Annotated in this window: 61 protein-coding genes (2 of these 61 running past the window's edge); 28 read left to right on the forward strand and 33 right to left on the reverse strand. The window is 68.6% G+C overall.

Annotated elements, in window-relative coordinates; translation table 11 throughout:
* A protein-coding gene (locus tag M9945_RS00300; RefSeq protein ID WP_367942948.1) for an IS481 family transposase crosses the window boundary here: on the reverse strand, positions 1-604 show its 5' portion. Its footprint begins 353 nt before the window's first position; only the first 604 of its 957 coding nucleotides appear in the window; the start codon lies at positions 602-604; its stop codon lies beyond the left edge, outside the window.
* Between the two features lie 147 nt (positions 605-751).
* On the reverse strand, positions 752-1276 hold the full coding sequence (locus tag M9945_RS00305) for a L,D-transpeptidase (RefSeq protein WP_367944729.1): 525 nt from the start codon (positions 1274-1276) through the stop codon (positions 752-754).
* A 166-nt stretch (positions 1277-1442) separates the two neighbouring features.
* Here M9945_RS00305 and M9945_RS00310 point away from each other — a divergent pair, with 166 nt between their 5' ends.
* Both M9945_RS00310 and M9945_RS00315 read left to right on the forward strand, forming a co-directional pair.
* Positions 1443-2126: a response regulator transcription factor gene (locus tag M9945_RS00310; protein ID WP_367930077.1), complete on the forward strand. Its 684-nt coding sequence runs from the start codon at positions 1443-1445 to the stop codon at positions 2124-2126.
* Positions 2127-2183: 57 nt separating this feature from the next.
* Positions 2184-2639 carry a cyclic nucleotide-binding domain-containing protein gene (locus tag M9945_RS00315; RefSeq protein WP_367942949.1) on the forward strand — a complete coding sequence of 152 codons (456 nt, stop codon included), beginning with the start codon at positions 2184-2186 and terminating at the stop codon, positions 2637-2639.
* Between the two features lie 9 nt (positions 2640-2648).
* Here the strand turns inward: M9945_RS00315 and M9945_RS00320 are convergent, their stop codons facing one another.
* From M9945_RS00320 to M9945_RS00335, 4 genes are all read right to left on the reverse strand, one after another.
* Positions 2649-3455 (reverse strand): exodeoxyribonuclease III, encoded by an 807-nt coding sequence (locus M9945_RS00320; RefSeq protein ID WP_367942950.1) that lies wholly within the window; start codon positions 3453-3455, stop codon positions 2649-2651.
* 112 nt (positions 3456-3567) lie between these two features.
* Entirely contained in the window at positions 3568-4164 is a 597-nt protein-coding gene (locus M9945_RS00325; protein WP_367944730.1) for an outer membrane lipoprotein carrier protein LolA, read from the reverse strand.
* A 248-nt stretch (positions 4165-4412) separates the two neighbouring features.
* Positions 4413-7094, reverse strand: a complete 2682-nt coding sequence (locus tag M9945_RS00330) for a DNA translocase FtsK 4TM domain-containing protein (protein ID WP_367942951.1) — start codon at positions 7092-7094, stop codon at positions 4413-4415.
* A gap of 306 nt (positions 7095-7400) precedes the next feature.
* A complete protein-coding gene (locus M9945_RS00335) occupies positions 7401-8036 on the reverse strand; it encodes an outer membrane protein (protein ID WP_367942952.1) in 636 nt (211 codons plus the stop codon).
* A 233-nt stretch (positions 8037-8269) separates the two neighbouring features.
* On the opposite strand from M9945_RS00335, the gene M9945_RS00340 reads away from it, so the two are divergent.
* Complete coding sequence (locus tag M9945_RS00340) at positions 8270-8524, forward strand: hypothetical protein (RefSeq protein ID WP_367942953.1); 255 nt, start codon at positions 8270-8272, stop codon at positions 8522-8524.
* 4 nt (positions 8525-8528) lie between these two features.
* On the opposite strand, the gene M9945_RS00345 is transcribed toward M9945_RS00340, so the two are convergent.
* The 3 genes from M9945_RS00345 to M9945_RS00355 form a co-directional block, all read right to left on the reverse strand.
* Positions 8529-8972, reverse strand: a complete 444-nt coding sequence (locus M9945_RS00345; protein ID WP_367942954.1) for a hypothetical protein — start codon at positions 8970-8972, stop codon at positions 8529-8531.
* Between the two features lie 13 nt (positions 8973-8985).
* A complete protein-coding gene (locus tag M9945_RS00350; RefSeq protein ID WP_367942955.1) occupies positions 8986-9243 on the reverse strand; it encodes a hypothetical protein in 258 nt (85 codons plus the stop codon).
* A 107-nt stretch (positions 9244-9350) separates the two neighbouring features.
* Positions 9351-10202, reverse strand: coding sequence for a LysR family transcriptional regulator (locus M9945_RS00355; protein ID WP_367931747.1), 852 nt, complete (start codon positions 10200-10202; stop codon positions 9351-9353).
* 136 nt (positions 10203-10338) lie between these two features.
* Here M9945_RS00355 and M9945_RS00360 point away from each other — a divergent pair, with 136 nt between their 5' ends.
* Complete coding sequence (locus M9945_RS00360; RefSeq protein ID WP_367942956.1) at positions 10339-10998, forward strand: 5-formyltetrahydrofolate cyclo-ligase; 660 nt, start codon at positions 10339-10341, stop codon at positions 10996-10998.
* 34 nt (positions 10999-11032) lie between these two features.
* Complete coding sequence (gene ctaD / locus M9945_RS00365; protein ID WP_367942957.1) at positions 11033-12685, forward strand: cytochrome c oxidase subunit I; 1653 nt, start codon at positions 11033-11035, stop codon at positions 12683-12685.
* 382 nt (positions 12686-13067) lie between these two features.
* On the opposite strand, the gene M9945_RS00370 is transcribed toward ctaD, so the two are convergent.
* The 3 genes from M9945_RS00370 to fdxA form a co-directional block, all read right to left on the reverse strand.
* Entirely contained in the window at positions 13068-13424 is a 357-nt protein-coding gene (locus M9945_RS00370) for a DUF488 domain-containing protein (RefSeq protein WP_367942958.1), read from the reverse strand.
* Positions 13425-13532: 108 nt separating this feature from the next.
* Positions 13533-13961, reverse strand: a complete 429-nt coding sequence (locus tag M9945_RS00375; RefSeq protein WP_367942959.1) for an organic hydroperoxide resistance protein — start codon at positions 13959-13961, stop codon at positions 13533-13535.
* Between the two features lie 97 nt (positions 13962-14058).
* The gene (gene fdxA / locus M9945_RS00380; RefSeq protein WP_367942960.1) at positions 14059-14397 is read right to left on the reverse strand and encodes a ferredoxin FdxA; all 339 of its coding nucleotides are present in this window, start codon (positions 14395-14397) and stop codon (positions 14059-14061) included.
* A gap of 340 nt (positions 14398-14737) precedes the next feature.
* Here fdxA and M9945_RS00385 point away from each other — a divergent pair, with 340 nt between their 5' ends.
* The 9 genes from M9945_RS00385 to M9945_RS00425 all read left to right on the forward strand — a co-directional run bounded on the left by M9945_RS00385 (position 14738) and on the right by M9945_RS00425 (position 21583).
* A complete protein-coding gene (locus M9945_RS00385; protein WP_367942961.1) occupies positions 14738-15001 on the forward strand; it encodes a DUF2249 domain-containing protein in 264 nt (87 codons plus the stop codon).
* Positions 15002-15040: 39 nt separating this feature from the next.
* Positions 15041-15376 (forward strand): metal-sulfur cluster assembly factor, encoded by a 336-nt coding sequence (locus M9945_RS00390; protein ID WP_367942962.1) that lies wholly within the window; start codon positions 15041-15043, stop codon positions 15374-15376.
* A complete protein-coding gene (locus tag M9945_RS00395) occupies positions 15373-15669 on the forward strand; it encodes a hypothetical protein (RefSeq protein ID WP_367942963.1) in 297 nt (98 codons plus the stop codon). The genes M9945_RS00390 and M9945_RS00395 overlap by 4 nt, the downstream gene beginning before the upstream one ends.
* Positions 15670-15710: 41 nt before the next feature.
* The gene (locus M9945_RS00400; RefSeq protein WP_367931605.1) at positions 15711-15845 is read left to right on the forward strand and encodes a hypothetical protein; all 135 of its coding nucleotides are present in this window, start codon (positions 15711-15713) and stop codon (positions 15843-15845) included.
* Between the two features lie 402 nt (positions 15846-16247).
* A complete protein-coding gene (hutW, locus tag M9945_RS00405) occupies positions 16248-17648 on the forward strand; it encodes a heme anaerobic degradation radical SAM methyltransferase ChuW/HutW (RefSeq protein WP_367942964.1) in 1401 nt (466 codons plus the stop codon).
* Positions 17645-18175 (forward strand): heme utilization cystosolic carrier protein HutX, encoded by a 531-nt coding sequence (hutX, locus tag M9945_RS00410; protein WP_367942965.1) that lies wholly within the window; start codon positions 17645-17647, stop codon positions 18173-18175. The genes hutW and hutX overlap by 4 nt, the downstream gene beginning before the upstream one ends.
* A 1-nt stretch (position 18176) precedes the next feature.
* Positions 18177-18866, forward strand: coding sequence for an NAD(P)H-binding protein (locus M9945_RS00415; RefSeq protein ID WP_367942966.1), 690 nt, complete (start codon positions 18177-18179; stop codon positions 18864-18866).
* Positions 18867-18896: 30 nt separating this feature from the next.
* The gene (locus M9945_RS00420) at positions 18897-19250 is read left to right on the forward strand and encodes a hypothetical protein (protein ID WP_367942967.1); all 354 of its coding nucleotides are present in this window, start codon (positions 18897-18899) and stop codon (positions 19248-19250) included.
* Positions 19251-19327: 77 nt separating this feature from the next.
* Positions 19328-21583 carry a TonB-dependent receptor plug domain-containing protein gene (locus tag M9945_RS00425; RefSeq protein ID WP_367942968.1) on the forward strand — a complete coding sequence of 752 codons (2256 nt, stop codon included), beginning with the start codon at positions 19328-19330 and terminating at the stop codon, positions 21581-21583.
* Positions 21584-21692: 109 nt separating this feature from the next.
* On the opposite strand, the gene M9945_RS00430 is transcribed toward M9945_RS00425, so the two are convergent.
* From M9945_RS00430 to ccoN, 18 genes are all read right to left on the reverse strand, one after another.
* Positions 21693-22052: a DUF779 domain-containing protein gene (locus M9945_RS00430; RefSeq protein WP_367931599.1), complete on the reverse strand. Its 360-nt coding sequence runs from the start codon at positions 22050-22052 to the stop codon at positions 21693-21695.
* 74 nt (positions 22053-22126) lie between these two features.
* On the reverse strand, positions 22127-23644 hold the full coding sequence (adh, locus tag M9945_RS00435; protein ID WP_367942969.1) for an aldehyde dehydrogenase: 1518 nt from the start codon (positions 23642-23644) through the stop codon (positions 22127-22129).
* 209 nt (positions 23645-23853) lie between these two features.
* On the reverse strand, positions 23854-24816 hold the full coding sequence (locus M9945_RS00440; protein WP_367931597.1) for a helix-turn-helix domain-containing protein: 963 nt from the start codon (positions 24814-24816) through the stop codon (positions 23854-23856).
* Positions 24817-24950: 134 nt separating this feature from the next.
* Positions 24951-26237 carry an endonuclease Q family protein gene (locus M9945_RS00445; protein ID WP_367942970.1) on the reverse strand — a complete coding sequence of 429 codons (1287 nt, stop codon included), beginning with the start codon at positions 26235-26237 and terminating at the stop codon, positions 24951-24953.
* Positions 26238-26277: 40 nt separating this feature from the next.
* Complete coding sequence (locus tag M9945_RS00450; protein ID WP_367942971.1) at positions 26278-27066, reverse strand: ATP-binding cassette domain-containing protein; 789 nt, start codon at positions 27064-27066, stop codon at positions 26278-26280.
* On the reverse strand, positions 27063-27218 hold the full coding sequence (locus M9945_RS00455; protein ID WP_367942972.1) for a hypothetical protein: 156 nt from the start codon (positions 27216-27218) through the stop codon (positions 27063-27065). Before M9945_RS00455 ends, M9945_RS00450 begins: the two co-directional genes overlap by 4 nt.
* A complete protein-coding gene (locus M9945_RS00460; protein ID WP_367942973.1) occupies positions 27215-28006 on the reverse strand; it encodes an ATP-binding cassette domain-containing protein in 792 nt (263 codons plus the stop codon). The genes M9945_RS00455 and M9945_RS00460 overlap by 4 nt, the downstream gene beginning before the upstream one ends.
* Complete coding sequence (locus M9945_RS00465) at positions 28003-28833, reverse strand: ABC transporter permease (RefSeq protein ID WP_367942974.1); 831 nt, start codon at positions 28831-28833, stop codon at positions 28003-28005. Before M9945_RS00465 ends, M9945_RS00460 begins: the two co-directional genes overlap by 4 nt.
* Positions 28830-29819, reverse strand: a complete 990-nt coding sequence (locus tag M9945_RS00470; protein WP_367942975.1) for an ABC transporter permease — start codon at positions 29817-29819, stop codon at positions 28830-28832. The genes M9945_RS00465 and M9945_RS00470 overlap by 4 nt, the downstream gene beginning before the upstream one ends.
* A gap of 267 nt (positions 29820-30086) precedes the next feature.
* Positions 30087-31700 (reverse strand): ABC transporter substrate-binding protein, encoded by a 1614-nt coding sequence (locus tag M9945_RS00475; protein ID WP_367942976.1) that lies wholly within the window; start codon positions 31698-31700, stop codon positions 30087-30089.
* Between the two features lie 183 nt (positions 31701-31883).
* Positions 31884-32051 carry a cbb3-type cytochrome oxidase assembly protein CcoS gene (gene ccoS, locus M9945_RS00480; protein ID WP_367942977.1) on the reverse strand — a complete coding sequence of 56 codons (168 nt, stop codon included), beginning with the start codon at positions 32049-32051 and terminating at the stop codon, positions 31884-31886.
* Entirely contained in the window at positions 32048-34240 is a 2193-nt protein-coding gene (locus M9945_RS00485; protein WP_367942978.1) for a cation-translocating P-type ATPase, read from the reverse strand. Before M9945_RS00485 ends, ccoS begins: the two co-directional genes overlap by 4 nt.
* Positions 34237-34752 carry a FixH family protein gene (locus M9945_RS00490; protein WP_367944731.1) on the reverse strand — a complete coding sequence of 172 codons (516 nt, stop codon included), beginning with the start codon at positions 34750-34752 and terminating at the stop codon, positions 34237-34239. Before M9945_RS00490 ends, M9945_RS00485 begins: the two co-directional genes overlap by 4 nt.
* 11 nt (positions 34753-34763) lie before the next feature.
* On the reverse strand, positions 34764-36317 hold the full coding sequence (ccoG, locus tag M9945_RS00495) for a cytochrome c oxidase accessory protein CcoG (protein WP_367942979.1): 1554 nt from the start codon (positions 36315-36317) through the stop codon (positions 34764-34766).
* Positions 36318-36506: 189 nt separating this feature from the next.
* Positions 36507-37361, reverse strand: a complete 855-nt coding sequence (ccoP, locus tag M9945_RS00500) for a cytochrome-c oxidase, cbb3-type subunit III (RefSeq protein WP_367942980.1) — start codon at positions 37359-37361, stop codon at positions 36507-36509.
* A gap of 1 nt (position 37362) precedes the next feature.
* Entirely contained in the window at positions 37363-37515 is a 153-nt protein-coding gene (locus M9945_RS00505) for a cbb3-type cytochrome c oxidase subunit 3 (RefSeq protein ID WP_367942981.1), read from the reverse strand.
* 9 nt (positions 37516-37524) lie between these two features.
* A complete protein-coding gene (gene ccoO, locus M9945_RS00510) occupies positions 37525-38256 on the reverse strand; it encodes a cytochrome-c oxidase, cbb3-type subunit II (RefSeq protein WP_367942982.1) in 732 nt (243 codons plus the stop codon).
* 9 nt (positions 38257-38265) lie between these two features.
* Positions 38266-39888 (reverse strand): cytochrome-c oxidase, cbb3-type subunit I, encoded by a 1623-nt coding sequence (ccoN, locus tag M9945_RS00515; protein ID WP_367942983.1) that lies wholly within the window; start codon positions 39886-39888, stop codon positions 38266-38268.
* A 183-nt stretch (positions 39889-40071) separates the two neighbouring features.
* Between ccoN and M9945_RS00520 the strand changes: the two genes are divergently transcribed.
* On the forward strand, positions 40072-40593 hold the full coding sequence (locus M9945_RS00520; protein ID WP_367942984.1) for a hemerythrin domain-containing protein: 522 nt from the start codon (positions 40072-40074) through the stop codon (positions 40591-40593).
* 21 nt (positions 40594-40614) lie between these two features.
* Here M9945_RS00520 and M9945_RS00525 read toward each other — a convergent pair whose 3' ends face one another.
* Complete coding sequence (locus M9945_RS00525; RefSeq protein ID WP_367942985.1) at positions 40615-41337, reverse strand: Crp/Fnr family transcriptional regulator; 723 nt, start codon at positions 41335-41337, stop codon at positions 40615-40617.
* A gap of 154 nt (positions 41338-41491) precedes the next feature.
* On the opposite strand from M9945_RS00525, the gene hemN reads away from it, so the two are divergent.
* Positions 41492-42832, forward strand: a complete 1341-nt coding sequence (gene hemN / locus M9945_RS00530) for an oxygen-independent coproporphyrinogen III oxidase (RefSeq protein ID WP_367942986.1) — start codon at positions 41492-41494, stop codon at positions 42830-42832.
* 21 nt (positions 42833-42853) lie between these two features.
* Here hemN and M9945_RS00535 read toward each other — a convergent pair whose 3' ends face one another.
* Positions 42854-43150, reverse strand: a complete 297-nt coding sequence (locus M9945_RS00535) for an alkylphosphonate utilization protein (protein ID WP_367942987.1) — start codon at positions 43148-43150, stop codon at positions 42854-42856.
* A 153-nt stretch (positions 43151-43303) separates the two neighbouring features.
* On the opposite strand from M9945_RS00535, the gene M9945_RS00540 reads away from it, so the two are divergent.
* From M9945_RS00540 to M9945_RS00555, 4 genes are all read left to right on the forward strand, one after another.
* Positions 43304-44080, forward strand: a complete 777-nt coding sequence (locus M9945_RS00540) for a hypothetical protein (RefSeq protein WP_367942988.1) — start codon at positions 43304-43306, stop codon at positions 44078-44080.
* Positions 44081-44299: 219 nt separating this feature from the next.
* On the forward strand, positions 44300-44917 hold the full coding sequence (rplU, locus tag M9945_RS00545; RefSeq protein WP_367942989.1) for a 50S ribosomal protein L21: 618 nt from the start codon (positions 44300-44302) through the stop codon (positions 44915-44917).
* A gap of 24 nt (positions 44918-44941) precedes the next feature.
* Entirely contained in the window at positions 44942-45211 is a 270-nt protein-coding gene (gene rpmA / locus M9945_RS00550) for a 50S ribosomal protein L27 (RefSeq protein WP_367942990.1), read from the forward strand.
* A gap of 135 nt (positions 45212-45346) precedes the next feature.
* Positions 45347-45937 (forward strand): GNAT family N-acetyltransferase, encoded by a 591-nt coding sequence (locus M9945_RS00555; RefSeq protein WP_367942991.1) that lies wholly within the window; start codon positions 45347-45349, stop codon positions 45935-45937.
* 1 nt (position 45938) lies between these two features.
* Here the strand turns inward: M9945_RS00555 and M9945_RS00560 are convergent, their stop codons facing one another.
* On the reverse strand, positions 45939-46802 hold the full coding sequence (locus M9945_RS00560; RefSeq protein WP_367942992.1) for an endonuclease/exonuclease/phosphatase family protein: 864 nt from the start codon (positions 46800-46802) through the stop codon (positions 45939-45941).
* A gap of 101 nt (positions 46803-46903) precedes the next feature.
* On the opposite strand from M9945_RS00560, the gene obgE reads away from it, so the two are divergent.
* From obgE to M9945_RS00600, 8 genes are all read left to right on the forward strand, one after another.
* Entirely contained in the window at positions 46904-47935 is a 1032-nt protein-coding gene (gene obgE, locus M9945_RS00565; protein WP_367942993.1) for a GTPase ObgE, read from the forward strand.
* Positions 47932-49098, forward strand: coding sequence for a glutamate 5-kinase (gene proB, locus M9945_RS00570; RefSeq protein ID WP_367942994.1), 1167 nt, complete (start codon positions 47932-47934; stop codon positions 49096-49098). The genes obgE and proB overlap by 4 nt, the downstream gene beginning before the upstream one ends.
* Positions 49085-50371: a glutamate-5-semialdehyde dehydrogenase gene (locus M9945_RS00575; RefSeq protein WP_367942995.1), complete on the forward strand. Its 1287-nt coding sequence runs from the start codon at positions 49085-49087 to the stop codon at positions 50369-50371. The genes proB and M9945_RS00575 overlap by 14 nt, the downstream gene beginning before the upstream one ends.
* Positions 50372-50404: 33 nt before the next feature.
* On the forward strand, positions 50405-51001 hold the full coding sequence (locus M9945_RS00580) for a nicotinate-nucleotide adenylyltransferase (protein WP_367944732.1): 597 nt from the start codon (positions 50405-50407) through the stop codon (positions 50999-51001).
* 25 nt (positions 51002-51026) lie between these two features.
* Complete coding sequence (gene rsfS / locus M9945_RS00585) at positions 51027-51494, forward strand: ribosome silencing factor (RefSeq protein WP_367944733.1); 468 nt, start codon at positions 51027-51029, stop codon at positions 51492-51494.
* An 80-nt stretch (positions 51495-51574) separates the two neighbouring features.
* Positions 51575-52054, forward strand: coding sequence for a 23S rRNA (pseudouridine(1915)-N(3))-methyltransferase RlmH (gene rlmH / locus M9945_RS00590; protein ID WP_367942996.1), 480 nt, complete (start codon positions 51575-51577; stop codon positions 52052-52054).
* A gap of 91 nt (positions 52055-52145) precedes the next feature.
* Positions 52146-53474: a murein hydrolase activator EnvC gene (locus M9945_RS00595; RefSeq protein ID WP_367942997.1), complete on the forward strand. Its 1329-nt coding sequence runs from the start codon at positions 52146-52148 to the stop codon at positions 53472-53474.
* Positions 53467-54293, forward strand: the 5' portion of a protein-coding gene (locus M9945_RS00600; protein ID WP_367944734.1) for a S41 family peptidase. The gene runs 499 nt beyond the window's last position; the window shows 827 of its 1326 coding nt (coding positions 1-827); the start codon lies at positions 53467-53469; its stop codon lies off the right edge, out of view. Before M9945_RS00595 ends, M9945_RS00600 begins: the two co-directional genes overlap by 8 nt.

Consider the following 54293-nt stretch of genomic DNA (forward strand, 5'->3'; position numbering starts at 1 on the left):
CCGCCGTGAGGAAGGCGACGGCGCTTTGCTTCTTCTCGTCGGGCAGGATCTGGCTGAAGGCGATGCGCGAGGCATCGTCGATGGCGACATGGACGAACTCCCAGCCGATGCCGCGACTGTTGGACTGGCCGCGCCGATCGCCGGTGATGCGATGGCCGACGCGGTCGAACCGGCCGAGTTTCTTGATGTCGATATGGATCATCTCGCCGGGATGGGCACGTTCGTAGCGCCTGACCGGCGCGGCCGGCTCGATGTCCTTGAGCCGCGACAGCTCGGCGCGCCTGAGCACCCGGCTGACGGTGGCCGGCGAGACGCCAACCTCATGGGCAATGTGCTTGCCGGTCCAGCGCAGCCGACGCAGCACCACAATACGCTCGGCGATCGACGCCGCGGTGGCCTGCGGCATATGGGCGGGCCGCGAGGATCGGTCGCCCATGCCGGACCGCCCTTCCGCCTTGTAGCGCTCCACCCAGCGCGCCACGATCTTCGCCGACACGCCATAGGTCCGTGCCGCATGGGCTTGGGAAAGACGCCCCTCAATCACCGACAGCGCCATCTCCTCTCGACGCAACGGCGTCAGGCGGGCATTCTTGTGGATGTTCATTCGGACCCTCCGGTGGATGCTGAAGCTTGGTAACTCCAGTCTCCCCGGTCCGGTCCGAATGGACAACCTCCCGAAAGCTCACATCTAGCTGTTTGTTTCAGCCGCATTTATGCGACGCCAGACGATTCCGTCTGGCTGCAAAATGCTCTAGCGTAGCACCGTCAGCACGGTGCGCCGCGAAAGATGCGGCAGCAGCCGCGCCATGACGCGCGGCGACACCGCGACGCAGCCTTCCGTCGGCGCGAAGCCCTCGCGCGCGATGTGGAAGAAGATGGCGCTGCCCATGCCGCGCCGGCGCGGCCGGATGTTGTAGTCGAGCACGATCACGCAATCGTAGAGGCGGTCGGCGCGCCGCATCGTCTCGCTGCTCGCGGAATAGGGCAGCGTCACCTTGCGGTTGTAGTTGCGGTCGCCCGGTGCGTCGCACCAGCCGTCATCAGCGCGGATCGCCCGGAACGGCAGCGGCGATGACAGCGCTGCTGCCGAAAGCGCCCGGCTGGGGCCAGCGCGGAAATAGCCATGGAGCAGGCGCATAGGCCCGAGCGGCGTCGCGCCGTCGCTCTCGCGCTTGACCGCGCGGATGCCGCCGCGGCCGAGCGCGCAGGGAAAGGCCTGTCCCGCCCATTGCAGGATTCCCTGCGTCGGCTTGCCGGGACGCGGCCTGACCACCATTTTGCTGGTGATTTTGCCGGCATTCGCCGGCAGGCGCGCGGTTTCGCCATATTTCCGATATGATCGCATCGTGGAACAAATCGCCGTGATCGTCTTTAATGTCGGCCATGGTTCCGCATAAAGCAGGGGCCGGGTCAATCGTCTGCATGCCTGAATCGGAAACACCATGACCGCACGCACCATCCTCATCGTCGACGACGACGCCGATCTGCGCGAGACGCTGGTGGAGCAGCTTTCGCTCTACGAGGAGTTCTCGGTCCTCGAGGAGGACAATGCGGCCAAGGGCATGCAGGCCGCGCGCGCAGGCACCATCGATCTTCTCATCATGGATGTCGGCCTGCCGGACATGGACGGCCGCGAGGCGGTGAAGATCCTGCGCAAGGGCGGCTTCAAGGCCCCGATCATCATGCTGACCGGGCACGACACCGATTCCGACACCATCCTCGGGCTGGAGGCCGGCGCCAACGACTACGTCACAAAGCCGTTCCGCTTCGCAGTGCTGCTCGCGCGCATCCGCGCGCAGCTGCGCCAGCACGAGCAGAGCGAGGATGCCACCTTCACCGTCGGCCCCTATACCTTCAAGCCGAGCCAGAAGCTGATGACCGACCCGAAGGGCGCGAAGGTGCGGCTGACCGAGAAGGAAGCCTCGATCATCAAGTATCTCTACCGCGCCGGCGAGAAGGTGGTGACGCGCGATATCCTGTTGGAAGAAGTCTGGGGCTACAATTCCGGGGTGACGACCCACACGCTGGAAACCCATGTCTACCGCCTGCGCCAGAAGATCGAGCGCGACCCTTCCAACGCCGAGATTCTTGTGACGGAAAGCGGCGGCTACAAGCTCGTCCCTTGACTGTCCGCCCCTCGCGGTCGAAGAACCTCAACGGGGGACGCAATTTGAGACCGTCACTTGGCGCTTGAAGACGATATCCGCATCCTGTCGGGGGTCGGGCTGTTCTCGGAGCTGACCGACGAGCAACTGCGGCTGCTCGCCTTCGGAGCGGAGGAGGTGCGCTTCGCCGCCGGCCGGGTGATCTTCGCCGAGGGCGCGGCCGCCGAATGCGCCTATGTCGTGGCCTCGGGCCGGGTCGTTCTCTATCGCGACGGCGGCGGCGAGGCCGTCGCCCTGTCGCGGCTCGGCGAAGGCTCGATCATCGGCGAGCTGGCGCTGATCGCCCCGGGCAAGCGGCTGACCTATGCTGCCGCCGAGACGGATGTCATCGCCATCCGCCTGTCGCGCTCGCTGTTCCATCGCATCCTCGAGGAATATCCGGAGGTCGCCGCGCGGCTCCACGCACGCATGCTGCGCGACCTCGAGGAGTTCCTGAAGCGCATCGAGACCATCGCGCCGCGCTTCGCCGACTGAACGCGATCCTCAGTCGAGATTAAAGCGCGCGATCACCGGCACGTGGTCGGACGGCCGCTCCCAGCCGCGCGCGTCGCGCAGCACCTCGATGCCGGATAGCACCGGCGAAAGATTGGGCGAGGACCAGACATGGTCGAGCCTGCGGCCGCGGTTGGACGCGGCCCAGTCCTGCGCGCGGTAGCTCCACCAGGTGAACAGCTTCTCCTCCGGCGGGATGGCTTGGCGCATCAGGTCGACCCAGTTGCCGGCCCGGCGCATCGCATCGAAGCTGGTCGTCTCGACCGGCGTGTGCGAGACGACGTTGAGAAGCTGTTTGTGCGACCACACGTCGGTCTCCAGCGGCGCGATGTTCAGATCCCCGACCAGAACCGAGGACAGCCCCTCGCCCTCCAGCGCCGGGATGTCGTGCATCTGCGCCACGAAATCGAGCTTGTGCCGGAATTTTGGATTGATCGTGGGGTCCGGCTCGTCGCCGCCGGCCGGCACGTAGAAATTATGCAGGAGGATCCTGCGCCCGCCGGCCTCGACATGGACGGAAAGGTGCCGGCAGTCCTCGATGTCGCAGAAGCGGCGCTTCTCGACCACCTCCAGCGGCCGGCGCGAAACGGTGGCGACGCCGTGATAGCCCTTCTGGCCCTGCATCTCGATATGCTCGTAGCCGGCCTTGCGGAAGGCGGAGAGCGGAAACAGCGGGTCGGGGCACTTCGTCTCCTGAAGGCACAGCACGTCCGGCGAAACGGTATTCAGGAACTTCTCGACCAGCGGCATCCGCAGCCGCACGGAGTTGATGTTCCAGGTCGCGATGGTGAAAGCCATGGGGGAGGTCCGGCGTCGGAAGGGGAGATGTCTCCCCTTGTGCCAGCCGGGGCCGCGTCAGGCAAGCCGCGGGCAGCCCGCCTTCCACAGTCCGATGCCGCGATGGCCGGCCTCAGCGCTGGCCGGGCTGCTGCATCTGCTGGATACGGCGATGGTCGATGGCGAACACGGACGGATCGAAGCGCACGCCTTCCTGCACGTTGAAGATCATCACCGTCGTGTCCTTGCCCTGCGCGTCGGTGATGGTCCACTGGCGCAGCTCGTAGGAGGCGGGGTCGAACATCAGCGTGATGGTCGAATCGCCGAACACCGACTTGTCGGCGAGCTGGATCGTCGTCAGGTCCGCCTCTTCCTTGACGCTGCGCACCTTGCCGTCGGAAAGATCGATCCGGCTGTCGAGCAAGAGCTTCAGCGGCGTCTTCGACAGCGGGTAGACGTCGGCGGTCTTGAGCTTCGTGTTCTCAAGCACCAGCGTCGTGCCGTCGGACGTGACCTTGAACGTCGCCGGCGATTCGTAGTTGAAGCGCAGCTTGCCCGGCCGCTCGATATAGAACTTGCCGCCGGTCTGCTCGCCGCGCGGGCCGAACTGGACGAACTCGCCCATCATCGTCTTCACGCGGGCGAAATGGTCGGCGATGCGCTGGGCGGCAGCGCCCTGCGCGTGGCCGGCGGCGAGAAACGGCCCGGCGAACTGTCCGAGCGCCGCCATCCCGGCGACGAGCGCCGCCTGCCCGAGAAACCGCCGCCGCGACATCGTCGCCTTCACCATCTCATCCATCGCCGTCACCTCGATTGTTCGCTTTCCGATAGGCGTCCAGTTGGGCCGAAATTGGGCTTGAGCAATTCCGTCCGGAATTGCGCGAAACCAAAGCACGCCCGCTTCGCGCCGCCCGGCAGGGCCAAACGCGTGGCCGGCCGTTCCGGTTGCGCGCCGACCACTGCTTCAGGCCCGTCCCGTCAGAACTTGTCTTCCTCGGTCGGCACCAGGATCTCGCGCTTGCCGGCGTGGTTCGCCGGGCCGATCAGCCCTTCCTTCTCCATGCGCTCGATCAGCGATGCGGCACGGTTGTAGCCGATGCCGAGACGGCGCTGGATATAGGAGGTCGATGCCTTGCCGTCGCGCAGCACGACAGCCACCGCCTGGTCATAGGGATCGTCCGAATCGTCGAGATTGGCGGTGCCGGCCGGGCCGCTCCCGCCCTCGCCGTCGTCATCGTCGTCCTCGGTGATCGCATCGAGATACTGCGGCGCGCCCTGCGTCTTCAGATGCGCGACCACCGCCTCCACCTCGCCATCGGAGACGAAGGGACCGTGCACGCGCTGGATGCGCCCGCCGCCGGCCATGTAGAGCATGTCGCCCATGCCGAGCAGTTGTTCGGCACCCTGTTCGCCCAGGATGGTGCGGCTGTCGATCTTCGACGTCACCTGGAAGGAGATGCGCGTCGGGAAGTTGGCCTTGATCGTGCCGGTGATGACGTCGACCGAGGGGCGCTGCGTCGCCATGATGACGTGGATGCCGGCCGCGCGCGCCATCTGCGCAAGCCGCTGAACGGCACCTTCGATGTCCTTGCCGGCAACCATCATCAGGTCGGCCATCTCGTCGATGATGACGACGATATAGGGCATGGGCTGGAGGTCGAACTCCTCCGTCTCGTACATCGCCTCGCCGGTCTGGCGGTCGAAGCCGGTCTGCACGGTGCGGCTGATCTGCTCGCCCTTGGCCAGCGCCTGCTCGACGCGGCTGTTGAAGCCGTCGATGTTGCGCACGCCGACCTTCGACATCTTGCGGTAGCGGTCCTCCATCTCGCGCACGGTCCATTTGAGCGCGACGACCGCCTTCTTCGGGTCGGTGACGACGGGGGTCAGCAGATGCGGGATGCCGTCATAGACGGACAGCTCCAGCATCTTCGGGTCGATCATGATCAGGCGGCAATCCTGCGGCGTCATCCGGTAGAGGATCGACAGGATCATGGTGTTGATCGCCACCGACTTGCCCGAGCCGGTGGTGCCGGCGACGAGCAGATGCGGGAACTTGGCGATGTCGGCGATGACCGCCTCGCCGTTGATGGTCTTGCCGAGCGCGAGCGCCAGCTTCGCCTTCGACTGCTCGAAGTCGCGGCTGGCCAGCAGCTCGCGCAGATAGACCGTCTCGCGCCGCGCGTTGGGCAGCTCGATGCCGATGGCGTTGCGCCCGGGCACCACGGCGACGCGGCAGGCGATGGCGCTCATCGAGCGGGCGATGTCGTCGGCGAGGCCGATGACGCGGCTGGACTTGATGCCGGGCGCGGGCTCCAGCTCGTAGAGCGTCACCACCGGGCCGGGGCGGACATGGATGATCTCGCCCTTGACGCCGAAATCCTCCAGGACGCCTTCGAGCAGGCGCGCGTTCTGCTCCAGCGCATCCTGCGACAGCGACGGGTCGCGGGTGACGTTCTTGGCCTCGGCGAGGAAATGCAGCGACGGCATCTCGAAGCTGTCGGGGCCGATCAGCGAGCGCTGTGCCTCGCGCTGGACGCGCGCGCCCTGCTGCGGCCGCGGGGCCGGGGCCTCGACGCGGGTGGCGGCGTCCGAGCGGAAATGGCGTACCTCGGCGGCCTGCGCGCCGTGCGCCGGCGTCGGCCGGATGACGATGTCGTCCTCGTCGAAATCCTCGTCGTCGTCGAAATCCGCGCCCCGGTCGTAGTTTGCGGGCGCCCGGCCCACCGGCCCGACCTCGAAAGGCGGCTCGTCGTCATGCGCGGGCGCTGCGTCGAAGCCCGGCTCGACACGCGCCCCGTGCCCGATGGCCCGCCGCGCGGCGGGGCGCGAGACGGGAATGTCGTCCATGCCGTCGTCATCGTCCCAGACGATGCCGCGCCTTCTGTCGCGCACCGCGCCGCCGAGCCTGCGCCGGACGAAGCCTTGAGCCGCGAGCCACCAATGCGTCACCGCGCCCATGGCCGCGACAAGGAAGCCGGCGCGGTCCTCGTCGTCCTCGTCCTCGTCGTCGAAATCCTCCTCCCTCGGGCGCGCCGCCTGCCTGCGCCGGGCCGGGGCCGGGCTTTCGGCGGCTGCGACGGACGCCGGTCGGCCGATGAGGACCGAGGCGAAGGCGAGCAGCCACAGCGCCGGGCCGATGAAGACCGCGACGGTGAGGATGGCGGCCGCCCCCGTGGGGTAGCCGCCGGCGAGCCACGAGGGAATGCCGAGCGCCAGATCGCCGATCACGCCGCCGAGGCCCGAAGGCAGCGGCCATGTCGGCGGGGCGACGATGCAGCCGATGACGCCCGCGCCGAGGACGGCCGCGCCGGCCCAAGCGGCGGCGCGTGCCGGCATCCGGTCGATCCGGCGCGCCGCGACGAGGCGCAGCCCCCACACGGCCGCCGGCACCAGCGCCACGACCGCGCCGAGGCCGAGGAACTGCATCAGGAGATCCGCCACCACCGCCCCGGGATAGCCGCCGGCATTGGTGACGGGGTTGTCGGTGGCATGGCTGAAGGACGGGTCGGCGACGTTCCACGTCGCCAGCGCAGCAAAGCAGAACACCGTCACGCCGAGGACGGCGACGCCCGCCGCCCGCGTCATCTGCCGGTGCAGGAAGCCGCGCAATCCGTAAGCGGTTTCGTCGATCGCCAGTTGAGCCGCCGCGTTCGAACGCATGTGAACACCCCGTCAAATCCCGTCGCGCGCAAGCATGGCTCGCGCAGTCTGAGAGGCGACTTTAAAAAGGGTTTGGTTAAGGCGGCATTAACCATGCGAATTTTGTACGCCTTGCAACACAAGGCGTTGCGGGCGGCGCGTTACGCTGATGTTGCCGCTCCGGTCGCGGACTTCCATTCGCGCCTCGGCAAAGCGGCCGGAAGCTTCAACGACCACACGATCGCAGCGCACTCGACGGTCTCCGCGGCGGCTCGTCGATAGAAAAAGGGCCGGACAAGCCGGCCCTTTTGATTGGATAAACGCCAGTCAGAACTTGTAGCTGACGCCTACACGGAACGTGTGCTCGGTGACATCGATCCCGGTGGCGACTCCAAGCGGCTTGAACTCGCCATAGTCCGAGTAGCGATACTCGGCCCGGACAAGCCAGTTGTCGGTGAAAGCATGCTCAACACCGGCGCCGAGAGTCCATCCGACCATCGAATCGTCGAGTTTGCCGGGCCCCACGACCGGATCGATATAGGCATTGGTGCCGGCGATGCCGGCCGTTCCGTAAATGAGAGTGCGGTCGATTGCGTAACCGATACGACCGCGGGCCGACCACTGCCAGTCAGTCCCGAAATCCGCGAAGCCTATGCCGAGAATGTCATCTTCATTCCACGTCCGCGCGATATCCGCCTCGACGCCGAACACCCACGGCCCGTTCTGGAAGTTGTAACCGGCATGCACGCCGAGCAGGCCGCCGTTGAACGTATCGTCTGTCGCGCCGAAATCACCCCTGGTCGATACGTACCCGCCATGGGCGCCGAGATAGAAGCCGGACCAGTCGTAGACCGCATAAACCGGAGCAGGGGACGGTTCATAGATAATCGCGTCGGCAGCCATCGCCGAAGAAGCGACGGTCGCAAAAGCAGCAGACGCGAGAAGAATGGAAATCCTGTTCATGTTGCCTGTCCTTCCAAATCAGATGGTCGAACATAAACCGGCTCACCATTCTTGTCTGTCACCATTGGGCAACAGGTAGCGCCCTTCGATAAAACCATTACTTTATAATATTAGGAATATTGGAGAAATACTATAAACAGGGATCGCGTATCCTGTCGTTCAGGGTCGTGGCAGGCGCCGGCCATACTCCCGCCGCTATTCGAGGCAGATTGGGCCGAGGCGAGGAAACGGCTATGAAAACCAATCACCAGCGAAGCTTCAGGGCGACCACGCATCGGAAGAAACCGGGAGCGGCGTTCCACCGGACGAGCGTCCTGTCGGACGTGTCGATTTCCGCCATGGCCGATTTCGATTTCACCAACGGCAATCGCGGCATGGCGAAATCCGTGCGGGGCGCGAAGAAGTTCGTCAACTCGCGCTTTCGCCATCACGAGAACGCGGCGACGCGCCGGCTCGCCGCCGAAGGTCCGGGCGAAGCCCGCGACTGACGGCCTACAGCAGGACGATGCCTTCGCGCGTCCAGCGCGCGATCGGCCGGTCCGATAGATGGCCGACGAAGACGATCTCCGGCATCGACCGGCCCGGCCCGAGCGCGGCGCAATTCAGCGTATCGGCATAGTCGGCCTGCGCCACCGGGTCGAGCGCGAGGAACGCCTCCTCGTCGACGAAGACGGCGGCGACGTCGCCCAGCAGCCCGGTGCCACGGACGATGCCTTCCCTCTCGTGCCGGTCCCAGTGCACCCGCGCGCGAATCTGCTCGTCGGGAAGCGGCTGCGGCCCGGCGTCGGGCACGACACGCGGAGGCGGCCCGCCGCGCAGGGCGCGCGCCACCGTTTTCGATGCCCGGTAGGCGACGTAGGCGATCAGCGCGATAGAGGCGAGGAGGAGGACGACCAGCGCGAGCGCGCCGGCCAGCCCGTGCGCCGCCTCCGTCATGCCGCGCCCCGGCTCAGCGTCTCGGCCGCACCACGATCACCTGCGGCGGCGGCGCGTAAATCCAGGCATCGCGCTGCAGCGAGGCCCGCCGCGCCGCCCTGCGGTCGAGCTCGACGCGCTGGAGACATTCGGCGAAGGCATCGTTCTTGCGGGTGAAGCCGTAGGAACGGCACGTTTCCTCGTCGGCCCGGCGCTGCTCTTCCGGCGTGACGGTGGTGCAGGCCGCGAGCGCGGCGACGAGGATGAGCGGGACAAGCCGTAAGGGCTTCATGAGACTTCTCCAGTATGCCGCCTCCCGTCCCCGATCCATGAACTATATAGCACAGCGGCGGCGGAATCGAAGCGTCCCCGGCGATGTACGCCGTCGCACCGGCCGCCTCACGACACCGCCTGCTTGAGCACGGCGAGCGCGTCCTGCATCTCCGGCCGCCCCTCGCCCGATTCGGCATAGACGGCATAGGCCGGATAGGTGAACTCCGGCGCGCCGGCGACGAGCTCGAGCTCGCCCGCCTCGACATGCGGCGCCACCGTCCCCTTGCGGAAATAGCCCATGCCGCCGGCCCGCAGGATATAGGACAGCCCGAGCGGGCCGAGCCCGACCATCACCCCCGGCTCGCCGAACACCGGCGTTCCCGCGCCGTGGCGGGCGGCGAAGGACGGCCCCCAGTCGACATAGACATAGTCGAGGGCGCCGGCGGCCCCGGGGTCGTCCCCGTCCTGCGGCGTGCGCACCAGCACGAGCTGCTCCTCCTGCAGCAATTCGACCCGGAAGCCGGGCAGCAGCTTCGGCGCGTAGAGCACGGCGATGTCGAGGACGCCGGTGCGCAGCTGCTCGATCAGCTGGTCCGGCACCCCGACATGGGCATGGATGACGATGCCCGGCCGCGTGCGCCGCATCGCCACCAGCCAGTCGAGCAACAGCGGGTTCCACAGGCTCAGCTCTCCCCCCAGCGCCACCGCCCCGGTGCGGCCGGCCGGCAGCGCCAGCTGGTGGCGCGCCCGCTCCCATATCTGCACGAAGGACTGGGCGAAGCGCTCGAACTCGCGCCCCGCCGGCGTCGGCTGCGCGCCGTTGCGGTTGCGCACGAAGAGCTGGCGGCCGAGCTCGTCCTCCAGCGTGCGGACGCGCGCCGAAACCGTCGTCTGCGTCACGTTGAGCCGCTCGGCGGCGCGCAGGAACGAGCCGCAATGCACGATCTCGAGAAAGGTCCGGGCGCGGTCGATGTCCATAGGGCTTTTCCTGCCGGGTCGCTGTTTCAGTGCAAAATTCTTGCATCTATCCAGCATTTAATTCCGTTTGTCTTCTTCCATCAACCGCCGCACCATTTCCCTTGCCCGAAGGAGCGCGCGAGGGAGGCGGCGGCCCATGGACCACGACGACGAAGCCCCGGAGTTCGGCGAGTATTCCTCGCCGCCCTGCTTCATGCACGAGCTTTCGCCCGACTTTCAGCCGCGGCAGGAGCGGTCGAGCGCCTGGGGCGACGTGGCGCGCTGGCGCAAGGCCGAGCGCCAGCGGCTGATCGAGGCGCGGCTGGCCATGACGGCGAGCGAGCGCGCCGCCCGCACCGAGCGGATCGCCGCCGGGCTCGACGGGGCCGTCGGCAGCGTCGCGCGGCGCGTGGTCGCCGTCTACTGGCCGTTCCGCGGCGAGCCTGACCTGCGCAACTGGACGATCCGCGTCGCCGAGCGCGGCGGCCGCATCGCGCTGCCCGTCGTCATCCGCAAGGGCTGGCCGCTGGAGTTCCGCATCTGGGTGCCGGGCGACCCGCTGGAGCGCGGCGTGTGGAACATCCTTGTCCCCTCGCGCGGGCCGGCGGTCGAGCCCGACATCGTCGTCGCGCCGGTGGTCGGCTTCGACGGCGGCAATTTTCGCCTCGGCTATGGCGGCGGCTTCTACGACCGGACGCTGGCGGCGATGGCGCGCCGGCCGCGCACCATCGGCGTCGGCTACGAGGAAGCGCGCATTCCCACCATCTACCCGCAGGCGCACGACATTGCGCTCGGCGAGATCGTCACCGACGCCTGAACGCGGGCGGCGAGAGGACAGGCAGGAGAATAAGATGAGCGAGACAGCCAGCGCCCCGGACAGCCGCAGGGCCAGCAACTCCACCACCAGCCCGGGTCACGCGACGGCCCACGACGTCGCCCACAAGCCGCCCTTCTTGGTCCGCTGGCTGTGCTCGACCAACCACAAGGACATCGGCACGCTCTATCTCGGCTTCGCCATCATCGCCGGCATCCTCGGCACCGCGTTGTCCGTCGGCATCCGCATGGAGCTGCAGGAGCCGGGCATGCAGATCTTCGCCTCGTCGGAGACGTTCAACGTCTTCGTCAGCGGCCACGGGCTGGTGATGATCTTCTTCGTCATCATGCCGGCGCTGATCGGCGGCTTCGGCAACTGGTTCGTGCCGATCATGATCGGCGCGCCGGACATGGCCTTCCCGCGCATGAACAACGTCTCGTTCTGGCTGCTCGTCGCCTCCTTCGTGCTGTTCCTGATCTCGCTGTTCGTGCCGGGCGCGCCGGGCTCCACCGGCCATGGCGGCGGCTGGACGCTCTACCCGCCCTATTCCAACATCGGCCAGTCCGGCCCGGCGGTCGACTTCGTCATCCTCTCGATCCACCTGTCGGGCGCCTCGTCGATCCTCGGCGCCATCAACTTCATCACCACCATCTTCAACATGCGCGCGCCCGGCATGACGATGCACAAGATGCCGCTCTTCGCCTGGGCGATGCTGGTCACCGCTTTCATGCTGCTGATCTCGCTGCCGGTTCTCGCCGGCGCCATCACCATGCTGCTGACCGACCGCAATTTCGGCACCACCTTCTTCGCGCCGGAAGGCGGCGGCGACCCGATCCTCTACCAGCACCTGTTCTGGTTCTTCGGCCATCCGGAAGTCTACATCATGATCCTGCCGGCCTTCGGCATCGTCAGCCACGTCATCTCGACCTTCGCGAAAAAGCCGATCTTCGGCTATCTCGGCATGGCCTACGCCATGGTCGCCATCGGCCTCATCGGCTTCGTGGTCTGGGCGCACCACATGTTCACCGTCGGCATGTCGATCGACAGCCAGCGCTACTTCGCCTTCGCCTCGATGGTAATCGCCGTGCCGACCGGCATCAAGGTGTTCTCATGGCTGGCGACGATGTGGGGCGGCTCGATCTCGTTCCGCACGCCGATGCTGTGGGCCATGGGCTTCGTGCTCCTGTTCACCATCGGCGGCGTCACCGGCGTGGTGCTGGCCAATCCCGGCATCGACCGTGTGCTGCACGACACCTATTACGTCATCGCCCATTTCCACTATGTGCTGTCGCTCGGCGCGGCCTTTGCCATCTTCGCCGCCTGGTACTACTGGTTCCCGAAGATGAGCGGCTACATGATGAGCGAGACGCTGGGGAAGCTGCATTTCTGGCTGACCTTCATCGGCGTCAACCTCGTCTTCTTCCCGCAGCACTTCCTCGGCCTCGCCGGCATGCCGCGCCGCTATGCCGACTATCCCGATGCCTATGCCGGCTGGAACTTCGTCTCCTCGATCGGCTCCTACATCTCGACGCTCGGCCTCGTCGTCTTCCTGTTCGCGGTGGCGGAAGCCTTCGTGCGCAAGCGCCGGGCCACCGCCAACCCGTGGGGCGAGGGCGCGACGACGCTGGAATGGTCGCTGTCCTCCCCGCCGCCCTACCACCAGTTCGAGAGATTGCCGCTCATCCGCTGAGAGGAGGAGGGACGACGGCCGCCTGGCTCCTGAGGCCGGCCGTCCCCGGAGCGCCCGTTCCCGCCGGGGGACGGGCGCTCCTTTTTTTGCCGGCTTCGTTCGGGAGCGACGCTCTCTCGCGTGTCGCGCCTTTGTGCATCACCGGCGCCGTTGGCGCCGCCCCTCATCCCCCTGCCGGGACCTTCTCCCCGTGAACGGGGAGAAGAGAGCTATCGTCTTTGATTTCGCCAATCACAAGCGTAGCAAAGAGGATGTGGCGGCGCGGCCGTCATCCCTTCTCCCCGTTCACGGGGAGAAGGTGCCCGAAGGGCGGATGAGGGGCGGCGCAGGCGTTTGAGGATCGCTCTCAGCCGGAGCGGATAGGACGCGACACGCTCCAGCCTCAGTCCTTCGAGGAAAGATAATCGCGCAGGACGACCGCGTTGTTGTGCCCGGTGTCGTGGGCGGCATAGAGGAGCGTCGCCGCCTTGCCGCCGATCTGCGCCCGGAGCGCCGCGACGGCCTCGGCATTCTCAGTGATCTCCTTGCGGTAGCGGGCCCGGAACTCGTCCCACTTGTCGGGATCGTGGCCGAACCAGTGGCGCAGGGAATCGCTCGGTGCGACGTCCTTCGCCCAATGGTCGAGATGCGCCTTGTCCTTCGAAAGCCCGCGCGGCCACAGCCGGTCGACGAGGATGCGCTGCCCGTCCGCGGCAGCCGGGGCGTCGTAGACGCGCTTGATGTGCAGGGTGGGTGCCATGTCGCTTTTCCTCCCTCCGCCCTCCCCTTCGGGCTTCCGGCCGGAGGAGGATGCCAGCGCGGCGGCAGGGTTGCCGCCGCGCCCGCGACCGTCTCGGGTAGAGTGCCCTCAGCCGACGCTTATGTCGACATCGACATTGCCGCGCGTGGCATGGGAATAGGGGCAGATGTTCTCGTGCGCCGTGTTGGCGAGCTCCAGCGCCTTGCCGTCGTCCACCCCGTCGAGATGGACCTTCATGTCGACCTTGAGCCCGAAGCCGCCGGCCTCGCGCGGGCCGATGCCGACGCGCGCGGTCACCGAAGTGTCGGGGCCGAGCTTGACGCCGGCCTCGCGCGCCACCAGCCGCACCGCGCCCTCGAAGCAGGCGGCATAGCCGGCCGCGAACAGAATCTCCGGATTGGCGAGGTTGCCGCCCGGCCCGCCCATCTCCTTCGGCAGGGCGAGCTTCAGGTCGACGCTGCCGTCGGCGCTGCGCACATGGCCCTCGCGCCCGCCCTTGGCGGTCGCCTCGGCGGTGTAGATGATCTTGGTCGTCATGGTCTTCTCCTTTGGTTCGGGCGGCGATCCGCCGGGGGTCGGGCGGACGATCCGCCCGGGGTTGAAGGCGGGAAGCCCCGCGGGCCGGCGGCGAGCATCAATCCCCGCCGGGAGCCTCGCTGAAATATTCCTCGAACTTGCCCGGCACGCCATCCCAATCCTTTGCGTCGGCCGGAGGTTCCTTCTTCTCGATGATGTTCGGCCATCGGGTGGCGTATTTCAGGTTCAGCGCCAGCCATTCCGGCGTCGCCGACGGGTCGGTGTCGGGGAAGATCGCCTCGGCCGGGCATTCGGGCTCGCACACGCCGCAGTCGATGCACTCGTCGGGGTGGATGACGAGCATGTTCTCGCCTTCGTAGAAGCAGTCCACCGGACAGACCTCGACGCAGTCCATGTACTTGCACTTGATGCAATTGTCCGTGACCACATACGCCATCGCCGCTGCCCCCGCGCCTTGCGGCGCGTCATAAGGTGTATTTTCAATCTATCTTATTAAGGCGAGCCCGTCGGCGCAACCGCGAAATGCGGCGAACCGGCAACGGCTTCCGGTTCTTCATCGCCGCGAACGCGCCGGAAGCCACGTCATTTTGCCGCACCCGAATGCTGGACGCCCCTAGCCGGCGGGGACAGGCGACGCAGCGCGGCAGCCTGCGTCGGCGCCCTGCCACACGGCCGCTATAATATGCATTGACAATCTATCTTTTAGATGAAAGCTTGCAGCGTCGCCTGGGATAGCCGCGACGGCGCCGAGGCGCGACCATGAGGAGAGACATGCCATGACCCAGACCGCCAGCGCTTCCGTGCCGAAAGAAATCGACGTCCGCAGCCTCGTTCCGATGCAGCGCCACGCCACCATCTTCGACCTCGTCGGCCGGCTGGAACCGGGCAGCTCCTTCGTCCTCATCAACGATCACGATCCCAAACCGCTCTATTACCAGCTCGAGGCCGAGCATCCGGGGGCCTTTTCCTGGACCTATCTCGAGCGCGGACCGGAGGCCTGGCGCGTCGAGATCGGCCGCGTCGCCGACGCTGCCGCCTGAGCCGGCCGGCGGCGCCTTTCCGGGACGGAGGAGACAGGGATGGTTCTCGCGGCCGCATCGAAGCTGGATGACGAGATCGCCAACGCCCTGCGCCTCGTGATCGATCCCGAGCTCGGCTACAACATCGTCGATCTCGGCCTGATCTACGAGGTCGTGGCCGAGGAGGGCGGCATCGTCACCATCGTCATGACCACGACGACCAAGGGATGCCCGGCCACCAGCTATCTCAAGGAAGGGGCGCGCGACGCCGCCTGGAGCGTACCGGGCGTCGAGTTCGTCGACGTCCGGCTCACCTACGAGACGCCATGGCACCCCGGCATGATGACCGACGCCGCCAAGGACCATCTCGGCATGACCGACGGGGGCGGCTGGTGAGCGCCGCCGCGCCCGTGACGACGGCGCAGCCGGCGGCGCCCGACGCGGTTGCGCCGGCCTCAGTTGCGCCGGACTGGGCCGTGCTCGGCGACATACTGGCACGTAGCCTCGAGGAGCTGGTCGCCGCCGGCCGCGTCCACGCCGCGTGCAGCCTCGCCGGCCTCGCCTGCGCCGCCACGAGGGGCACCGATATCAGGACCTGGAAGCGGTTCAACGCGCTCCTGCACCGCTGGAGCGCCCGTGCGCCCGAACCCGTCCCGCCACACGACGAACGCAGCCCGCCTGCCCGGTGAAGGACGAGAAGCGCCCGGCAGGCCAGCAAGGAGAACCGACGATGACCGACGACCGCAAGCCGACGCCGTCTTCCCCGCCACCGGAAGGACGCGAGGCGAACACCCTGCTGCCGATGCTCGTCGGCGGTCTCGTGCTGATCACCATCGGCATGATCGTGGTCGCCATCGCGGTGTGACGGCGACCGCGCCTGCCCGCATGGCGGCGCGCCCCACGCGGTCCGGGCTGAAACCGGGCTCACCTTACCCGGCGGCGCAGCCGCGGCATGAGAAGGCTTGCGCCGTGCCGGAACCGTCCTTTTCCTTCCGCGCCGCATCCCCGTCCTGTTGCGCGCCCGCCACGAAACCCCGCGAAAATCCCGATTCCGCGGCGACCTTCATTTTCCTTCGACAATACCCTTGATTAAAAAGTGGACTGTTCTTATCCACTATTTGACATAGCGCAAAGAAACGGCCTCCCGGAGCGTCTTCATTAGCCGCTGCCGGCCGGGCGTGCATCCGGGCCGGTGCAAAGGCGTTGTGTCGGCGCGCGCCGGGCGAGGGCGGCCCGGTGGCGGCGCGGGGGTATCGAGGGGAAGGCGATGACGGCGGAAGACCTTGAGCCGCATTTCGCCCGTCTGGGCGGCGATCCGGTTCGCGACGCGTTCACGGCGCGGCGCGCCGTGATGCCGTGGCGCACCCGCCGGCCGCTGCCGGCCGAGGAGGTCGAGGCGACATGGGCGCGCCTCGTGCGCGACCACCGACCCGCCGGCCCCGACGCGCCGCGCCTCGCCTATGTGCATGTCCCCTTCTGCGCCAATCACTGCCTGTTCTGCGGCTTCTACCGCAACGCCTATACGCCGCAGGGCGCGAGCGCCTATACCGACCTCCTCCTCGCCGAGATCGAGCGCGAGGCGGACGCGCCGGCGATGCAGGCGCAACCCGTCGACGCCGTCTATCTCGGCGGCGGCACGCCGAGCGCCCTGTCGGCCGACGAGCTTTCGCGGCTCATCGCGACCATCCGCCGCACGCTTCCGCTGGCCCCTGACTGCGAGATCACCATCGAGGGCCGCATCATCCATTTCGACGCCGGGAAGGTCGACGCCTGCCTCGAGGCCGGCGCCAACCGCATCTCCATCGGCGTCCAGAGCTTCGACACAAAGGTGCGCCGCCGCCAGGGCCGCCGCGCCGGCAAGGAAGAAGCCATCGCCTTCATCGAGGCGCTGCGCGATCGCGACAGGGCCGCCATCGTCATCGACCTGCTGTTCGGCCTGCCGGGCCAGACGGAGGAGGTCTGGCGCGAGGATCTGGCCATCGCCGCGGCAATCGCCCCCGACGGCGTCGATCTCTACGGCCTGAACCTCATTCCCGGCACGCCGCTGCACCGCGCGGCGAGCGCCGGCAAGTTCCCCGACGCGCCGACGCTGGCCGATCTCGGCGGCTTCTACCGCATGGGCGCGGATTTCCTCGGCCGTCAGGGCTGGGAGCAGATCAGCAACAGCCACTGGCGGCGCACCCCCCGCGAGCGCAACATCTACAACCTGCGCATCAAGGAAGGGGTGGACTGTCTCGCCTACGGCTCCGGCGGCGGCGGCAATCTCGGCCGCTACAGCTATGCCGTCGCGCCCGATCTCCAGACCTATGCCGACGGCGTGCGCGCCGGCAGGAAACCCATCGAGGGCATGCGCGTCAGCGACTCCCTCCAGCCGCTGCGCAACGCCATCACCTCCGGCATCGAGAAGGGCCGCCTCCACATCGGCGACATCGCCGCGCTCGCTCAGGGAGAGGACGTGACGGGCCGCCTCGCGCCGCTGCTTGCCCAGTGGCGCGAGGCCGGCCTCGTCGAGCTTGCCGATGAAATCATGACGCTGACCACCGCCGGGCGCTTCTGGTACTCGAACCTGATCTTCGCCTTCGACGCCATCCTGTGTCCGGCCGCGGAAGCGCCCGCGGCCCGGCCGCCTTTCCTTCAGAACCCGAAAAAGACGAGAGAGCTTTCATGAGCGTTTCCCCCGCCAACCCCGACCTCGACGCCATCCGCCGCGAGCTTGCCGAGAACCCCGGCGGCGTCCTCGAATCCACGGCCGCCCAGAACGGGCTGTCGCTGCAGGCGGTGGTCGAGCTGCTGCCGCAGGAGATGTGGGCGCGCGTTCCCGGCGACCTGTTCGTCGAGGTGATGGAGGACCTGACCACCTGGGGCAAGGTCACGGTCATCGCCCACACCAAGGACATCATCCTCGAGGTCGAGGGCGAGGTGCCGCCCGGCAAGCTCGGCCACGGCTTCTACAATTTGCACGGCGACTCCCCCATCGGCGGCCACCTGCGCGCCGGCAACTGCAAGGCCATCCACTTCCTGCGCCGCCCGTTCATGGGCAAGGAATCGGTGTCGATCCAGTTCTTCAACGAGGAGGGCGGCTCGATGTTCAAGGTCTTCGTCGGCCGCGACGAGAACCGGGCGCTGAAGCCCGAGCAGGTCGAGCGCTTCGAGCAGTTGAAGGCCCGGCTGACGCAGAAGGCGGAAGCCGCCTGACATGACGGTGACGGTGATCTTCGGGGCGCGCACGGGCGTCGGCTTCCACCTCGCGCGGCTGATGCGCGAGCGGCGGCAGCCCGTCGTCGCCATGCTGCGCCCCGGCACCGACGCAAGCGCGCTGGAGGCGCTCAGTGTCACCATCGCCCGCGGCGACGCCTTCTCTCCGGCTGACATCGACACCGCGCTCGACCTGGTCGCAGGGCAGGAAGCCGGCGGCGAGTTCGACCTGGTCTCCACCATCGGCGGCCGGCGCGAGGACGGCCGCTTCGCCGACGAGGACGGCAATATCAACATCGCGAACCGCGCGGCGGCGCGGGACAATCTCGGCCGCTTCGTCCTCGTCACCTCCATCGGCTGCGGCGAGATGGCGCCTTATCGCTCCGAGCGGGCGATCGCCGCCTTCGGCGCATCCGTCGACGCCAAGACCCGCGCCGAGAACCATGCGCGGCGCATCATCCCCTCCGCGACGTTCATCCGGCCGGGCGGCCTGCGCTCCGAGCCGGCCACCGGCCGCGGCATCCTGTCCGATGACGTTGAGATCCACGGCTTCATCCACCGCGAGGACGTCGCCGACCTCACCGCGCGCGCCCTGCGCGACCCGGCGACCGAAGGCCGCGCCTTCGCCGCGGTCGACGCCGATCAGGCGCGTTCCATCCATCCCATCGAGCCATTTCCCCTAGCCAGATGAGACCACCCATGCAGCACAAGGGACAAAGAAATGAAGCTCGGCTTCCTGATGATCATCTTCACCCTGGCCGAGGGCGGCCAGCTTTCCGGCGCCTTCGTCAACACCGCCACGCTTGAGGAGTGCGAGCAGCGCGCCGCCGTGGTGCGCGGCATCCTCGAAAAGGGCGACATGCCCATCGAGCAGATGGTGTGCCGCGCCTCCGACGCCGAGTTCGAGCCCTTCGTCCACGGCATGGAGGCCTACGCCGAGCCCCAGAGCTACATCGTCTCCTTCGACGACGAGCGCGCGACGGTCGAGAAGGCCGCGTCGTGCGACGGCGCGGCGCCCGCGCCGGGAAGCTGGTGCGTCACCTCGATGCAGAAATTCGCGTCGGAAGCGCAGTAACGCGCCGTCGGGAAATGACCGGCGGGGCGGGCCCCCGCCTCGCCCCCAAAGAACATCATGTCTGGAGAGTTGGGATCATGAAAGACACAACCGCAACCATCAGCCAGAAGGGGAAAAGCCCTTCCAGCCAGACAATCGTGAAGGCGGCGGCGCTGGCGCTGCTGGTCTCGTCCGCGACCATCGCCCTCGACGCCGCGCGCACGCCGGCCCATGCGCAGGACGGCGGCGTCACCTGGCTCGACACCATCGCCGTCGTCGGCACCCGCACCGAAACCTCCGTGCAGGACAACCCCGCCTCGGTGACGGTGGTCGATCAGGAGGAGATCGCGAAGAAATCGGGCGAGTCCATCGCCGACATGCTGCGAGACGTGCCGGGCGTCGAGGTGGTCGACGATTCGATCCCGGGCATGAAGCGGCTCTCCATCCGCGGCGAATCCTCGCGCCGCGTCACCATCCTCGTCGACGGCCAGGAGATCACCGATCACTCGAACTACGGCACGCCGATCCTGATCGACCCGTCCAATGTCGAGCGCATCGAGGTGGTGCGCGGCCCGGCCTCCGTGCTGCACGGCGCCAAGGCGATCGGCGGCGTCGTCAACATCATCACCAAGCGCGGCGCCGACAAGCCGGTGCAGTTCGAGACCGGCGGCACCTACTATTCCGGCACCGCCGGCTGGCAGGGCTGGGCGGCGGTCTCCGGCACGGTGGGCAATTTCGACTACCGTTTCTCCGGCAGCCTCGACGACCACGGCGACCGCCGCGTGCCGGACGGCCGCTACACCTCGACCGGCAGGCTCGAGGACACGCCGTTCAGCAACGACTACCTGTCGGCGCATCTGGGCTACACCTTCGGCGAGGCGGGCAACCACTACATCGCCGTGAAGGCCGAGCAGCACCGGCTGTCGACCAAGAGCTGGATCGGCGAGATCGATCCGTCGATCACGCACTTCTCCATCGACCTGCCGCAGCGCGACAGGCGCAAGATCGGCATCTACTATGACGGCAAGGATCTCGGCCCCGTCGTCAAGAACGTTCACCTCGACGCGTACTATCAGACGGTTGACCGGCTTTTCATGAACGACGTCGAGACGTACACCCCGGCGGCACCGCCGGCGACTCCGTTCGCGACAACAACCAGGGTCGGCTCGACATCCGACGACAAGAACGTGAACTTCGGCGGGACAGCGCAGGTGGATATGCAGTTCCACCCCGATCACTATACGATCTTCGGGATAAGCTATCTTTCCGACCAGCTATCCTCGGCAAAAGATACCAACGTCTATAATAGCATTGCGCGTCCGACCCCTCCGGGTCCCTTGAATATGTACGTCCATGCGAAATCACTGAATGACGCAACCATCGATACGGTATCGGGATTTGCGCAGAATGAGTGGTCCTTCCATGACGATTTCAAGCTGACGACCGGCGCGCGGTATTATTATACCAAGATCACGCACGATCGGTACATGGTCGGATCGGCCGTCGGCATGGGTGCGCCGCCGGCTGCGCCTAGCCTCGCGTCCGGCACGACATCCCCCGACAAGAGCGATGGCCGGTTGGTGACGTCAGCCGGCCTGACCTATACCGGCATCGAGAACACGACGCTGCGCGCGCTCTATTCGGAAGGCTACATCACGCCGTCACTGGTGCAGATGTTCATGCTCACGAGCGGCGGCGGCATCACGATCAACGGCAATCCCGATCTCGAGGCGGAAACCTCGCGCAGCTTCGAGCTCGGCGCCCGCTACAACACCGGCGACGTCATCATCGACGGCACGGTGTTCTACACGCAGGCCAAGAACTACATCACCACGACTCCGGACCCGGCCGGCGCCATCGGCGACCTGACCTACGTCAACGCCAACCGGGCGACGACCTACGGCCTCGAGCTCGCCGCCGAATACACCATCCCCGGCACGGCCTTCACGCCTTACGTCTCGGGCGCGTGGATGCGGCGCATGATCGAAATGGAGGAAGCCACGTTCTCGTGGTCGACCTACAACAGCAACACCCCGGCGCTGTCGGGCCGGTTCGGCGTGCGCTGGGAAGGCGAGGTCGCCAACCACAACGCATGGGCGGATCTTTATGCGCGCGTGGGAAGCGGTGCGAAGCAGACCACATGGAGCGCAACCGACGGTTTCGAAACCGACAGCGTTCCCGGCTACGCCACGCTCAACTTCGCCTTCGGCGGCTCGTTCGGCGGCGAGGACGACGACCGCTTCCGCTATGCGGTCAACTTCAACAACATCCTCGACAAGGAATACCGCTCGTCCCTCGCGGAGCTGCCCGGCATCGGCCGCAGCGTCGAGGTGTCGCTGCGCATGAAGTTCTGACGACGACAAGAGGGGGGAAGCGCGTCCGGCGGGCTCGCCGGGCGCGCAAGCGAAGACGGCCCGCCATCGGCAGCGATGGCGGGCCGTCTTCGTTTCCTGAGCCGGCTTTCTATGTCCCCGGCACGGCGCAGACGGTCGAGCGGGTCAGGAAGCGTTTCTCGCGGCCGTTGTCGAGCGAGAACATGCCGCCGCGCCCCGGCACCACGTCGATAGTCAGGTCCGTGTGCTTCCACGCCTCGTATTGCTCGGCGCCGATATAGACCGGGGTGTCGCCGATGGTGCCGAGCAGCACGTCGCGGTCGCCGACGATGAAGTCGCCCTGCGGATAGCACATCGGCGAGGAGCCGTCGCAGCAGCCGCCCGACTGGTGGATCAGCACCGGGCCGTGGTCGGCGATGATCTCGTCGAGCAGTTGCACCGCCTCCGGCGTCGCCGAGACCTTGCCCATGGAGATTTTTTCCTCGGCCATACGAGCCTCCTTCGTGAAGAGAAACACGGGGCGGCGCGGCAATAACGCCGCCACGCCGCCCCGCGCCGGGAGGATCAGAAGAAGCCCAGCTTCTTCGGGCTGTAGCTGACCAGCATGTTCTTGGTCTGCTGGTAGTGGTCGAGCATCATCTTGTGGTTCTCGCGGCCGACGCCCGACTGCTTGTAGCCGCCGAAGGCGGCATGCGCCGGATAGGCGTGGTAGCAGTTGGTCCACACGCGGCCGGCCTGGATGGCGCGGCCGAAGCGGTAGGCGCGGTTGCCGTCGCGCGTCCACACGCCGGCGCCGAGGCCGTAGAGCGTGTCGTTGGCGATCGACAGCGCCTCGGCGTCGTCCTTGAACGTCGTCACCGAGACGACCGGGCCGAAGATCTCCTCCTGGAAGATGCGCATCTTGTTGGTGCCCTTGAACACCGTCGGCTTGACGTAGTAGCCGCCGGCGAGGTCGCCCGGCAGCATATTGCGCTCGCCGCCGGTCAGCACCTCGGCCCCTTCCTGCTTGCCGATGTCGAGATAGGACAGGATTTTTTCCAGCTGCTCGGACGAGGCCTGCGCGCCGATCATCGTCGCCGGGTCGAGCGGGTCGCCCTGGACGATGGCCTCGACGCGCGCAATCGCCTTCTCCATGAAGCGGTCGTAGATCTTCTCGTGGATCAGCGCCCGGCTCGGGCAGGTGCAGACCTCGCCCTGGTTGAGCGCGAACATGACGAAGCCCTCGATGGCCTTGTCGAGAAAGTCGTCGTCCTCGGCCGCCACGTCCTCGAAGAAGATGTTGGGGCTCTTGCCGCCCAGCTCCAGCGTCACGGGGATCAGGTTCTGCGAGGCGTACTGCATGATGAGCCGACCCGTCGTCGTCTCGCCGGTGAAGGCGATCTTGGCGATGCGGTTCGACGAGGCGAGCGGCTTGCCGGCCTCCAGCCCGAAGCCGTTGACGATGTTGAGCACGCCCGCCGGCAAGAGGTCGCCGATCAGGTCGGCGAGCAGCATGATCGAGGCCGGCGTCTGCTCGGCCGGCTTCAAGACCACGCAATTGCCGGCCGCGAGCGCCGGCGCCAGCTTCCACACCGCCATCAGGAGCGGGAAGTTCCACGGGATGATCTGGCCGACGACGCCGAGCGGCTCGTGGAAATGATAGGCGACCGTGTCGTGGTCGACCTCGGAGATGCCGCCCTCCTGCGCCCGGATCGCCCCGGCGAAATAGCGGAAATGGTCGACGGCGAGTGGCAGGTCGGCGGCGGAGGTCTCGCGGATCGGCTTGCCGTTGTCCCATGTCTCGGCCAGCGCGAGCAGGTCGAGGTTCTCCTCGATGCGGTCGGCGATGCGGTTGAGGATCAGCGCCCGCTCGGCGGCGCTGGTCTTGCCCCAGGCGTCCCTGGCCTTGTGGGCGGCGTCGAGCGCGGCCTCGACATCGGCCGCGTCGGAGCGGGCGATCTCGCACAGGACGCGCCCGTTCACCGGCGAGGTGTTCTCGAAATACTTGCCCGATTTGGGCGCGGCCCACTGGCCGCCGAGGAAGTTGTCGTAGCGCTTGGCGAACGGCATCTTGGCGGTGCGGGAAAATTCGACCTTGTTCATGGTTTCCTCCACTTTTCTCCAGATCTGCATGATTGAGCGCGATCCCGCCCGGAAATCCGGCCTCCCTGTTCCGGAATCGCGCTCGGGCCGCGACTACCCGGAGGCAGCGCGGAATGGATGAAGTGTTGCCCAAGCCTGTTGCGCCGTCACGGCGCGCCCGCGACGGACCTTGCGCGATCTGTCGCAGGAATGAGACAGTCCCGCGCCGCTCAATGCATGCGGCGGATGCCGAGGCGGGCCAGCTTGCGGTGGAGCGTTGCCCGCGAGACGCCGAGCGCCTCGGCCGCGGCCGAGACGTTGCCCTGCGCGCGGGCGAGCGCCCGTTGCAGCACGGCGCGCTCGGCCCCGTCGAAGCCCTCGCCCCGCGCCCCGCCGAGAAGGTCGGACGCCGGCAGCGGCCGGGCGAAGCTCTCTGGCGTCAGCCCGAGCGCCAGCCGCGCCGAGCGCGTCGCGCCGATCACGAGGTCGTCGCCGTCGACGGCCAGCAGCGCCGCCGGCGAATTGTCCGGCGTCGGCGCCAGCACCACGCGCGCATGCGGGAAAGCGAGGCGGAAATTCTCCGCCTCGATCCGGCGCACGGCGTCACCCACCGCGACCGAGATCAGGTGGACGAACCCCTCCGTCAGGTCGGCACGGCAGGAGGAGACGTCGAGCGCGGCGGCAAGGTTGCCCTCGTGGTCGTGGATCGGCGCGGTGGTGCACGACATCAGCGTGTTGCGCGAGAAGAAATGCTGGTCGCGATGGACGGTCAGCATCCGCCCCTCGACGAGGCAGGTGCCGATGCCGTTGGTGCCCTCGCTCTCCTCGCTCCACACCGAGCCGGTCCACAATCCCCATTCGGCAAAGGTGCGGTCGTCGCCGACCGCCCCGCGCCGCTCCACCGGCACGCCGTCGCGGTCGGCGAGCAGCACGCAGCAGCCCACCCCGCCGACGGCGAGATAGAGCCGGTCGAGGCTGGCCTGCGCGGCATGGATCAGCGGCTCGATGCGCTGGCGCGCCAGCTTCAATTCGCCCTCGGTCAGCCGCCGGGGCGGCTGGCGCTCGGCCGGGTCGAGATGGTGCAGCGCCGCCGAGCGGCGCCATGACGCGACGAGCGCCGAACGCGCAGCCTCGTCGGTTTCGATTGCGGCATGCACCCTGTCGGCATGCCCGACTGCCACAGTTGCGCTCATTCGCTCCTCCCGGAATGCGCGGCGACTTCTCTGCGGGGGTCTGTCCGGCCGCTCCGTCTCCTCCGGACGGGGCGGCACGGGGTCATTGTATCCTTCCGGCCAGAACGGTCAATCACCGCCGTCGCCGCGAAGGATCAGGAAGCGGCGACACGAGGTCGGCGGACCGGCCTTCCCGGCAGCTCGCCCTCGGCGAACAGCCGGATCGTGCCGTACTCGCCGTCATAGCCCGGATCGCGGATCACGCTGCCGGCGCGCAGGCGCGCCACCGCCTCGCCGAGCAGCGGATCGCAGCGCGCCACGTCCTCGGCCGGCACCGCGCCGAGCAGGTCGAGCTCGGGCCCGAGCGCGGCCAGCGCCTCGCCATAGCGGGCCGCGACCGCCTTCGAAGCCGGGCCGACGCCGGCGATCTCGCCGAGAATCTCGGGCAGCGGCACGAGGCTTTCCGTCGTGCCGGCGGTCGCGGGAACCGCCGGCTCGTCGCGGTCGGCCAGCGCCTCGATGCGATGAGCGACCCCGACGGTGACCGGCCGGCCGCAGACCGGGCAGCGGCCGCCGAGCGCCAGCGTCTCCTTCGGCGTCAGCCGCACGCTGCAGGCGCGATGGCCGTCCATGTGGTACTTGCCTTCCTCGGGGAAGAACTCGACCGTGCCGACATAGCCGTCCCCCGTCTCCAGCGCCCTGCGAATGGAAAAATAGTCCGGCTCGCAGGAGAAACGCGTCGCCTCGCGGCCGAGCTTGCCGGGCGAATGGGCGTCGGAATTGGAAACGAGCCGGTAGCGGTCGAGGAAGGAGAGGCGCCGGTTCATCTCCGGGTCGGAGGACAGGCCCGTCTCGACCGCGAAGATGTGATGGGCCAGGTCGCCATAGCAGTCGTCGATGGAATCGAAGCCGGATTTCGAGCCGAGCGCGGCGAACCACGGCGTCCAGATATGCGCCGGCACCAGATAGGAGTCCGGTCCCGATTCCAGCGCTATCTCCAGCAGGTCGCGCGAGTCGAGGCCGAGGATCGGCCGCCCGTCCGAGGCGATGTTGCCGATGCGCGCGAGCTTGCCGGCCAGACGGTCGGCGCTGGCGAGGTCGGGCGCGTAGATCAGATGGTGCACCTTCCGCGTCTTGTCGCCCTTCTTGTAGATCGTCGAAATCTCGGTCGACAGCATGAAGCGCACCGGCCGCCGGCAGGCAGGCGGCAGCATGGCGGCGAGCGCGTCCTCGATGTCGGGACGCAGGCGGAACAGCCCGCCATTGTCGGGAACAAGCTTGTCCTTCAGCTCGGCGAGCCACACGGGATGGACGCAATCGCCGGTGCCGACGACTCCAATACCCTTGCGCGCCGCCCAGAGGTAAAGGTGTTCGAGATCGAGGTCCCGGCTGGTGGCGCGGGAATGCTTCGAATGGACGTGGAGATCGGCGATGAAGGTCATAATGGCTTGATGCCGGCCGATTCTGGCCGGCCCCGCCATCCTATGCCCCGGAAGCAGGAAATGCAAAGCGCGGCGCGGCCGCGACCAGCGCCTGCCCGACCGCCGAGCGCGGGGCGGAAACGATTGTGCCCGCCGGGCCTTCCTCGACGATCCGCCCCGCCTCCATCACCGCGATGCGGTGCGACACCGCCCGCACCACGGCGAGGTCGTGCGAGATGAACAGGCAGGCGAGGCCGTGCTCGCGCTGGAGCGCGACGATCAGCTCGAGGATGCGGCCGCGCACCGCGACGTCGAGCGCAGACACCGCCTCGTCGAACACGATCAGGTCCGGCCGGCTGGCGAGCGCGCGGGCGATGGCCAGCCGCTGGCGCTGGCCGCCGGAGATGGCGTGGACCGGACGGGGGCCAAGGTCCGGCGAAAGCCCGACCCGTTCGAGCAGCGCCGCGACCGCCGCCGGCCTTGCGACGCGCGGCGCGAGCCCGTGGATGCGCAGCGGATCGTCGAGCGCCCGCGCCACCGTCGCGCGCGGGTTGAAGGCGGCGAGCGGGTCCTGGAACACCATCTGGATGCGCCCGCGCATACGCCGCAGCCGCTCGCCGCGCAGCACCGTCAAATCCTCCCCCGCGAAGGCGATCCGCCCGGCATCCGGCTCGATCAGCCGCAGGATGACCCGCGCCAGCGTCGACTTGCCGCAGCCGGACGGCCCGACGAGGCCGAGCGTCTCGCCCGGCGCGACCGACAGCGACACGCCGTCGAGCGCCACGACGCGGCGGCCGGCCGAGACGAAGGTCTTCGACAGCTCATGGGCGGCGAGAAGCGGCACGTTCACGATGCCGCCTCCCTGAAGCGCGGCCCGATCTGCGGCGGCGTGGCGCGGCCCGGCGCGAGCGACGGCGACGCATCCTCGACCGCAGCGATCCGGCGGCCGGCCACGGCGAACGTTTTCGACAATCCGGCGACAGCGAGAAGCGGCGCGGTCAACGTACCGCCTCCCCACCGACCAGCGGCGGCGTGTCGAGGCCGATATGGCAGCCGAGCAGCATGCGTGTATAGGCATCGCGCGGCGCGGCCAGCACCGCTGCGATCGGCCCCGCCTCCACCAGCCGCCCCTGATCGAGAACGCCGACCCGGTCGGCGAAACCGGAGGCCAGCGCGATGTCGTGGGTGATGAAGACGAGCGTCATCCCCGCCTCCGCCACCAGTTCGTTCAACAGAGCGACAACTTCCGCCTGCACGATGGTGTCGAGCGCGCTGGTCGGCTCGTCGGCGATCAGCAGCGCCGGCCCGGCGGCGATGGCCGCCGCGATGGCGACGCGCTGGCGCTGGCCGCCGGAAAGCTGGTGCGGAAAGGCGCGGGCGGCGGCATACGGGTCGGACAGGCGCACCCGCTGGAAGAGGTCGAGCGCATGGCCGCGCGCCGCCGGTCGCGAGAGGCCGAGATGGACCCGCGCCACCTCGGCCACCTGCGCGCCGACGCGGCGCACCGGGTTCAAGCTCGCGCCCGCGTCCTGGAACACGAAGCCGATGTCGCGCCCCGGGCGCGGCGGGCGCGTGAAGCCCGGCCCGTCGATCCGGCCGGCAACGGCGGCGTCGTCCGGCAGCAGGCCGGCCAGCGCCAGCGCCAGCGTCGACTTGCCCGACCCGCTCTCGCCGATCACCGCCAGCGTCTCGCCCCGGCCGATGTCGAGGTCGATCCCGGCGAGCGCCGGCAGCGATGACCCGGCATAGAAAACGGCAAGCCCGCGCAAGGTCACGAGCGGCGCGCTCATGCCCGCACCTTTCGCACGGCCAGCGCCTCGGCCAGCCCTTCGGAGAGAAGGTAGACGCCGAGCACGGTGACGACGAGGCCGAGCCCCGGCACGATGGACAGGAAGGGCGCGGAGCGCAGCACGTTGCGCCCCTCGGCGATCATCGACCCCCAGGTGACGATGTTGGGGTCGCCGAGGCCGAGGAACGACAGCGCCGCCTCGACGAGGATGGCGTTGGCGACGATGACCGAGGCGAGCGCCAGCACCGGCGGCAGCGCGTTGGGCAGCACCTCGCGCAGCGCGATTTCCGCCGGCCGCATGCCGACGACGCGGGCGGCCGCGACGTAATCGCGCTCGCGGATCGACAGCACTTCGGCCCGCGCCAGCCGCGCCGGCCCGGTCCACGCGCCGAGCGCGATCGCGAAGACGACGACCGGCAGCGACGCGCCGGCGACGGAAACGAAGGCGAGCGCGAGCAGGAAGCCCGGCACGGTCTGGAACGCTTCCGTCAGCCGCATCAGCGCCTCGTCGACGAGGCCGCCGGCAAAGCCGGCGACGGTGCCGACGAGCGCGCCGGCCACGGCCGCGACCAGCGCCGTCGCCAGCCCGACGACGAGCGAGGCGCGCGCGCCGTGAAGGAGGCCCGCCAGCACGTCGCGCCCCAGCCGGTCGGTGCCGAGCGGGAAGGCGGGATCGGCAAGCGGCGCCACCAGCGCCGGCCCCCTTATCGCCAGCGGATCGCCGGGAAAGAGGTACGGCGCAAGAAGCGCCGCCAGCACCGGCAGCGCCAGCAAGGCGAGGCCGGCGACGCCCTCGCGGGAGCGGAGAAGGCGGGCAAGGACGCTCACGACGCCGCCTCGCCCGTGCCGACGCGCGGGTCGAGCGCCGCATAGGCGAGGTCGACCGCGAGATTGACGAGAACGACCATGACGGCGCTGACGAGGATGATGCCGGCGAGCAGCGGCGCGTCGCGCGCGGCCACCGCCTCCTGCGCCAGCCGGCCGAAGCCGGGAATGGCGAACACGCTCTCGATGATGACGCTGCCGCCGAGCATCGACGCCGCCTGAAGCCCGAGCATGGTGACAAGCGGCAGAAGCGCGTTGCGCGCGACGTGGGCGAGCGCGATGCGCAGCCGCCCGAGCCCGCGCGCCCGCGCCGCCAGCGCATAGTCCTGCCGCCACGCCTCGGCCATGCCGGCGCGCATCATGCGCAGGAAGAGCGCGAGATAGATCATGGCGAGCGCGGCGACCGGCAGGGCGAGGTGCCAAGCGATGTCGCGGACGCGGGCGAGGCCCGTCTTGCCGGAAGCGATGGTCTCCAGTCCCGCGGTCGGGAACCAGCGGAGCTGCACGGAAAAGACGACAATCAACACCAGCCCGAGCCAGAAGCCGGGCACGGCGTAGAGCGCCAGCGAGCCGGTCGAGAGCGCCCGGTCGAGCGCGCTTCCCGGCCGCATGCCGGCGAGGATGCCGAGGCCGGAGCCGAGGGTGAAGGATAGCGCCACCGCCGATCCCATCAGCCACAGCGTCGCCGGCAGGCGCTCGAGCACGAGGTCGAGCACCGGCCGGCCGAAGGCGAGCGACCAGCCGAGATCGAGCCGCGCCAGCGAGGTGAGGTAGAGCGCGAGCCGCGCCATGACCGAGCCGTCCAGCCCCCAGTCTTCGCGCAAGGCGGCGACGAGGGCGGGGTCGCCGCCGCCGATGGAGAGGAGATAGGCGTCGACCGCATCGCCGGGCGCGGCCTCGGTGAGCAGGAACGCCCCGGCGACGACGAGCGCCAGCACCGGGACGGCGGTGAGGACGCGGCGCCTGAAAAGGCGGAAGGTTCGGCTCATGCCGGTCGAGCCGGGCGACGGCGGGCGGCTTTCCGGTCACGCCGCCGCCGCCCCTCATCCGCCCTTCGGGCACCTTCTCCCCGTGAACGGGGAGAAGGGGAAGCGGCGAGGTCGCGGCAGCGTCTCCTCTCCCCGTTCACGGGGAGAGGATGCCGGCAGGCAGGTGAGGGGCGGCGCAGGCGCGCGTGGGTCATGCGCTGCAGGTCGAATTCGAAAGGCGTCTCAATCATGCGCGGCTGGAAGCTCAAGGCGGACGCCGCCAGCCTATCACGATTCCAGTTCCGTATCCGCCCAGTTGGAGACGGCCCAGCGCGGATTGTTGGAGACGTTCCGCACCTTGTCGCTGGCCACAGTGGTAAAGCCCCATTCGGCGACGCTGATGAGCGGCAAGTCCCGCGCCACCAGCCGCTGGAACTCGCGATAGAGCGCCGTCCGCGCCGCCGTGTCGACCGTTTCCGCCGCTTCGTCGATCAGCGCGTCGAGCGCCGCGTTCTCGTAGCCGCCCTGGTTGGAGAACGGCACGCCGGCCGGCGTTCCGCTCCTGACGAGGATGGTGGTCGAGATCGCCGGGTCGCCACGGAACACGCTCGGCACCACGGCAAGGTCGAAATCGTGGTCGGTATAGATCGCCTTCTGGTGCGCGGCGGGATCGTTGTTGACGACCGTGGCGTCGATGCCGATGGCCGCGAGCGCCTGCCGCAGATAATCGCCGAACTGCCGCGTCTCGGTAAAATAGGGAGCCGGCAAAAGACGCACGGAGAAGCGCGTCCCGTTCGCCCCGCGCGGATAGCCGGCCTCGTCGAGCAGCGCGTTGGCCCTGTCGACGTCGAACGCATAGGTCTCGACATCCGGCTCGTAGAATTCCGGCGCGTTCTTCGGCACGATGCCGGTCGACGCCTCGGCATGGCCGAGAAAGATGGTGCGCACGACGAAATCGCGGTCGATGGCGTGGGCGATGGCCCGCCGCACGGCAAGGTCAGCCAGCTCCTCGCGGCGATGGTTGATCTCGACGCCGAGCTGGTAGGTCAGCCCCTCATAGCCTTTCGTGTGGACCGTCAGCCCCTCGACCTTCGAAATGCGGTCGAGATCGGTCAGCGGCACCTGGCTGAAGGCGGCGAGATGGATCTCCCCGGCCTCCAGCGCGCCGGCGGCGGCCGCGCGGTCGGGCAGGACGCGGAAGACGATCTGCTCGAGCTTCGGTTCCCCCTCGCCCCAATAATCGGGGTTGCGTTCGAGAAGATAGTACTCGCCCGGCCGGTGCTCAATGAGCCGGAACGGCCCGGTGCCGACGAGCTGGTTGTTCAGCGGGCTCGCGGCGATATCGGCTTCGTTCTCGAAGACATGCCTGGCCACCACGCTCGAAACGACCGGCAGCGCGTTGCGGATCAGCTGGAACGGCGTCGGCTTCGAGAAGCGGAAGATCGCGGTCAGCTCGTCGGGCGTGTCGACGGCTTCGAGATTGGCGAAGACGAGGCGGCCGAGATTCTGCAACGGCTTCCACACCTTCAGCGCCGAAAAGGCGACATCGGCCGAGGTGAAGGGCGCGCCGTCGTGCCAGCGCACCCCTTCGCGCAGGCGGAACGTCGCGGACAGCCCGTCATCCGACCCCTCCCACGCCACGGCAAGGCGCGGCGCCAGCCCGTCCGGGCCGTCAAAGGAAGCCTCGGCCAGCGGCTCGATCACCTTCGAAGCGATGAAGAAGACGCCGTTGGAGGCGACGATGGCCGGGTTGAGGTTGCGCGGCTCGGAATCGGCGGCGACGACCAGCCGGCCGCCCTCGCCGCCGCCTTGAGCGAGCAGAAGCGAGGGCATCGCCGTCGAGGCGAGAAGAAGCGCGGTTCCCTGAAGGACCGTGCGGCGCGAAAACCGGAACGGGATCATCCTCGTGCTCGCTGTCACAGATATGGAAGGCTGCGACCATGAACCCGCCGCGTGGCGCGCGCTAGGTCCACGTCCACTATCCGACAAGGGCAGGCGAGCGGACAAGGAACGGCATGGCGCGCCCGGCCCCAAGAACGGAAGATCGCACCGCGGGCCAAGAGGCCGGCGCAAAAGGATTCGCCGTCAGGGCTTCGCGGCCGGCTCGCTCTCGTCCCTGTCGTCGAACAGCACCCGCTCGGCCGCGCCGTCGAGGTCCTCGTACTGGCCGCTCCGCACCGCCCACAGGAAGGAGACGAGCGCCAGCCCGCCGAGGAACAGCGCCACCGGGATCAGGTAGATGAGCATGCTCATGCCCGCTTCCCTCCCAGCCGCAGGGCATTGGCGATGACGATGATCGAGGAGGTGGACATGGCGACCGCCGCGACCAGCGGCGTGACATAGCCGAAGATGGCGATCGGCACAGCGAAGAGGTTGTAGACGATGGCGAGGACGAGGTTTTGGCGGATCAGCCGGCCGGCGCGGCGCGACACGTCGAGCGCGATCGGAATCGCCGACAGGCTCTCGCGCAGGAAGACGAAATCGGCGGCGTTGCGGCCGATGTCGGCGGCGGTCGCCGGGGCGATGGAGACGTGCGCCGCGCCGAGCGCGGGCGCATCGTTCAGCCCGTCGCCGACCATCAGCACCTTGCGGCCTTCCCGCGCCAGCGCCTCGATGCGCGCCACCTTGCCCGCCGGCATCAGGTTCGCCTCGACATGGGCGATGGAGAGCCGGTCGGCGACGCGCCGGCAGGCGGCCAGCGTGTCGCCCGACAGCATCTCGACCGGGCCGAGCCGGTCCTCGATCTCGGCCAGCGCCTCTTTGGCATCAGTGCGGATCGCGTCCTCGAACGCGAAGCGGGCGAGCACGACGCCGTCGCGCGCCAACACCGTGCCTTCTTCCTGCGCCGCCCCGCCGGCCGCCCAGCTGGCGCGGCCGAGCCGCCACAGCGCGCCGCCGGCCCGTCCCTCGATGCCGAGGCCCGGCAGCTCGGAGATTCCGTCGAATTGCGGCCCGGCGCCCTCGTCATAGAGCGCGACGGCCTGCGACAGCGGGTGGCGCGAATGCGCGCCGAGCGCGGCCGCCGCCGCCAGCGCCTCGGGCGCGATCTCCCGCGCATTCTGGAGGCGCGGATGGCCGAGCGTCAGCGTGCCGGTCTTGTCGAAGACGGCGACGTCGGCCTCGGCCAGCCGCTCCATAGCCCCGCCGTCGCGCACCATGATGCCGTGCTCGAACAGCCGGCGCGCGGCCACGACCTGCACGATGGGCACGGCAAGGCCGAGCGCGCACGGGCAGGTGATGATGAGGACCGCGATGGCGACGGTGATCGCCTGGTGCCAGTCGCCGCCGGTGTAGGCCATCCAGCCGACGAAGGTGACAAGCGCCGTCAGGTGCACCACGGGCGCGTAGGCGGCGGAAACCCGGTCGGCGATGCGGCGGTAGCGGGCGCGGCCGCCCTCGGCCGCCTCCATCATCCGCAGCATCTCGGCGAGGAACGAATCCTCGGCCTTCGCCGCGGCGCGCAGCGTCAGCGGCCCGGTCAGGTTGAGCGTGCCGGCCTGGATCGGATCGCCTTCGGCCACCCGCTGCGGCGCGCTCTCGCCCGTCACCAGCGAGCGGTCGATGTCGGAGGCCCCGCGCTCGATCGCCGCGTCGACCGGGATGCGCTCGCCGGCGGCGACGAGGATGCGCATGCCCGGCTCGATCTCGCTGATCGGGCGATAGTCGCGGCTGCCGTCGGCGGCGATCACCAGCGCGCCGCGCGGCGCGAGCCGCGCCAGCCCGCGCACGGCGGTGCGCGCCCGCTCGCGCATCACGTGGTCGAGCGTGCGCCCGATCAGCAGGAAGAACAGCAGCGTTACCGAGGCGTCGAAATAGGCGTGCCGGCCCGAATGGATCGTCTCGTAGAGGCTTAAGGCGTAGGCCATGGTGATGCCGATGGCGATCGGCACGTCCATGTTCATGCGCCCGTATCTCAGCGCGCCCCAGGCCGAGCGATAGTAGATGCGCCCGGCGAAGATCATCGCCGGCAGCGCGATCAGCGCCGAGACCCAGTGGAAGAGGTCGCGCGTCGCGCCCTCCGCCCCCGACCAGACCGAGACGGAGAGCAGCATGATGTTGCCGGCCGCGAAGCCAGAGACGGCGACGGCGACCAGCAGCTCGGACAGCGTGCGGTCCTTGCGCCCTTCCGGCTCGTCGAACACGGTCGGCGCGTAGCCGAGCCGCGCCAGCGTCGCCACCACCGGCGGCAGCGCCTCGCCGCGCCAGCGCACGGTGACCCGCCGCGTCGACAGGTTGACGCGCGCGGCCTCGATGCCGGCGAGCTTGGAAAGGTTCGATTCGATGGTCTGGATGCAGGCGCCGCAATGCACCGCCGGCACCGAGAACTCGGCCTGACGGACCCCATCGCCGAGATCGCGCGCCGAGAAGCGGACCTCGTCGTCGGAGGGCAGCGCCATGACGCCGCCGGCGAAACCCTCCGCCCCCGGCGCGCAGCAGCTCATCGCGCGTTGCCTCCGCGAAGCTGGACGCGCCGCGTCTCGCGCCACGGCCGTTCGAGCCCGGCCTCGGCCCCGGCTGTGGCATGGATCTCGACGATCCACGCGCCGTCCTCGACGCCGAGCCGCGCCTCGAGCCCGTCGCCGGAGACGGCCAGCGCCACCTCCGTGTCGTCGGCGTCGCCGACCGGCCGGCGCAGGTCGGCGATCCCGCTTTCAAGCCGCACCGGGCGACCCTCGGCGTCGGTCAGCGAGAAGCGCAGCACGCCCTCCTCGATGGCGAAGGCCGGCGTCCAGCCGAGCGCGGCCTGCTCGCGCCCTTCCTCGGCCTTGCGGTTGAACTCCTGTCCGGCGACGTAGGAGTTCTTCACCACGAGGCCCGACCAGCTGGTGCGGGCGAAGGTCGCCATCGTCAGATTGACGGCGATGATGACGCCGAAGAAGGCGAACATGATCGCCAGCATGTGCCTGCCGGTGAATTCGCGGGTCTTGGCGGGGCGCCCGTCCTTCCTCGTCATGTCCATCGTCGTCACTCCGGTGCGTCGAAGTTCGCGGTGTAGGCGGCATTCTCGCCGTTTTCCGCGTCGACGACAAGGAAACGGAAGTTCTGGACCCGGCCGTCGATCAGGTCGCGCGGCTGGCGCACGTAAATCTTCAGCGTCTTCAGCCTGTCCGGCTCCAGCGCGACGGCGAAGGCCCGGCCCTCGCCATGGTCGAGGCCGACGACACTCATCTCGCCTCCCGGCAACCCGTCGAGCGAGACCGTGACCGCGCGCGGCTGGGCGATCTTGTTGAGCAGCTTGACCGTGTAGCCGTTGCGGATCGCGCCGTCCGAGAGGACGACATATTGCGGGTTGCGGTCGTGCAGGACGTTGACCTCGAGCTTGTCGCGCACCATCAGCGCGTAGATCAGCGCGACGCCGATCAGCGCCCAGCCGACGAAGTAGACGAAGACGCGCGGCTGGAAGATGCGCTTCAGGTGGAACGGCACGATGCCGTCGGCGAGCGAGCCGTCCGGCTTGTGGACGAGCGTCGGGTCGATGGCGTGGCTGCCGCCGCCGGTCACCACCGCCATGTTGGCGTTGTAGTCGGCGAGCGTCGCGTAGGAGATCAGACCGCGCGCGCGACCGAGCTTGTCCATCACCGCGTCGCACGCGTCGATGCACAGCGCGCAGGTGATGCATTCGAGCTGCTGGCCGTCGCGGATGTCGATGCCCATCGGGCAGACGACGACGCAGGCGTTGCAATCGACGCAGTCGCCGGCGGCGCGGCCGGAGGCCAGCGCCTTCTTGGTGCCGCGCGTGCGCGGCTCGCCGCGCCAGTCGTTGTAGGTGACGGTCAGCGAGTTCTCGTCGAGCATCGCCGCCTGGATGCGCGGCCACGGGCACATATAGGTGCAGACCTGCTCGCGCATCAGCCCGCCGAAGGTGTAGGTGGTGGCGGTGAGCAGCGCGACCGTCATGTAGGCGACCGGCGCGGCATGGCCGGTGACGAAATCGAGAAGCAGCGTCGGCGCGTCGGCGAAGTAGAAGATCCACGCGCCGCCCGTCGCCACCGCGATCACCACCCAGGTCGCGTGCTTGGCCACGCGCAGCGCCGCCTTGCGCGGGCTCCACGGTTCCTTGTCGAGCTTCATGCGGGCGTTGCGGTCGCCCTCGATCGCGCGCTCGACGACGAGGAAGAGGTCGACCCACACCGTCTGCGGGCAGGTGTAGCCGCACCAGGCGCGGCCGACCGTCGAGGTGACGAGGAAGAGCCCCAGCCCCGCCATGACGAGGAGGCCCGCGACGATGAAGAATTCCTGCGGCCAGATCTCGATGAAGAAGAAATAGAAGCGGCGGTTGGCGAGGTCTACCAGCACCGCCTGGTCCGGCGCGTGCGGCCCGCGGTCCCAGCGCAGCCACGGCGTCAGGTAGTAGATGCCGAGGGTCACGAACATAACCAGCCACTTGAAACGGCGGAACTGGCCCGAGGCGCGCTTGGGGAAGATCTTCTTGCGGGCTGCGTAGAGCGGCTGGCGCACCTTGGCCGAGTTGACGGCTTCTGCGTCGTGCCGTTCAACCTCGGCGGACGTGGTTGTCATGGCATTCTCCTGCGGACGGGGCAGTCCGCCTGCTCTGCAAATGCGCCCGATCTCCTCGCCTGGCCTTGATCCATATCAAGACGGGCACGCGCCCGGAAGCCATGAAGGCCGGCGCGGCCAAAAAGCCGCACCGGCCTCCTCCCCCCTCTTCTCGGCCGCCCCGTTTGCCGGGATCGGCCCCGGGTTGTCCTACTGCCCGCCGCCGAGCGAATGGACGTAGACGGCAAGCTCCTTGACGGTGGTCTCGCCGAGCCGCGCCTGCCAGGCCGGCATGACGCCGTGCTTGGGCGCGCGGATCTGCGCCGCGATCTCGCCAAGGTCCGAGCCGTAGAGCCAGATCGCGTCGGTCAGGTCCGGCGCGCCGAGGGCGGGCTCGCCCTTGCCGGTCTCGCCGTGGCAGGAGGCGCAGTTGTCGGCGTAGAGCTCGGCGCCCGGCCCGGCGAGGTCGCCGCCCTCCGACAGCGACTTGACATAGGTCGCCACCGTCATCGTCTCGTCGCGGTCGAGGATCTCGGCGAAGGCCGTCATCTCCGAGTAGCGCGTGTCGTCGTCGCCGGCGAAGCGCACGCCGTGGGCGATGGTCAGGCGGATGTCCTCCGCCGTGCCGCCCCACAGCCACTCGTCGTCGTTGAGGTTGGGATAACCGGGCGAGCCGGACGCGCCCGAGCCGTGGCACTGGACGCAGTTGACGCGGAAGGCCGCCGCGCCCGCCGAATTGGCGAACTGGCGCAGCGTGTCGTCGGCCAGGATCTCCTCGATCGGCAGCTCGGCGACGCGGGCGGCGTATTCGGCCCTTGTCGCCTCGGCGACGTCGAGCTCGGCGCGCAGGTCGCCGCGGCTCGACCATTCCAGCACGCCCGTCGTCGCCGACGAGATCAGCGGCCAGGCCGGATAGGCGATCGTGTAGGCGAGGCCCCAGACGATGGTGGCGTAGAAGGTCCACAGCCACCAGCGCGGCATCGGGTTGTCCAGCTCGCGGATGCCGTCCCACTCATGGCCGGTTGTCTCGACGCCGGAAATCTCGTCGATATGTTTCTCGCTCATGTCAGTCGTCCTTGAGGGGGATGCGCGCGGCCTCTTCGGCCTGCTTTCGGCTGCCGGGGCGGAAGGTGAAGACCACCACGCCGACGAAGAAAATCGTCATGGCGAGCAGGGCCCACGAATCGGCGAACTGTCGCAATGCGGTGTAGGTTTCCATCCGTCCCTCCTATCGGTAGCCGGCGGCTTCGTCGTAGGTCGAGAAATCGACCAGCGTGCCGAGCATCTGAAGGTAGGCGACCAGCGCGTCCATCTCGGTCAGCCGCGCCGGGTCGCCGTCGAAATCGCCGAGCTTGGCCTTCGGGTAGCGCGCCTCGAGCCCGCTCGTGTCTGCGTTCGGGTCGGCCTGGGCGCGCAGGTCGGCCTCGGCGTTCTCGATCATCTCCTCGGTGTAGGGCACGCCGACGCGGGCGTTGGCCACGAGATGGGTCGAGAAGTTGCGGACCGACAGCGGCGTATCCTTGAGGAAGGCGTAGGTCGGCATGACCGATTCCGGCACCACGGAGCGCGGGTCGATCAGGTGCTGGACGTGCCACTCGTTGGAGTAGCGGTCGCCGACGCGGGCGAGGTCCGGCCCCGTCCGCTTCGATCCCCACTGGAACGGATGGTCGTACATCGATTCCGCGGCGAGGCTGTAATGGCCGTAGCGCTCGACCTCGTCGCGGAACGGGCGGATCATCTGCGAGTGGCAGGTGTAGCAGCCCTCGCGGATGTAGATGTTGCGCCCGGCCAGTTCCAGCGGCGAGTAGGGCCGCATGCCCTCCACCTTCTCGATCGTGTTCTCGAGGTAGAACAGCGGCACGATCTCGACGATGCCGCCGATGGTGACGACGAAAAGCGAGCCGGCCAGGAGCAGCGTGGCGTTGCGCTCGATGAGCTTGTGTTTGTCAATGAGTGCCATTGTCGGCTCCTATTCGGCGGGCTGGAGGACGGGCTTCGCGGCGGCGCCGCCGATCGGCTCTTCCTCGCGCTCGTGGCCGAGGATGGTCATGGTCAGATTGTAGGCCATGACCAGCGCCCCGGCGAGGAACAGCGCGCCGCCCAGCGCGCGGGCCAGATAGTAGGGATGCATGGCCGAGACCGTTTCGGCGAACGAGTAGACCAGGAAGCCCTGCTCGTCGTATTCGCGCCACATCAGGCCCTGCATGATGCCCGACACCCACATCACCGCCGCGTAGACGACGATGCCGAGCATGGCGAGCCAGAAGTGCCAGGACACGAGGCGGAGCGAATAGAGCCGCTGGCGGCCCCACAGGCGCGGCACCATGTAGTAGAGCGCGGCGAAGGTGATGAGGCCGTTCCAGCCCAGCGCGCCGGAATGGACGTGGCCGATGGTCCAGTCGGTGTAGTGCGACAGCGAGTTCACCGCCTTGATCGACATCATCGGCCCCTCGAAGGTGGCCATGCCGTAGAAGGCGATCGCCGCCACCATCATGCGGATGATCGGGTCGGTGCGCACCTTGTCCCAGGCGCCCGACAGCGTCATCAGGCCGTTGATCATGCCGCCCCAGGAGGGCATCCACAGCATCACCGAGAACACCATGCCGAGTGTCTGCGCCCAGTCGGGCAGCGCGGTGTAGTGCAGGTGGTGCGGGCCGGCCCAGATGTAGAGGAAGATCAGCGCCCAGAAATGGATGATCGACAGCCGGTAGGAATAGACCGGCCGCTCGGCCTGCTTGGGCACGAAATAGTACATCATGCCGAGGAAGCCGGCGGTGAGGAAGAAGCCGACCGCGTTGTGGCCGTACCACCACTGGGTCAGCGCGTCCTGCACGCCCGAGAACGCCGAATAGCTCTTGATCCCGACGATGGAGACCGGCACCGCCAGGTTGTTGACCACGTGCAGCATCGCGATGGTGACGATGAACGACAGGTAGAACCAGTTGGCGACGTAGATGTGCGGTTCCTTGCGCTTCAGGATCGTGCCGAGGAACACCAGGAGATAGGCGACCCAGACGATGGTCAGCCAGATGTCGACATACCATTCCGGCTCGGCATATTCGCGGCTCTGGGTGATGCCGAGGAGGTAGCCGGTCGCCGCCATGATGATGAAGAGCTGGTAGCCCCAGAACACGAACCAGGCGAGGTTGCCGCCGAACAGCCGCGCGCGGCTCGTGCGCTGCACCACGTAGAAGGAGGTGGCGATCAGCGCGTTGCCGCCGAAGGCGAAGATCACCGCCGAGGTATGCAGCGGCCGCATCCGGCCGAAGGTGAACCACGGCTCGAGATTGAGCTCGGGAAAGGCGAGCTGGAGCGCCACGACGACGCCGACGAGGAAGCCGACCACGCCCCAGAAGGTGGTGGCGATGGCGCCGTAGCGGATCGGCCCGTCCATGTAGGCGGACGGATCGTCCGCTCCCGCGGCCGCCGGCGCGAAGCTGGTGCGGCGCATCAGAAGCGTGGCGAAGACCACGAGCGTGAAAAACAGCACCCACATGTGCTGCTGGAACAGGTCGTCCGCCGCGAACGCGGCTCCCATGAGCGCGACGAAGGCGAACAGCCCTACGCCGAATATCTCAGCTGCAAATTTCATAGTCCCGTCCCCTGATCGGCGGCGTTTCGGCTTGGTGAAGCCGTGGTTGATATGAGGACGGCTTCTCCTATGGAAGCCTTTCCTCCTCCCGCGGTCGTCGTGCCTTGACCTGGATCAAGGTTTTTCGGCCAATTGTCTGTCATTGCAGCGCGATAGCAGCGAAAACGATGCGGAGGCATGACGGTGACGGCGGGAAAGGACGGCGGGGGCTTCCTTTGCGACGTTCCGGACACCTGCCCGGTCTCCGCCGCGTGCCTGCCCGGCCGCAGCATTCCCTGCCTCGATCTCGGCCGCGCCCACGACGAGAAGCTGCATCTGTGCGACGAGCTCGAGCAGATCGCCGACGGGCTGCCGCACAGGGTCGAGCGCGCGCTGTGCCTCGCCATCGCCGAGCGCATCGTGCCGATGCTGCAGGAGAGCCACGCCTACGAGGAGGAGTTCGTCTTCCCGGCCTTCGCCGCCGCCACCGTGCCGCCCTCGGTCGGCGACGCCTCGATCCGCCGGCTCAAGGCCGAGCATGTCGAGGACGAATGCGCGGCGCAGGACCTCGCCGACATCCTCTTCGCCATCGGCCACGGCTCGCGTATCGATAACCCCGAGGCGTTGGGCTTCATGCTGCGTGCCTTCTTCGAGGCGATGCGCCGCCACATCGCCTTCGAGCGAGAGCACGTGATTCCCGTGCTGGCGCGCGACATGCCGGGCTGACGCGCCCGGATCTCGCCCCGCTCACCCGCCTGAGCGGGCCTCCAGACGCGCCACGTTCGGCACGGTGACGTGGCGGTTGTTCTCGATGGAGATGATCCCGTCGGCGCGCAGCCGGGTGAACTGGCGGCTGACCGTCTCGATCGTCAGGCCGAGGAAGTCGGCGATGTCGGCGCGGGTCAGCGGCAGCTCGAACACCACCGACTGCCTGCTCTCGGCGACGGTCGGGTCGATGTTGCGGGCAATCAGCAGCAGGAAGCTGGCCACCTTCTCGGCCGCGGTCTTGCGGCCGAGCGTCACCATCCACTCGCGCGCCTCGTCGAGCTCCTTCAGAGTCTGCTGCAACAGCCGGTGCTCGAGGTCGGGCTGCTCCTTCATCATCCGCTCGATCGCCCCGCGCGGGAACGAGCACAGCGACACCTTGGTCGCGGCCTCGGCGTTGAGCTTGCTCTCGACCCGGAACGGACGGCCGAGGAAATCGGACGGGAAGCGCAGGCCGACGATCTGCTGGCGGCCGTCCGACAGCGTCTTGGTCAGCTTGACCACGCCCGAAAGGACGTTGGAATAGCTCTCGATGTGCTCGGCCTCGCCCACCAGCTCCTCGCCCTCGCCGGCGCGGTGCTTGTGCGAGGAACGCGCCAGCGCGATGAGCTGCGCGGCGTCGAGCGCGGCGCAGATGCCGCGGTGGCGCGCTTCGCAGGAGGCGCAGAGAACGGGGATGTCGTCGGTCTGGGTGTCGCTACGCACGATCGCCTCGTCAGGGAACGGCCCGCCTCTCCTAGCATCTTCGATGCCGCACGTCCCGCGTCACATTGTCTGCCCGGGGAGGATACTTGACAAAAGTCAAGGACGCCACCCCCTCCCCGGGCGAGAAGGGACGGGTTGAGAAGGACCATGCCCCATGAACGCGCCGCTCCAGGCCGACACCGCCCCGCGCTACACCAGCTATCCCACCGCGCCGCACTTCCATCCGGGGGTCGACGCGGCAACGGTCGAGGGCTGGATTTCGGCGATTCCCGCCGGCGAGCGGCTGTCTCTTTATATCCATGTCCCGTTCTGCGACCGGCTGTGCTGGTTCTGCGCCTGCCACACCAAGCAGACGCGGCACTACAAGCCGGTGGCGACGTTCCTCGAGAGCCTGCACCGCGAGATTCGCACGGTCGCGGGACAGGTCGGCGACCGCGCCAGGGTCGCCGCGCTGCATTTCGGCGGCGGCTCGCCCACCCTCGTCGCGCCCGACGACATGCGCGACCTGATGGCCGCGCTGCGGAAAAACTTCACCTTCCTGCCCGATGCCTCGATCTCGGTCGAGATCGACCCCAACGACATGGACGAGAGCCGGCTCGACGCCTTCGCCGACATCGGCATGACCCGCGCCAGCCTCGGCATCCAGGATTTCGAGGAGAAGGTGCAGAAGGCGATCAACCGCGACCAGAGCTTCGAGGACACGAAAGAGGTGATCGACGGCCTGCGCGCCCGCGGTGTCGCCTCGGTCAATCTCGACATCCTCTACGGCCTGCCGCACCAGACCTGTGACAGCGTCGTCGCCACGGTGGAGAAGGTGCTGTCGCTGCGCCCCGAGCGCATCGCCCTGTTCGGCTATGCCCATGTGCCCTGGTTCAAGAAGCACCAGACCATGATCGACGAGGAGGCGCTGCCCGGCACCGAGGAGCGGCTGGCGCAGTCGCTCGCCGCCGCCGAGGTCATCCGCCGCGCCGGCTACGACGCCATCGGCCTCGACCATTTCGCGCTGCCGGGCGATTCGCTCGCCAAGGCCGCCGCGTCCGGCGCGCTGAAGCGCAACTTCCAGGGCTATACCGACGACGGCTGCGAGACGCTGATCGGCCTCGGCCCGTCCTCGGTCAGCCGCTATCGCCAGGGCTATGCCCAGAACATCACCGCGACCGGCGAGTACCAGCGCCGCGCCGACGAGGGCGGCCTCGCCATCGCCCGCGGCATCGCGCTTTCCGACGACGACCGGCTGCGCGCCTGGGTCATCGAGCGGCTGATGTGCGATTTCGCCTTCTCGGCCGCCGAGGCGTCCGCCCGCTTCGGGCAGGCGGCGACGCCGGTCCTCGCCGAAGCCGCGCTGATCGCGGAGGAGAAGCCGGAGGCCGCGCTCGTCAGGCAGGGCGACCTCTTCGTCGTCCCCGAGGCCAGGAAGCCGCTGGTGCGGCTCGTCGCCGCCCGCTTCGACGGCTACCTCGCCAAGGGCACCGCGCGGCACTCGGCGGCGGTGTAGGGTTCAGCGCCCCGGAGTCGCCTAGCGCTTGCGCACGAACTCCGTGCGCAGCACCAGTCCCTTGATCGCCTCGTGGCGGCAGTCGATCTCGTCCGGGTTGTCGGTCAGCCGGATCGAGCGGATCACCGTTCCCTGCTTCAGCGTCTGGCCCGCGCCCTTGACCTTCAGGTCCTTGACGAGGACGACCGAGTCGCCGTCGGCGAGGAGGTTGCCCATTGCATCCCGGACCTCGGCGCCGGCGACAGTGCGCGCCGCCACCTCGGACGCCGGCAGCCACTCGCCGGAAGCCTCGTCATAGATATAGTCGTCGTCAGCCATCGCCCTCTCGCCCGTGATATCCGTTTGCGGGAAGGGTCCTATACCCTCGCGGGCCGGGCCGCAAACCGGCCGGCGCTTGCCGCTTGCGGCGGGCGGCCCGTTCTCACTACTCTGGCGCCCCGGCGGGAGCGGCAAGAGGAGACGAAAAACGCCATGCGCTTTCTCGATTTCAGTTCGTGGCACGGCGTCATGACGACCCTGCTCGGCTTCGCGCTGTTCATGCTGATGGGCATGGGGATGCGCGTGCTGATGCTGATGACGGTGCAGCAGCGCCAGCAGCGGATGAACCGCCAGATCAACGAGCGCCTGCGCACCCTGATCGCCGCCTACAAGGTGCTGGGCGGGTCGTTCACCGGCACGCTCCGGGTCGATCCGCGCTCGCGGCGCAGTTATCTTTCCGAGGCGGCGCCGCCGGAAACGGTCGCGCCCGAAGGCGACGCCGCGCCAGGCGAGGCAAATGGCGAGACGGATGGCGACGAGGTGACGGTGGAGACCTCCGGCCTTTCGCCGCAGGGCGCCGGCGTTCTGCCCGCCGCGGTGATCGAACGGCGCATCCAGAGGCGCGACGCGGTCGAGGCGGCGCTGTCGGACGTGCTCCTGCTCGGCACCGAGGAGCATGTGCGCCTCGCCGGCAACGCAGCGGCCCAGCTCGCCGCCGGCCATCCGATCCAGACGGCGGAGCTCGTCGTCTCGCTGCGCGCCTATATCCGCAAGGCGCTCGGGCTGGAGGCGCTTCCCGCCGACGTCGCGATCCCGGCGCAGGGCCCGGCCCGGCCGGGCAGCGGGCGCGGCGGCCGGGAGGGTGGCGAGCGCGGCAGGGAAGGCGGCGGCCGGCAGGGCGGGGGCGACGGCATGGGCGGCGGCGGCATGGGGATGGGAATGGGCATGGGGATGGGCGCGGGGCGGCGCTCGTCGCCCGGCGACCCCTGATCCGGCCCCGCTCCGGCTGCCGAATGCCGGCATTTGCTTGACTCAGGGCCGCCCCTCCTGTATCGGCAGCCACAAATCCGGCGTGGAGTCTCTCCGCGCCGGTCGTTTCATGCGTGGCGCGAGCCGGCAGGACGTTCACCCGCAACCGACTGACAAGAAGACGGCCCGACCGCACACGCGGTCCTCGAAGAGGCCGGACCGAACAGCGAAAGGCAAGACATGTTCGCAGTCATCAAGACCGGCGGTAAGCAGTACCGCGTCGCCGCCGAAGACGTCATCAGGATCGAGAAGGTCGCCGGCGAAGTCGGCGAGATCGTCACTCTCGGCTCCGTCCTCGCCTATGGCGAAGGCGAAGACGTCACCATCGGCGCTCCCTTCGTCGACGGCGCGTCCGTCGCTGTCGAGGTCGTCGATCAGGGCAAGGCCAAGACCGTCATCGCGTTCAAGAAGCGCCGCCGCCAGAATTCGCGCCGCAAGCGCGGCCATCGCCAGCTGCTGACCACCGTGCGCATCTCGGAGATCCTCGTAGCCGGCGCCAAGCCGTCGAAGAAGGCCGCCCCGAAGAAGGAAGCCGCGGCGGACATCGCCGACGACGTCTCGCTGATCTCGGGCGTCGGCCCGGTGCTCAAGGACAAGCTGGCCGAGGCCGGCATCACCTCGCTGAAGCAGATCGCGACGCTGAAGAAGAAGGACGTCGCCAAGCTCGACGAGGACCTTTCGCTCGGCGGCCGCATCGAGCGCGAGGAGTGGGTCGCCCAGGCCAAGGAGCTGCTGGCCGGCAAGCCCCCGCGCGCCAAGGTCGACCAGGAAGCCCAGGCCCAGGCCGAAGGCGAATAATCCAGGAACTGAAGGAGAAAACCCATGGCACACAAGAAAGCTGGCGGTTCCTCGCGCAACGGTCGCGATTCCGAATCCAAGCGCCTCGGCGTCAAGAAGTTCGGCGGCGAAGCCGTGATTCCGGGCAACATCATCATCCGTCAACGCGGCACCAAGTGGCATCCGGGCGTGAATGTCGGCATGGGCAAGGACCATACCCTTTTCGCGACCGAGGCCGGTGCGGTGTCGTTTGCCCGCAAAGCCAACGGCCGAACCTACGTATCGGTGAACCCGATTCGGGACGCTGCGGAATAAGCCGGAACCGCGACACCAAACACCGGCGCCCCATCTCGGGAACCGGTGTCCGGACAGTCCAAAAGGATCAGGCCGGAAAAGGATCAGGGGAGATGGGCCGCCATCTCCCCTTTTTCGTTTCTGGAGGACTGAACGATGGTTGCCGAACGGGAAGACGACGAGGACGAGAGTCCGGTCATAGACTGCCCTGTGCTGGTCACGGAACGGCTGGTGCTGCGCCCGCCGCACGAGGACGACATCCCCGAGCTGGCGGAGCTGGCCGACAACCGCAGGCTCGCGGAGATGCTCGGCCGCATGCCCCACCCCTATGGCGAGCGCGAGGCGCGCGCCTTCGTCGAGAGCACGCGCGACCGGACGCGCGCCGGCTGCACCTATGCCGTGTCGCTGGCCGATAACGGCGCCTTCATCGGCTGCGCCGGACTGCATCCGCGCGCCCGCGGCCTCGAGCTCGGCTACTGGATCGGCGAGCCCTACTGGGGCCGCGGCTACGCCACCGAGGCGGCGCACGCGCTGGTCGACCTCGCCTTCCGCGCCACCGCGATCGACCGGCCGCACGTCTCCTGCCGCGTCATCAACGCGGCCTCGCGCCGGGTCATCCACAAATGCGGCTTCCAGTATGCCGGGCAGGGCATGCTCGAATCCCTCGCCGCCGGCCGCGTGCCGGTCGAACGCTACGCGCTCGACCGCCGCACCTGGGCGAGCCTGAGAAGCTTGGGCAATGGCTGAGCTATTCCAGTTCCAGCCACACAGGCTTGTGGTCGGACCCGCGCGCGGCGGCGTCGACGCGGACCGATTTCACCGTCGAGGCGAGCAGCGGATGGACGAAGCAGTAGTCGAGGCGCTTGTGGCGCGCGGCGTCCTCGGGGTCCTCGAGGTTGACGCAGGTCGGCGTCTCGTCGCCGCCCGGCAGCAGGCCGGCATCGACCGCGTGGCGCGCGACGCGCGGCGTGCCGAACTCGTGGTCCGGTGTGCCGGCGACGGCGTGGTATTCGGGCGAGCCGGGCAGCATGTTGAAGTCGCCCATCACCACGTAGGCCTCCGGCACCGGCGGCTCGGGAAAGCCCATCTCGGAGATGCCCGTCACCGCCCCGCCCTCGACCGCGTGGCCGATCACCCGCTCCATCAGGAAGGCGATCTGCGCGAGGCGCTCGTCCGGCCCGCGATGGTCGAGATGGACCGAGTAGAACCGCACCGGGCCGAAGGGCGTGTCGATCATCGCTTCCAGCGCGCCGCGCTGGAGGTTGACCTTGTCGTAGCTGCGCGTGCGCGGCAAGAGGAGGTTACGCGAGGTCAGGATGGGCGTGCGCGACAGGATCATGTTGCCGAACTCAAGCCTGACGTCGACGGCGCGCCCGTCCTTGATATGGCTGCCGACATCGGCCTCGAGGTTCGGCCCGTAGGCGGCGAAGTAGTCCGGCAGCATGGCGCGGATATCGGCGACGAGGTCGCGGCCGCCGTTCATCGGGCTGTTGCGCGTCACCTCCTGCAAGGCGATCACGTCGGCCCCGCGCACGGCGTCGACGATGCGGTCGAGATCGAACGCGGCGTCGTCGCCGAAGCCGAACTGGATGTTATAGCTGACGCATTTCATGCCGTTTCGTCCCCGCCCCGCCTTTTCGCGCGTGATTCCGCCCCGCGCATACGCTAGATGAGGCGCTTCATGACCAGATTAAGTACGCGATTGTCAATCCGATGAAATTTCTCGATCAGGCCAAGGTCTACATCCGCTCCGGCGACGGGGGTGCGGGCGCGCTGTCGTTCCGCCGCGAGAAGTTCATCGAGTTCGGCGGGCCGGACGGCGGCGACGGCGGCCGCGGCGGCGACGTCTGGGCCGAGGTGGTCGACGGGCTGAACACGCTGATCGACTACCGCTACCAGCAGCATTTCCGCGCCAAGACCGGCATCCACGGCATGGGCCGCAACCGCACCGGCGCGAAAGGCACGGACGTCGTGCTGCGTGTGCCGGCCGGAACGCAGATCTTCGAGGAAGACAACGAGACGCTGATCTGCGACCTGACCGAGGTGGGCCAGCGCTTCCTGCTCGCCAAGGGCGGAAACGGCGGCTTCGGCAACCAGCACTTCAAGACCTCGACCAACCAGGCGCCGCGCCGGGCCAATCCCGGCCTGCCCGGCGAGGAGCGCACCATCTGGCTGCGGCTGAAGCTGATCGCCGACGCCGGCCTCGTTGGCCTACCCAACGCCGGCAAGTCGACCTTCCTCGCCGCCGTGACCGCCGCGAAGCCGAAGATCGCTGACTATCCCTTCACCACGCTCCATCCCGGCCTCGGCGTCGCCCGCATCGACGGCCGCGAATTCGTGCTCGCCGACATCCCCGGCCTGATCGAGGGCGCGCATGAGGGCATCGGCATCGGCGACCGCTTCCTCGGCCATGTCGAGCGCACCCGCGTCCTGCTCCACCTCGTCTCGGCGCAGGAGGAAAGCCCGGCGAAGGCGTACAAGACCGTGCGGCGCGAGCTCGAAGCCTATGGCGGCGGCCTCGCCGACAAGCCCGAGATCGTCGCGCTCTCACAGGCCGACACGCTCGATACCGAGACGCGCAGGAAGAAGCTTGCCTCGCTGAAGCGGGCGGCAGGCCGCACGCCCCTCGTCCTCTCCGCCGTCTCCGGCGAGGGCGTCGAGGAGGCGCTGAGGGCGCTGATGGGCATCGTCGAGGAGGCGCGGGCGTCGGAAGCGCCCGTCGAGGACACGCGGTGGATGAAATGACGGCCGGTAAAGCGACAGGGCGGGCGCTGAAGGACTATCGCCGCATCACGGTCAAGATCGGCTCGGCGCTGCTGGTCGACCGCAAGAGCGGGCTGAAGCGCGACTGGCTCGCCTCGCTGGTCGAGGACATCGCCGCGCTCGCCCGCGGCGGGGCCGACGTCCTCGTCGTCTCCTCGGGCGCCATCGCGCTCGGCCGCACCGTCCTCGGCCTCACCGCCCGCTCGCTGCCGCTGGAGGAAAGCCAGGCGGCCGCGGCCGTCGGCCAGATCGAGCTCGCCGGCGCGTGGTCGGGCGAGCTGGCGCGGCACGGGCTGAAATCCGGCCAGGTGCTGGTGACGCTGGGCGACACCGAGGAGCGCCGGCGCTATCTCAACGTGCGCGCCACCATCTCGACGCTGCTCAAGCTCAAGGCCGTGCCGGTCATCAACGAGAACGACACCGTCGCCACCTCCGAGATCCGCTACGGCGACAACGACCGGCTGGCCGCCCGCGTCGCCACCATGATGGGCGCGGACCTGCTCGTGCTGCTCTCCGACATCGACGGGCTCTACACCGCCCCGCCGGCGCTCGACCCCGAGGCCGCGTTCATCCCCTTCGTCGAGCGCATCACGCCGCAGATCGAGGCGATGGCCGGGGCGGCCGCCTCGGAGCTGTCGCGCGGCGGCATGAAGACCAAGCTCGATGCCGGCAAGATCGCCACGACGGCCGGGACGGCGATGGTCATCACCGCCGGCACGCGCATGAGCCCGCTTTCCGCCATCGACCGCGGCGAGCGCGCGACATGGTTCGCGGCGAGCCCGAACCCGGTGCGCGGCTACAAGACGTGGATCGCCGGCAATCTCGAGCCGGCCGGCCGCGTCACCGTCGACGCCGGCGCGGCGCGGGCGCTGCGGCAGGGCAAGTCGCTTCTGCCGGCCGGGGTGACGCTGGTTTCCGGCCGCTTCGCGCGCGGCGACACCGTCGCCATCCTCGACCCGGCCGGCACGGAGATCGCCCGCGGCCTCGCCGCCTACGACGCGGCCGACGCCGTCCGCATCGCCGGGCTGAAGACGGCCGAGATCGAGACCGTGCTCGGCCACGAGGCGCGCGCGGCCATGGTGCATCGCGACGACATGGTGATGTCGCGCGCGCTCGAAACGGAGACCGCCGATGACCCGGCCTGAGACGAAGACCGGCGAGGACGTCGCCGCCCTGATGGCGAAGATCGGCGCGGACGCCCGCGCCGCCGCCCGGCCGCTGGCGCTGGCCAGCGCCGAGCGCAAGCATGCGGCGCTGGTCGCCATGGCCGAGGCGGTGCGCCGCGACGCGGACGCGATCCTCGCCGCCAACGCCGTCGACCTCGACAATGCCGAAAAGGCCGGCCTCACCCCGGCGATGATCGACCGGCTCACCCTGACGAAGGACCGGCTGCGCGGCATCGAGGACGGCATCCGCGCCATCGCCGAGTTGAAAGACCCGGTCGGCGAGGTGATCGCTTCATGGCGCCAGCCCAACGGCCTCGAGATCGAGCGCGTCCGCACGCCGCTCGGCGTCGTCGGCGTCATCTATGAGAGCCGACCCAACGTCACCGCCGACGCCGGCGCGCTCTGCCTCAAGGCCGGCAACGCGGTGATCCTGCGCGGCGGCTCGGATTCCTTCCATTCCTCGTCGGCGATCCACGCCTGCCTGACGCAGGGGCTGAAGGCGGCCGGCCTGCCGGAAACGGCGATCCAGCTCGTGCCGACCGCCGACCGCGCCGCCGTCGGCGAGATGCTGAAGGGGCTTTCCGGCAACATCGACGTCATCGTGCCGCGCGGCGGCAGGAGCCTCGTCGAGCGGGTGCAGACCGAGGCGCGGGTGCCGGTCTTCGCCCATCTCGAAGGCATCTGCCATCTTTATGTCGACCGCTCGGCCGACCGGGAGATGGCGGTCGCGCTGGCGGTGAACGGCAAGATGCGCCGCACCGGCATCTGCGGCGCGACCGAGACGCTGCTGGTCGACCGCGCCGCCGCCCCGACCCATCTCGTGCCGATCCTCGCCGCGCTTGAAAAGGCCGGCTGCGAGATCCGCGCCAGCGAGGACGTGCGCGCCGCCTTTCCCGCCGCCAAGCCGGCTAAGGAAGACGACTGGCGCACCGAATATCTCGACGCGATCATCTCGGTGAAGCTGGTCGACGGCGTCGGCGAGGCCATCGACCACATCGAGAAATACTCCTCGCACCATACCGAGGCCATCGTCGCCGAGGACGGGCGCGCGGTGGAGCGGTTCTTCAACGAGATCGATTCCGCGATCCTGATCCACAACGCCTCGACCCAGTTCGCCGACGGCGGCGAGTTCGGCATGGGCGCGGAGATCGGCATCGCGACGGGCCGCATGCACGCGCGCGGCCCGGTCGGCGTCGAGCAATTGACCTCGTTCAAGTACCGCGTCCACGGCAGCGGACAGGCGCGTCCCTAGGTGCCCGAGACGGTCGACGCCCGCTACCTGCGCATGCCGCATGTCGAGCGGCGGATGCAGGTCGGCCTGTTCGGCGGCTCGTTCAATCCGCCCCATGCCGGCCACGCGCTGGTCGCCGAGATCGCGCTGCGCTCGCTGGCGCTCGACCAGATCTGGTGGATGGTGACGCCCGGCAACCCGCTGAAATCTGGCCGCCCGCTTGCCCCGCTCGCCGAGCGTATCGCGCTGTCGGAAGATGTCGCGCAGGACCCGCGCATCAAGGTCACCGCCTTCGAGGCGGCCTACAGGGTGCGCTACACCGCCGACACGCTGGCGCTGGTCAGGGCGCGCAATCCGGGCATCGATTTCGTCTGGATCATGGGCGCCGACAACCTCGCCGAGTTCCACCGCTGGCAGCGCTGGCGCGAGATCGCGCTGACCATGCCCATCGCCGTCATCGACCGGCCCGGCTCGACCCTCGCCTTCCTCTCCTCTGTCTTCGCCAAGACCTTCGACCGTGCCCGCATCGACGAGCACGGCGCGGCGCGGCTCGCGCGCATGCGCCCGCCGGTCTGGACCTTCATCCACGGCCCGCGCTCCTCGCTGTCGTCGACCGCGCTGCGCGATGCCGCGGCGCGGCTCGCGTCTTGAAACGGTCGCACGACTCTGCCTATCTATGAGGAGCCGTGCGCAAGGGCGCGCATGGCTGGCTTGTTCTTGTCGGAAAGGGAAGACACTGGGAACAGCAATACGGAAGAAGGCGGAAATCCAGCCTTCGGCGGTAGGGATCGGCGGCGCCGAACCGTCCCGCACTCTCGACGTCGCTCTGGCCAGTCTGGACGACTCCAAGGCCGAAAACATCGTCTCCATCGACATTCGCGGCAAATCGAGCCTCGGCGACCATATGGTGATCGCCTCGGGGCGCTCGAACCGCCATGTCGCGGCGGTGGCCGACCATCTCATCTCGGCGCTGAAGGATGCCGGCCTCGGCTTCCCGCGGGTCGAGGGCCTGTCGGCCGCCGACTGGGTGCTGATCGACGCCGGCGATGTCATCGTCCACGTGTTCCGCCCCGAGGTCCGGGAATTCTACAATCTCGAAAAGATGTGGCAGACCCCCGACCTCGACGAAGGGACGGTGCATTAGAGCAGTTCCGGGAAGGTGCGACGCACTTTTTTAACCCGGAATTGCGCCGAAACAGTTGCGCCTGAGGGCGGAGGCGAGCGATGCGCCTGAGCGTACATGCCGTGGGCCGGATGAAGGCCGGCCCCGAGCGGGAACTTGCCGACCGCTATTTCGGCCGTCTCGCCAAGGCCGGTCCCGCGATCGGGCTCGATTTCGCCGGCGTTGCCGAGATCGCGGAAAGCCGCGCCCGCGACGTCAACGAGCGCCGCCGCGAGGAAGCGGCCGCCCTTGCCGCCCACCGCACCGACGCTGCCCTTTTCCTGCTCGACGAGCGCGGCAAGAACCCCTCCTCCGAGGACTTCGCCGCCCGCATCGCCGCCCTGCGCGACGAGGGCCGCAAGCACCTTGTCCTCGCCATCGGCGGGCCCGACGGCCACGACGCCGCCTCGCGCCAGGCCGCGGACTACGTCCTCTCCTTCGGCGCGCAGACCTGGCCGCACCAGCTCGTGCGCGTCATGCTCGCCGAGCAGCTCTACCGCGCCGTCACCATCCTTTCCGGCCATCCCTATCACCGCGCGTGAATTTGCATCTTGAGGGCAAGGCATGGTTGATGGTTCGTTAACGAACCGGCCCTAGCCTTGGGCTCCCGAACCACCCAACCGACGCGGGATGATGACCGCCACGGCAAAGCGCCTTCTCCTCGTTCCCGCATGGGCCGCGCTCGCGCTCGGCCTCGCCGTCGTCTGCGCGCCGGCGCAGCAGGGCGCGGCGGCAAGGGCCGAGGAGGCCGCGAAGGCGACCGAGCTCGAGCAGAAGCGGGCAGAGAGCGCCGCCGAGCGCGAGCGCATCCTTCAGGCGCTGACCCTGTCGGAAGAAAGCGCCGCCGTGATCGAGGCCGAGATCGCCGCGATCCGCAAGGACAACGCCTCGCTGTCGGCCGCGCTGGTGCAGGCTGCCAAGACCGAGCGCAAGCTCTCCGAGGAGATCGCCGTCATCTCGGAGCGCCTCGCCGGGCTCGGCGTCCAGCAGGACGCCCTGCGCGCCTCGCTGGCCGAGCGGCGCGGCGTCCTCGCCGAGGTGCTGGGCGCGCTCCAGCGCATGGGGCTCAACCCGCCGCCGGCCATCCTCGTGCGGCCCGAGGACGCGCTCGCCTCCGTGCGCTCGTCGATCCTGCTCGCCGCCGTGGTGCCCGAATTGCGCGGCGAGACCGAGGTGCTGATCGCGGATCTGCGCGAGTTGCAGCGGCTGGCCGACGGCATCGCCACCGAGCGCGAGCGGCTCGCCTCGACCGTCGCCAACCAGGCCGAGGAGCAGCGGCGCCTATCACTTCTTCTTGATGAGAAGCGGCGGCTGCAGGCCGAATCCGAGGACCGGCTGGCCGGCGAGCAGGCCCGCGCCGCCGAGCTCGCGGCCGAGGCCGGCTCGCTCGCCGAGCTGATCGAGGCGCTCGAAGGCGAGATCGAGATCGCCGCCATCGAGCAGGAACGCCGCGCCGAGGCCGAAAACCGCGCGCTTTCGGCCTCGCGCACCCCGCTCACCGTCGCCTCGCTCGCCTTTTCGGCGATGAAGGGCCGCGTCGATCTGCCGGTCTCCGGCCGGCTCGAGCGCCGTTTCGGCGAGGCCGACGGCAGCGGCGGAACCTTGCAGGGCGACATGCTTGCGACACATTCGGCGGCAATCGTGACTGCGCCGGTGGATGGATCGGTCCTCTATGCCGGACCGTTCCGCTCCTATGGCCAACTCTTGATACTCAATGCTGGCGAAGGCTATCATGTCGTTCTGGCCGGAATGGGTCGAATCAGCGTTTCCCCGGGGCAGGCCGTTCTGGCGGGAGAGCCTGTCGGCCTGATGGGGGAATCGAGGGTTGCCAGCGCTGTCGCCCTTGCCGGGGCCAGCACCGGGCCGGAGCTCTACGTCGAGTTCCGCAAGGAAGGAAAACCCGTCGATCCGGCCCCGTGGTGGGCGGAGCGGACTACTGGAAGGACGAGAAATGATTCGTAGGTCATTGTCGCTTCTGCTGGCCGGTGCGGTCATGGGCGCGTCCGCCATGAGCTTCGTGCACGGGGCGGGCGGCGGGGCCGCCAACGCCGCCGGCTCGGAGACCTATCGCCAGCTCGCCATCTTCGGCGACATCTTCGAGCGCGTCCGCGCCCAGTACGTGACGCCGCCGGAAGAGAAGAAGCTGGTCGAGAGCGCCATCAACGGCATGCTCTCCTCGCTCGACCCGCACTCCTCCTACCTGAACCCCGAAGCGGCCAAGGACATGCGGGTGCAGACCCGCGGCGAGTTCGGCGGCCTCGGCATCGAGGTGACGATGGAGAACGAGCTGGTCAAGGTGATCTCGCCGATCGAGGACACCCCGGCCGCCCGCGCCGGCGTGCTGGCCGGCGACCTGATCGCCGAGATCGACGGCGAGGAGGTGCGCGGCCTGACGCTGGCCGAGGCCGTCGACAAGATGCGCGGCGCGGTCAACACCCCGATCGAGCTGACCATCCTGCGCGAGGGCGCGACCGAGCCGATCAAGCTGACCATCGTGCGCGACGTCATCAAGGTCCGGGCGGTGCGCCACCGCGCCGAGGACGACATCGGCTACATCAAGATCAACTCCTTCACCGAGAAGACCTTCGACGATCTCCAGACCGCCATCGACCAGATCAAGAAGGAAATCCCGGACGACAGGCTGAAGGGCTACGTGCTGGACCTGCGCCTCAATCCCGGCGGCCTGCTCGACCAGGCGGTGAGCGTCAGCGACACCTTCCTCGAGCGCGGCGAGATCGTCTCCACCCGCGGCCGCGACCCGAAGAACATCACCCGCTTCGA

The sequence above is a fragment of the Aquamicrobium sp. genome (genome assembly GCF_023954335.1).
Classification (GTDB): domain Bacteria; phylum Pseudomonadota; class Alphaproteobacteria; order Rhizobiales; family Rhizobiaceae; genus Aerobium.

Bases quoted from the DNA above. Each gene is read 5' to 3' on its own strand.
- proB (WP_367942994.1), top strand. From the start codon at position 47,932: ATGACGGCCGGTAAAGCGACAGGGCGGGCGCTGAAGGACTATCGCCGC.
- ccoG (WP_367942979.1), bottom strand. From the start codon at position 36,317: ATGACAACCACGTCCGCCGAGGTTGAACGGCACGACGCAGAAGCCGTC.
- rplU (WP_367942989.1), top strand. From the start codon at position 44,300: ATGTTCGCAGTCATCAAGACCGGCGGTAAGCAGTACCGCGTCGCCGCC.
- M9945_RS00340 (WP_367942953.1), top strand. From the start codon at position 8,270: ATGAAAACCAATCACCAGCGAAGCTTCAGGGCGACCACGCATCGGAAG.
- M9945_RS00445 (WP_367942970.1), bottom strand. From the start codon at position 26,237: ATGACCTTCATCGCCGATCTCCACGTCCATTCGAAGCATTCCCGCGCC.
- M9945_RS00425 (WP_367942968.1), top strand. From the start codon at position 19,328: ATGAAAGACACAACCGCAACCATCAGCCAGAAGGGGAAAAGCCCTTCC.
- M9945_RS00505 (WP_367942981.1), bottom strand. From the start codon at position 37,515: ATGGAAACCTACACCGCATTGCGACAGTTCGCCGATTCGTGGGCCCTG.
- ccoN (WP_367942983.1), bottom strand. From the start codon at position 39,888: ATGAAATTTGCAGCTGAGATATTCGGCGTAGGGCTGTTCGCCTTCGTC.
- rpmA (WP_367942990.1), top strand. From the start codon at position 44,942: ATGGCACACAAGAAAGCTGGCGGTTCCTCGCGCAACGGTCGCGATTCC.
- M9945_RS00470 (WP_367942975.1), bottom strand. From the start codon at position 29,819: ATGAGCCGAACCTTCCGCCTTTTCAGGCGCCGCGTCCTCACCGCCGTC.
- hutW (WP_367942964.1), top strand. From the start codon at position 16,248: ATGACGGCGGAAGACCTTGAGCCGCATTTCGCCCGTCTGGGCGGCGAT.
- ccoP (WP_367942980.1), bottom strand. From the start codon at position 37,361: ATGAGCGAGAAACATATCGACGAGATTTCCGGCGTCGAGACAACCGGC.
- ccoS (WP_367942977.1), bottom strand. From the start codon at position 32,051: ATGAGCATGCTCATCTACCTGATCCCGGTGGCGCTGTTCCTCGGCGGG.
- M9945_RS00595 (WP_367942997.1), top strand. From the start codon at position 52,146: ATGACCGCCACGGCAAAGCGCCTTCTCCTCGTTCCCGCATGGGCCGCG.
- M9945_RS00320 (WP_367942950.1), bottom strand. From the start codon at position 3,455: ATGGCTTTCACCATCGCGACCTGGAACATCAACTCCGTGCGGCTGCGG.
- M9945_RS00375 (WP_367942959.1), bottom strand. From the start codon at position 13,961: ATGACGACCAAGATCATCTACACCGCCGAGGCGACCGCCAAGGGCGGG.
- M9945_RS00580 (WP_367944732.1), top strand. From the start codon at position 50,405: ATGCCGCATGTCGAGCGGCGGATGCAGGTCGGCCTGTTCGGCGGCTCG.
- M9945_RS00370 (WP_367942958.1), bottom strand. From the start codon at position 13,424: ATGGCACCCACCCTGCACATCAAGCGCGTCTACGACGCCCCGGCTGCC.
- adh (WP_367942969.1), bottom strand. From the start codon at position 23,644: ATGAACAAGGTCGAATTTTCCCGCACCGCCAAGATGCCGTTCGCCAAG.
- M9945_RS00360 (WP_367942956.1), top strand. From the start codon at position 10,339: ATGGACCACGACGACGAAGCCCCGGAGTTCGGCGAGTATTCCTCGCCG.
- fdxA (WP_367942960.1), bottom strand. From the start codon at position 14,397: ATGGCGTATGTGGTCACGGACAATTGCATCAAGTGCAAGTACATGGAC.
- M9945_RS00335 (WP_367942952.1), bottom strand. From the start codon at position 8,036: ATGAACAGGATTTCCATTCTTCTCGCGTCTGCTGCTTTTGCGACCGTC.
- M9945_RS00440 (WP_367931597.1), bottom strand. From the start codon at position 24,816: ATGAGCGCAACTGTGGCAGTCGGGCATGCCGACAGGGTGCATGCCGCA.
- M9945_RS00535 (WP_367942987.1), bottom strand. From the start codon at position 43,150: ATGGCTGACGACGACTATATCTATGACGAGGCTTCCGGCGAGTGGCTG.
- M9945_RS00485 (WP_367942978.1), bottom strand. From the start codon at position 34,240: ATGAGCTGCTGCGCGCCGGGGGCGGAGGGTTTCGCCGGCGGCGTCATG.
- M9945_RS00400 (WP_367931605.1), top strand. From the start codon at position 15,711: ATGACCGACGACCGCAAGCCGACGCCGTCTTCCCCGCCACCGGAAGGA.
- rsfS (WP_367944733.1), top strand. From the start codon at position 51,027: ATGAGGAGCCGTGCGCAAGGGCGCGCATGGCTGGCTTGTTCTTGTCGG.
- M9945_RS00575 (WP_367942995.1), top strand. From the start codon at position 49,085: ATGACCCGGCCTGAGACGAAGACCGGCGAGGACGTCGCCGCCCTGATG.
- M9945_RS00475 (WP_367942976.1), bottom strand. From the start codon at position 31,700: ATGATCCCGTTCCGGTTTTCGCGCCGCACGGTCCTTCAGGGAACCGCG.
- M9945_RS00350 (WP_367942955.1), bottom strand. From the start codon at position 9,243: ATGAAGCCCTTACGGCTTGTCCCGCTCATCCTCGTCGCCGCGCTCGCG.
- M9945_RS00305 (WP_367944729.1), bottom strand. From the start codon at position 1,276: ATGGTGGTCAGGCCGCGTCCCGGCAAGCCGACGCAGGGAATCCTGCAA.
- rlmH (WP_367942996.1), top strand. From the start codon at position 51,575: ATGCGCCTGAGCGTACATGCCGTGGGCCGGATGAAGGCCGGCCCCGAG.
- ccoO (WP_367942982.1), bottom strand. From the start codon at position 38,256: ATGGCACTCATTGACAAACACAAGCTCATCGAGCGCAACGCCACGCTG.
- ctaD (WP_367942957.1), top strand. From the start codon at position 11,033: ATGAGCGAGACAGCCAGCGCCCCGGACAGCCGCAGGGCCAGCAACTCC.
- M9945_RS00460 (WP_367942973.1), bottom strand. From the start codon at position 28,006: ATGAGCGCGCCGCTCGTGACCTTGCGCGGGCTTGCCGTTTTCTATGCC.
- M9945_RS00540 (WP_367942988.1), top strand. From the start codon at position 43,304: ATGCGCTTTCTCGATTTCAGTTCGTGGCACGGCGTCATGACGACCCTG.
- M9945_RS00355 (WP_367931747.1), bottom strand. From the start codon at position 10,202: ATGGACATCGACCGCGCCCGGACCTTTCTCGAGATCGTGCATTGCGGC.
- M9945_RS00490 (WP_367944731.1), bottom strand. From the start codon at position 34,752: ATGACGAGGAAGGACGGGCGCCCCGCCAAGACCCGCGAATTCACCGGC.
- M9945_RS00385 (WP_367942961.1), top strand. From the start codon at position 14,738: ATGACCCAGACCGCCAGCGCTTCCGTGCCGAAAGAAATCGACGTCCGC.
- hutX (WP_367942965.1), top strand. From the start codon at position 17,645: ATGAGCGTTTCCCCCGCCAACCCCGACCTCGACGCCATCCGCCGCGAG.
- M9945_RS00415 (WP_367942966.1), top strand. From the start codon at position 18,177: ATGACGGTGACGGTGATCTTCGGGGCGCGCACGGGCGTCGGCTTCCAC.
- M9945_RS00310 (WP_367930077.1), top strand. From the start codon at position 1,443: ATGACCGCACGCACCATCCTCATCGTCGACGACGACGCCGATCTGCGC.
- hemN (WP_367942986.1), top strand. From the start codon at position 41,492: ATGAACGCGCCGCTCCAGGCCGACACCGCCCCGCGCTACACCAGCTAT.
- M9945_RS00560 (WP_367942992.1), bottom strand. From the start codon at position 46,802: ATGAAATGCGTCAGCTATAACATCCAGTTCGGCTTCGGCGACGACGCC.
- M9945_RS00345 (WP_367942954.1), bottom strand. From the start codon at position 8,972: ATGACGGAGGCGGCGCACGGGCTGGCCGGCGCGCTCGCGCTGGTCGTC.
- M9945_RS00420 (WP_367942967.1), top strand. From the start codon at position 18,897: ATGAAGCTCGGCTTCCTGATGATCATCTTCACCCTGGCCGAGGGCGGC.
- M9945_RS00555 (WP_367942991.1), top strand. From the start codon at position 45,347: ATGGTTGCCGAACGGGAAGACGACGAGGACGAGAGTCCGGTCATAGAC.
- M9945_RS00330 (WP_367942951.1), bottom strand. From the start codon at position 7,094: ATGCGTTCGAACGCGGCGGCTCAACTGGCGATCGACGAAACCGCTTAC.
- M9945_RS00430 (WP_367931599.1), bottom strand. From the start codon at position 22,052: ATGGCCGAGGAAAAAATCTCCATGGGCAAGGTCTCGGCGACGCCGGAG.
- obgE (WP_367942993.1), top strand. From the start codon at position 46,904: ATGAAATTTCTCGATCAGGCCAAGGTCTACATCCGCTCCGGCGACGGG.
- M9945_RS00390 (WP_367942962.1), top strand. From the start codon at position 15,041: ATGGTTCTCGCGGCCGCATCGAAGCTGGATGACGAGATCGCCAACGCC.
- M9945_RS00325 (WP_367944730.1), bottom strand. From the start codon at position 4,164: ATGGCGGCGCTCGGACAGTTCGCCGGGCCGTTTCTCGCCGCCGGCCAC.